This is a genomic window from Achromobacter kerstersii (assembly GCF_902859595.1).
Taxonomy (GTDB): Bacteria; Pseudomonadota; Gammaproteobacteria; order Burkholderiales; family Burkholderiaceae_B; genus Achromobacter; species Achromobacter kerstersii.
The window spans coordinates 1-55,791 of sequence record NZ_CADIJQ010000016.1; the positions used below are offsets into that span (position 1 = coordinate 1).

The following is a 55,791-nucleotide window of genomic DNA, read 5'->3' on the forward strand; positions in this document are numbered from 1 at the left end:
TTGGCGCGCCCGGCAGGATTCGAACCTACGACCCCCTGGTTCGTAGCCAGGTACTCTATCCAGCTGAGCTACGGGCGCATCAAAAAGCAAGCCTTGAATAATAGCGTTGTTTCAGAAAACGTGCAAGTCGAGCGATGAAAACATCGCATTGCACAAGCACCTTGCACACGCCCCATTTACTCCCCCTTTACGCCTGCATTCAGCTTCATACCCTCCGCATTCAGCTTCACAACATTCGCGCTCAGCTTTCCGACAGCGGATGGTCACACCGATTGAACCTTGTCTCTTTAGCCTAGCGGCCGTTAACGATGCCGGCTGTCATCCGGCGATCTCGCAGCGCAATGACAGTGCGCTGCGCCACCCGCTAGCTGAAGAGCCTCTCTCATGTCTGACAAAGAAAAAAATTCCGGCGCGCCGACCGACGCCACGGATAACGCATCCCCCGTGCGCGCCACGCGCCGCGGCTTCCTGACCGGCATCGCCGCACTCGGCGCCAGCGCCGCCGCGATGGGCGCGCTGTCCGGCTGCTCAAGCGATGATGACAATGACAGCACCCCCAGCACGCCCGCGCCCGCGCCAGACCCCACGCCCACGCCCGCCCCTGACCTGACGAAGCAATTGCGCGACAACGTGAAGACAGTCGTCGTGATCTTTGCCGAGAACCGCAGCTTCAACAATCTGTTCGCCAACTTCCCTGGCGTTGAAAAGCCCTTGTCCGCACTCACCGCCGCCGACACCACGCAGTACGATCGCGACGGCACGCCGCTGTCCGTGCTGCCGCCCGTGTGGAACGGCATGGTGCCCACATCGCAACAGGCCAACCACATCACGTATCAAGTGGATCAGGCCGCGCCCTACATGAACAACCTGGTCAACGCGCCATTTGCGCTGCTGGGTCCGCAAGGCGAACCGCTGCCGCAAGGCGTCGTCACGCGCGACTTGTGGCATGTGTTCTATCAGAACCAGATGCAGATCAACGGCGGCAAGAACGACCGCTTCGTCGCATGGGCAGATTCCGGCGCGCTCGTCATGGGGTACTACAGCGACTCGGCGTACAACCTGCGCCTGTGGAAGCTCGCGCAAGAATTCGTGCTGTGCGACAACTTCTTCCAAGGCGCATTCGGTGGCTCGTTCCTGAACCACCAATACCTGGTGGCAGGCCGCCCGCCGTTCTATCCGGATGCTGCGGACTCGGTCGCCAAGACGCAGATCGCGCAGCTGCAAAGCGCCGACCCCACCGACACGCGCCTGCAACCCAAGGCCACGTCGCCCGCCAGCGCGCTTACCGGAATCCCGCAGTTCGGCGCCAGCGCATTGACGCCGGACGGCTACGGCGTGAACACGATGGCCCCGCCCTACTGGCCATCATTCAGCCGCGACACCACTGACCCCACGCTTGCCGACGCCACCAGCCCGCAAACGATGGTGCCCCAAGCGCACAACAACATCGGCGACCTGATGACCGCCAAGGGCCTGGACTGGGCCTGGTACGCCGGCGGCTGGCAGGCCGCGGTCGACTCCACCGCCAGCACCGGCTTTCCATCGTCGCCCAACTTCCAGGCGCATCACCAGCCCTTCAACTACTTCAAGAGCACCGCCCCCGGCACCGCCGCGCGCACCGCGCATCTGCGCGATGGCGGCCTGGGCGATCTGTCGTCCACCAACAAATTCCTGGCCGACGCCGAAGCCGGCAAGCTGCCCCCGCTAACGTTCTACAAGCCGCAAGGCAACCTGAACATGCACGCAGGATATGCCGATGTGGATTCGGGCGACCGCCACATCGCGCACATCGTCGACAGCCTGAAGAAGAGCGCGCAGTGGGACAACATGGTGGTCGTGATTACTGTGGATGAAAACGGCGGCTGGTGGGACCACGTGGCCCCGCCGCAAGGCGACCGCTGGGGTCCGGGCACGCGCGTTCCCGCGCTGGTCGTCTCGCCGTTTGCGAAGAAAGGCACCGTGGATCACACCGTGTACGACACGGGTTCCATCCTGCGCCTGGCGACCCGCGTGTTCGACCTGCCGATGCTTGAAGGGCTGAAGGCGCGTGACGACGCGATGACGGCTCGTGGGCAGCAACCCATGGGGGACCTGACGAATACGTTGCAGTTCAGCGCGTAAGGGATAACGACGAAGGCGTGCGCCACTGCGACGCACGCCTTCGGTGTTCAGTACAACGCCAGCGTCGGCCGCCTGCCTGCGCTGCCGTTCCACGAGACCGGCAATCCGGCCGCTTCAGCCGTGCGAACGATCAGCGCGCCCGCCGCCAGGCACGCACGCACCCGTTCCACATCGCCGCCGCGCGCAGCTTGGAAAATATCGTCAACGTTCAAAAGGGGCTCGCAGAATTAAGCGCCATCGGCGCCATGCACCAGCATCGCGTAGATTTCCGCGACCCGCTCGACGGATATCCCCTCGCGCTGCTCAACGGCAAGCGGATGGCTGGTCGGTTCCAATTCAATCAGCGGCCGGATACCGCCGTCACGCAAATGCACATGCGTCTTCAGACTCAGCGTGTCGGGATACGGCGACAGCTGCGTATTCAGCCAACCAAAGAGCGGCGGCGTTTGCGCGCGCTCTGGCGCATCGGACGTGCGCACCCAGGTCTCGTAGCTGGCCAGGCTCACCGACACCCACACGCCCCACACAAACGGCTCGGCATGTCCATGAATGGGAAGCTCAATGCAGCCACGCACGAAAAAATGCTGTTCATCGATCACGCAATCATCGCTGCCCAGATCGCCGCGTTGCGGCCGTTCTTCAGGCGCGATGCGGTAATAGCTTTCGGGTGCATCGGCGCCAAAACTCGGCAAGCCGTGGTGAACCTGATTGCAGGTCGCGCAATGAAAAGAGAAATCCATGTCCAGGTTCGAAGGTATGTGTGATGCGGGAAAGCATTATTCTAGTGGCCGTCTCCCACCGCATTCCTCCTCGCATCGGCCGTCATCGTGAAACACCTGTTAGTCACCCTGGACAAGCTGCACGACTTCGATGAAATCATCGACGTGCGTTCGCCGCTTGAATACGCCGATGACCACATCCCCGGCGCCATCAACGCGCCCGTGCTCAGCAACGAAGAACGCGTCGTCGTCGGCACGCTGTACCGCCAGACCTCGCCCTTCGAGGCCGCACGCACCGGCGCCGCCATCGTGGCCCGCAACATCGCCCAGCACCTGGAAACCACCTTCGCCGATCGGCCGCAAGGCTGGCGCCCGTTGATCTACTGCTGGCGCGGCGGCAAACGATCCGGCTCCATGACGCTGATGTTCAACATGATCGGCTGGCGCGCACGCCAATTGGAGGGCGGCTACAAGAGCTACCGCCGCGCCACCCTGGACGCGTTGGAAGCCTTGCCTGCGGCGTTGCGCTTTGTGGTGTTGGTTGGCCCCACCGGCAGCGGTAAAACGCGCTTGTTGAGCGCGCTATCGCAAGCCGGCGCCCAAACGCTGGACTTGGAACAACTGGCCGCGCATCGCGGCTCATTGCTGGGCGCCTTGCCCGGCATTGCGCAGCCCACGCAAAAGCACTTCGACACGCTGCTCGCAGAACGCCTGCGCACGTTCGACACCACGCAACCCGTCTTCATCGAAGCCGAAAGCCGCAAGATCGGCGCCATCGAAATCCCGCCCGCTTTACTGCAAGCGATGCACCAAGGCGCGTGCGTCGATGTTGTCTCCACCCGCGAAGCGCGCGCCGCGTTCCTTCAACAGGACTACGCGCAACTGTTCGAAAACCCCGAATGGTTGAAAGCCCAGCTGCAACGCATGCTGGGCCTGCACAGCCGTGATGTGATCAAAGGCTGGCAACAGATGGTGGACGACGGCCGCCGCATCGACCTGGCCCGCGAACTGATCGACCGCCACTACGACCCCGCCTACACCCGCAGCAGCAACGCGCAGTACACGCAACTGCCGCAAGCTACGCCGATGACGTTCAGGCCGAATGATGAGGATGTGGTGGAACAGGCGCAAAAACTGCTATCCGCGCTGCAATGAAAAAAACCCGCAATCGATTTCGCGATTGCGGGTTTTTTAATTCAGCGCTGGGTGTTTAGGCCAGCGCCGAAGATCTGGCGGAGACGGTGGGATTCGAACCCACGATGCAGTTTTTAGCCACATACTCCCTTAGCAGGGGAGCCCCTTCAGCCTCTCGGGCACGTCTCCGAAAAGAGAACGAGATTCTAGCACGAATTTTTTAGGTGTGTCCCGCAAGTGGGGACATCATGCAAAAAAATTCGTGCCGGAGCCGTTGCCTTTATTCCTTGGCGGCCGGCGCCTGGTCCAGGCCGAAGGCCTTGTGCAGTGCGCGCACGCCCAATTCCATGTACTTGTCGTCGATGATGACCGACGTCTTGATTTCGCTGGTGCTGATCATCTGGATGTTGATGCCTTCTTGCGAAAGCGTCTGGAACATCAAGCTGGCGACACCGACGTGCGAACGCATGCCGATACCCACGATCGAGACCTTGGCGACCTTCTCGTCGGTGGACAGTTCACGCGCGCCCACGGCGGGGATGACTTCGCGCTTGAGCAATTCCACGGCGCGCGCAAATTCATTGCGGTTCACGGTGAACGAGAAGTCGGTCGTGCCAGCCACGGACTGGTTTTGCACGATCATGTCGACGTCGATATTGGCGGCGGCGACAGGACCCAGGATGGAGAAAGCGATGCCCGGTTTGTCGGGCACGGCCAGCAGGGTGATTTTGGCTTCGTCGCGGCTGAAGGCGATGCCGGAGACAACGGCGGCTTCCATTTTTTCGTCTTCCTCAAAAGTAATCAGCGTGCCCGAGACCATTTCTTCGTCGAGCGGGATGAGCGGGTCGGTCAGCGAGGACAGGACCCGGACCGGTACACGATATTTGCCGGCGAATTCAACCGAGCGGATCTGGAGGACCTTGGAACCCAGCGATGCCATTTCCAGCATTTCCTCGAAGGAAACGACGGCCATGCGGCGCGCTTCAGGCACCACGCGCGGATCGGTCGTGTAGACACCATCCACGTCGGTGTAGATCAGGCATTCGTCGGCCTTGATGGCGGCAGCCACGGCCACGGCCGAGGTATCCGAACCACCACGGCCCAGCGTCGTGATGTGGCCTTCCGGGTCAATGCCCTGGAAGCCGGTCACGATGACCACGCGGCCAGCGTCGAGATCGCCGCGGATGCGGGCGTCGTCGATGGAGCTGATGCGGGCTTTGGTGAACGACGAATCGGTGCGCACGGGCACTTGCCAACCGGCATAGCTACGCGCCGGCACGCCTTCGGCCTGCAACGCAATAGCCAGCAAACCGCTGCTGGCCTGCTCGCCGGTGGCGGCGATCATATCGAGTTCGCGGCCGTCGGGCTGGGGCGAAATTTCGCGCGCCAGGCCTAGCAGGCGATTCGTTTCGCCCGCCATTGCCGACGGCACTACAACAACCTGGTGGCCGGCGGCATGCCACTTCGCGACGCGACGCGCCACGTTTCTGATGCGCTCAACCGAGCCCATCGAAGTACCGCCATATTTGTGAACGATCAGGGACATCTCGTACTCTGGCTGGGAACCCGCCGCGAAAGTGGTGACGGGCAAAACCATACATTCTAGCGCGACGGTAAAAATTTGCTCAATTTGAGGAAATTTATGTTCATTGCGCGGCTATTTTTCTACGGATTCTTTCCGAAACGGCAGTTTTTATCCCCGCGTTTCCACCCAGACACGCCCGCGATGGCAGCGGATGACATGGCCCGACTGCTCGACACGCAATTGGCGGTCATGTCCCAGGCTATGCAATTCCCGCAGTTGGCGCAGCAGGTCACGCAGGCGCGCATCCGTGGGCATGCGCGCGCCGTTCTGGCTCAGCCAGTGGCGCAGCACCTGCGCCTGACGCGGCGCGGACAACTCGCGCCACGCCTTTAACGAAAAACTGGCGCCGTCATCACTCGGGTCAAGGCGCGCAAAATCTTCGCGGGCAACTTCATCCAGGATCTGCGCCGCTTCGGCCATGTGGCCGGCGTGGCGTGCGACGATGGCGCGCCAGCCGGGCCAGCGGCTGTCCAACACCGGCGCCAGCAATTCGCGCAGCGCGGCGCGGGTGTAGTGGGGGTCGGCGTTGGTGGGGTCTTCTACCGGACGCCAGCCGCAGGCCGCTTCGACGGCATCAGCGGCTTGCAAAATGACGGCGCGGTCCTGGCCCAGCCACGGACGCAAATACGTCAGGCCGTCGCGCTGGGACACCGGCGCCATCGCCGCCATGCCTGCCAGCCCGGTTCCGCGCAGCAAACGCAGCAACACGGTTTCGGCCTGGTCGTTGCGGTGATGCGCCAGCAGCACGTGGGCCACGCCCTGCGCATGCGCCAACTGCGCCAGCGCGGCATAGCGGGCGTCGCGCGCGGCGGCCTCGACACCCTTGCCGCCGGCCTGCTCGACCTGCACACGCGCCTGGGCGACTGGCAGGTCCAGCAAGCGGCCCAGCGCGTTGACGTGTTCGCTCCAGGCATCGGCAGCGGCCTGCAAGCCATGGTGCACATGGAACAAGGCCACGCCGACGCCAAGATCGCGCGCAACCGCCGCTGCGTGCACCGCCAGCATGGCCGAGTCAGCGCCCCCACTGAGCGCCACCCCGAAGCGCGCAGGACGCTCGGGCAGCGCCAGCAAAGCTTGGCGCAGCGACGTGATCAAAGCGGGAACGAGAGGGAGCCCTGCGGGTGGCGAAGCCGGCAGCGCGTCTGGTGACGCGCCTTCTTCGGCTCGCGGAGCCTGCCCCCCGGCTTGCGGCGCCGAATGCGACACGCCCGACTCGGCCGCAAGGGGCGTGTCGGGCGTGGGCCGGGCAGTCATGCGAGAGGGCGCGGTGGACGCGGCCGTGGCGCTGGCGTGTTCGCCCGCGCCGCTGCCTGCATCAGGCGCGCACTTCCTGGTAGGCGCCGTAGGACAGCAGGCGTTGCACGCGCTGCTCAACGAGCTGTTCGGGCGTCATGCCTTGCAGCTGGCGCAGGGCGTCGCCCAGTGCGCGGCGCAGCAGGCGGGCCATGACGCGCGGGTCGCGATGGGCGCCGCCCACCGGTTCGTTGACGACGCGGTCAACCAGGCCCAGGTCTTTCAGGCGCGGCGCAATGATGGCCAGCGCTTCGGCGGCGTCAGGGGCCTTGTCGGCGCTGCGCCACAGAATGGATGCGCAACCTTCGGGCGAGATCACCGCGTAGGTGGCGTATTGCAGCATCAACACGGCGTTGCCCACGGCAATCGCCAAGGCGCCGCCCGAGCCGCCTTCGCCGATGATCGTGCAGATCACGGGAACCTTGAGCTCGGCCATGGCGTACAGGTTGTGGCCGATGGCTTCGGACTGGCCGCGCTCTTCAGCGCCGATGCCGGGGTAGGCGCCCGGGGTGTCCACGAAGGTGAACACGGGGATGCCGAATTTTTCAGCCAGGCGCATCAGGCGCAGGGCCTTGCGATAGCCTTCGGGACGCGGCATGCCGAAATTGCGCGCGGCGCGTTCCTTGGTGTCGCGGCCTTTCTGATGGCCGATGATCATGCAGGGCGTGCCGTTAAAGCGCGCCAGACCGCCGATGATGGACTGGTCGTCGGCGTACATGCGGTCGCCGTGCAGCTCATGGAAGTCGGTGAACATTTCGCGCACGTAGTCCAGCGTGTAGGGACGCTGGGGGTGGCGGGCGACAAGCGCCGTTTGCCACGGCGTGAGCTTGGCGTAGATTTCCTTAGCCAAGGTCTGGCTCTTTTGTTGCAGACGTCCGATCTCGTCGGAGATGTCTACCGCAGAATCGGCCTGCACGTAGCGCAGCTGCTCGATCTTGTTCTCAAGCTCGGCCAGCGGCTGTTCAAATTCCAGAAATGTATTGCGCATGTAGTGTGGTTCCGTAGATGGGCTGCCTGGTGTGCATCAGTATTGAACCGGTGTCGGTTCCAGACTGCGCCACAAGTACCAGGTCGCCACGGTACGCCAGGGTTGCCACGCCAGCGAGACTTCGCGAGCCTCGAAGCGCGAGACAGGCTCGCCACTGAAATAATGTAGCGAGATTGCCTTGAGCAATCCGGGATCATCCAGCGGCAGAACGTCAGGCCGCTGTAGATTGAAAATCAAAAACATCTCCGCCGTCCAGCGCCCAATGCCCCGGATGGCGACTAATTCAGAAATAACGGCCTCGTCGTCCATGGCCGCCCATTTCTCGGGATGCACCCGGCGTTCGCCGAAGTGCACCGCCAGATCCAGCACGTATTCGGCCTTGCGCTGGGACAGGCCGGCTTTGCGCAGCCCGTCCACCCCCACACGCAGCACGGCTACGGGCGTCGGGCGCTTGCCCACCGCTTCGATGAATTTGGTCCAGACCGCGTCGGCCGCCTTGGCGGACACCTGCTGGCCGATGATCGCGCGCGCCAGCGTAATGAATGGCGTGCCGCGCGAGGTCAGCCAGACTTCGGGGTGCTGGGGGATGACTTTTTTCAGGATGCGGTCGCGCCGCATCAGATGGGCGACGGCCGCTTCCCAATACTCAGGCTTGGGAACGTCGATTTCAGCGGTGGACATGTCGGGGGTATCCACTGGGCTCAAGCCCGCCGCCATTGCGTCAAGCCACCCGGCTTGTCGTCGAGTTCGATACCCGCCTCGCGCAGTTCGGCGCGGATGCGGTCGGCTTCGGCGAAGTTGCGGGCTGCCTTGGCGGCAGCGCGCGCGTCGATCAGCGACTGGATGGCGTCGGCGTCGAGCGTGGCGCGCGGGCCTTGCTCGAGGGCCGCGGCCGAATAGCGGGTGGGCGACTGGAAGTACGCGGCCGGGTCTTGTTGCAGCAAACCCAGCAACGACGCCAGGGCCTTCATCTGGCCGGCGCTGCGTGCGCTTTTGTTGCGGTTGGCGTCGGACGCCAGCTCGAACAGCGCTGCGATCGCGCCCGAGCTGTTGAAGTCGTCGTCCATGGCGGCCTTGAAGGCCTGGGCCTGCGGCTCGTTCCAGTCGATGCCTTGATCGTCGGCAGGCACGTTCTGCAAGGCCTGGTACAGACGGTCCAGTGCGTTTTGCGCGTCGATCAGGTTGTCGGGCGTGTAGTTCTGCGAGCTGCGGTAGTGGTTGCGCACAATGAAGAAGCGCACCATTTCGGCTTCGCGCGGGTTCACGCGGTAGTTGGCGTCGTCAGCGGCCGGGTCACCCAGCGCCACGGTCTGGCGGATGGTGCGGAAGTTGCCCAGCGACTTGGACATCTTGTCCGAATCCACCATGAGCGGGCCGCAGTGCATCCAGATGTTGGCCAGCGTGCCGCCGAAGGCGCCTTCGGTCTGGGCGATTTCGTTTTCGTGGTGCGGGAACTTCAGGTCAGGACCGCCGCCGTGGATATCCAGGGGCAGGCCCAGCAGCGACTTGCTCATCGCCGAGCATTCAATGTGCCAGCCCGGGCGGCCCATGCCGTAGGGCGATTCCCACTTGGTGTCGTCGGGTTCGTCGGCCTTGGCCGATTTCCACAAGACGAAGTCCAGCGGGTCGCGCTTGGCCGAGCCCACGGCGACGCGTTCGCCCGCGCGCAGGTCGTCCAGCGTCTTGCCGGAAAGCTTGCCGTAGCCGGCAAAGCCGCGCACGGCGTAGTTCACGTCGCCGTCGTCGGCCTGGTAGGCCAGGCCGTTTTGCTCAAGCTTGCCGATGATGTCCAGCATGTCACCCACGTATTGGGTGGCGCGCGGTTCGCGGTCGGGCGACTGCACGCCCAGCGCGCGTTCGTCGGCGTGCATGGCGGCAATGTAGAACTCGGTGACGTCACCGATGCGGCGGTTGGTTTCAACGGCGCGGCGGATGATCTTGTCATCGATGTCGGTGATGTTGCGCACGTAGTCAACGGCCAGGCCGCTTGCGCGCAGCCAGCGCTGCACGACGTCGAACGACACCAGCATGCGGGCATGGCCCAGATGACAGAAGTCATACACGGTCATGCCACACACGTACATGCGCACCTGACCAGCCTGGGCCGGTTTGAACGGTTCTTTGGTACGCGATAACGTGTTGTAGATTTGCAGCATGGCGCTTATGGATTCGTCTAAATATTCCGTGGCGGATTCGGAAAGTTGCTCGCGAAGGACAATACCTTCGAAGCGTGCCGCCTGCCCCCGATCAAGCCCGTGGCATGATCAGCCGGATTCAGCCCTGCTTTCAGGCTCCGCAATCGGCCCGGCGCCGACCCCGGCCTGGTCGCTATACGCGTTGTCACACGAGGTCTCGGACCCAATGCCGAACCAAAAACGCAACCGGGGCTAAAATGGCGGTCGTCAAGTATAGCAAGCGGCCCGGTCGCGCGCGTAAGTGCGGCTCGGCCACGACTTTTAACGGATAACCTACGTGACTATCAAGCCGCGTTTTTGTGTCGCCCTGCTCGCCCTGGCTTTGGCCGGCGCGCCGGTTGCAACCGCCCTTGCCCAGTCCATGGCCGGCGGCTCGGGGGCCAACCCCAACGCCACCCGGACCACGCTGGACCCCATCCCGCCCGAAGGCGGCTGGGAAGGCCTGGCCAACCTGCTGGAAGCCGCCAAGCCGGGTGTCGACACGCGGCTCACGCCGTCGGCCTCGCAAATTACCGGCCGCATTGAAATGCTGTTGAATCGTGGCGACAACGAAGAAGCGCTGGCGATGATTGAAAAGCGCGAAGCACAGATCAAGGATCAGCGCGGCACCGATGTCCAGCTGATGTTCCAGCACGCGCGCGCGCTGGCCGCCCTGAACCGCACGGGCGAAGCCATCGATATCTATACCGACATGACGACGCGTTTCCCCGAGCTTCCGGAACCTTGGAACAACCTGGCCGCTCTATATGCCAGCCGCGGAGAACTTGAAAAAGCGCAAGATGCCCTGCAAATGGCATTGCGCGCCGACCCGGGTTATGCCGCCGCCCGCGCCAATCTGGGCGATCTGCAACTTCTGCAGGCAATGCAAACCTACAAAAAGGCCGCCCGCGATGGCGTGCCGGGCATGCAGGACAAAGCCCGCGAAGTCGAAACCATGCTGAAGGATAAACAAGGCAAATGATGTCCCGATACTCTCCTTTCCACCTGCTGCGCCTGACGGCGTGCTCGTTCGCGCTGGCCGCATTTGCCCCAGCCCTCGTCAGCGCCGCCCCTGCGGCCACCTCTTCCACCTCCACTTCTGAAGGCACAAAAGCCATGAGCACCAATCCCCGCGTCAAGCTCGTCACGAACCAAGGCGACATGGTCATCACCCTGGACGCCGCCAAGGCGCCCAAGACCGTCGAGAACTTCCTGACCTACGTCAAGGAAGGTTTCTACAACGGTACGGTGTTCCATCGCGTGATCGACGGCTTCATGATCCAAGGCGGCGGCTTCGAACCCGGCATGAAGCAAAAGCAAACCCATGCCCCGATCGAAAACGAAGCCAACAATGGCCTGAAGAACGACAAGTACACCCTGGCGATGGCGCGCACCAGCGACCCGCACTCGGCCACCGCCCAGTTCTTCATCAACGTGTCGAACAACGATTTCCTGAACTTCACGTCGCCCACGCCGAACGGCTGGGGCTACGCTGTGTTTGCCACCGTCACCGAAGGCACCGACGTTGTTGAGAAGATCAAGGGCGTGAAGACCGGCAACAAGGGCTTCCACCAGAACGTGCCGAACGAAGACGTGATCATCGAGAAGGCCGAAGTTCTTGAATAAGATTGCCCTGTCCGGTCCGATCTGGCTGGCGTCCGACCTGCATCTGGGGCCGGCCACGCCGGCTACCTCGGAGGCCTTTCTGGCCTTCTTGCAGGCCGCACAAGAAGACGCTGCCGCCCTGCTGCTGCCGGGCGACATCTTCGATGCCTGGATTGGCGACGACGTGATTCGCGCCGCACCGCCGTGGCTTGCCACGGTGTTGACGGCGCTGCGCGAAACGGCCGCACGCATTCCCGTGTGGCTGGGCCGCGGCAACCGCGACTTCCTGATCGGGCAAGAACTGGCCGATGCCGTGGGCGCCAAGCTGCTGCCGGAACCCGCCCTGCTGGAAACCGATTTCGGCCAGGTGCTGCTGACGCACGGCGACGAATTCTGTACGGACGACGCCGCGTATCAACAGTTCCGCACGATGGTTCGCAATCCGCAGTGGCAGGCCGAATTTCTGGCCAAGACCATTCCGGAACGGCTGGCGATGGCGCAGCAGGCCCGTGGCGAAAGCCAGGCGGCCAACCAGACGAAGTCCATGGAGATCATGGACGTCAATGGCGCAGCAGTTGACGCCATCTTCCGCGAGACCGGCGTGCGCGTGCTGGTGCATGGCCACACGCACCGCCCTGCCCGCCACGTGCTGGATATCGACGGCAAGAAGCGCGAACGCTGGGTGCTGCCCGACTGGGACTTCGACCACGTGTCGCCCCCGCGCGGCGGCTGGCTGGTCATCGACCAGGACGGCCTGGAGTTCTACGATCTGGAAACGGAATCGTAAGACGTCAGCCGCAAGCCCTGGCCGTAAGACGTCAGCCTCAAGACCCGGCCGCACGACGGCCTCAGGCCTTGCCGGCACGCCAAAGCAAAAGAGCCTCGCACTGCGAGGCTCTTTTTTATCGTGCGGCGCTAACGATTTAGCGCGTGAAGATCCAGGCCGCGACCACCGCGCCGAACACGATGCGATACCAGGCGAACACGCGGTACGTGTGGTTGGCCACGAAGCGCAGCACCGCGCGCACCACGACCATCGCGCTCAGGAAGGCCGCGATGAAGCCCACGGCAATGCCGGACAGGTCGTGCTGGGTCAGTGCGCCGAAGTTCTTGTACATGTCGAACACGGCCGCGCCCAGCATCGTGGGCATGGCCAGGAAGAACGAGAACTCGGTGGCGGTCTTGCGCTGGATGCCGGCGATCATGCCGCCGATGATGGTGGCGCCCGAACGCGACGTACCCGGAATCATCGCGAAGCACTGCGCCACGCCTACGCCCAGCGCCTGCTTCCAGGTGATCTGCTCAAGCGTGTAAGCGGACGCCCGTTCGTCCGATGCCGTGTCATCCGCCGCGCCCGGCTGGTCGCCCGGCGTGTGGTGCGTCTTGCGTTCAACGTACAACATGATCAGGCCGCCCAGCACCAGCGTCACCACGACCACGCCGGGGTGATAGAACACCGATTTGATGGTCTTGATGAAGATGGCGCCGATGACGGCCGCCGGCAGGAAGGCGATGATCAGGTTGCGGGCGAAGGCCACTTCGCTGGGCACGCCGGTCAGCGCGCCGCGAATCAGCTGCATCAGCCGCGCGCGGAACACCCACATGACGGCCAGGATGGAACCCAGCTGGATGACGACTTCGAACACCTTGCCGTCGCCGGACTGGAAGTTGATCCAGTCGCCCACCAGGATCAGGTGGCCGGTGCTGGAGACGGGGATGAATTCCGTCAGGCCTTCAAGAATGCCAAGAATGAAAGCCTTGATCAGGTAGAGCGCGTTTTCAGTCACGATGCGTGGGCGGTCCTGGTTAGTCGTTGGCTAAAGAGGCTTCGTCGGACAACATTTCCTGGGGCCGTTTTTCCACGCGCACCAGCGCGATTCGGCGGCCATCCATTTCCAGGACTTCGAAGCGGAAATGCTGATGATGGATTTCGTATTCGCAGACGTCGCCCGGCTTGGGCAGGTGGCCAAAGCGCGACAGCAGGTAGCCGGCCAGCGTCGAGAAGTCTTGCGCTTCGTCGACCAGCCCTTCGGTTTCCAGCACCTGCTCAACGTGGTGCAAGTCCGCTGCGCCGTCGATCTTCCAGGTGTTGTCGCCGTCGGCCACGATGTCGGGCAGTTCGTCTTCGTCGGGGAATTCGCCGGCAATGGCTTCGAACACGTCGATGGGCGTGACCAGGCCTTCGATGGCGCCGAACTCGTCAGCCACCAGCACGAGCTGGCCGCGCGAACGCTTGAGCGTGTCCATCAGGCGCAGAATGCCGATGGACTCGTGCACGATGATCGGGTCGCGCAGGCGGTTGCGGCGCACGCGGCCTTCGGTGATCAGGTCGGCCACCAGGTCCTTGGCGCGGGCAATGCCCAGCACTTCATCCAGCGACCCGCGGCAGACCGGGAAAAAGCTGTGCGGGGCTTCGGTCAGCTGGCGGCGGATGAGTTCGGGATCGTCGTCGATGTTGATCCACGACACATCCGTGCGCGGCGTCATGATCGACCGGATGGACCGCTCGGCCAGCGTCAGCACACCGCTGACCATGTTGCGTTCTTCGACGCCGAAGGCCGGCATGGACGGGCCATCCGCGTTGGGCAGATCGGGTTCATCGCTGGCCGGCGGACGCTTGCCCAGCATGCGCAGCACCGCCGAGGCGGTGCGTTCGCGCATCGGGCGGCCGCCGTCCAGCTTGAGCAGGTTGCGGCGCGCAACCTGGTTCAACGCTTCGATAGCCACCGAGAAACCGATGGCGGCATACAGGTAGCCCTTGGGCACCTTGAAGCCGAACGCTTCCGCCAGCAGCGAGAAGCCGATCATCAGCAGGAAGCCCAGGCACAGCACCACAACGGTGGGGTGCGCGTTGACGAAGCGCGTCAGGGGCTTGGACGCCAGCAGCATGATGCCGATGGCGATGACGACGGCAATCATCATGATGGCCAGGTGGTCGACCATGCCCACTGCGGTGATGACGGAGTCCAGCGAGAACACCGCGTCCAGCACCACGATCTGCGTCACGATGACCCAGAAGCTGGCGTACACGCGCGGGCCTGACGAGCCGGCATGCTGCCCGCCCTCCAGGCGCTCGTGCAGCTCCATGGTGCCCTTGAACAGCAGGAATAGACCGCCCACCATCAGGATCAGGTCGCGCCCGGAAGGCGACACGGGTCCGACGGTAAACAAGGGGGTGGTCAAGGTGACGAGCCACGACATGACGGACAACAGGCCCAGGCGCATGATCAGCGCGAGGCTCAGCCCCATGATGCGCGCGCGGTCGCGTTGCGCAGGGGGAAGTTTGTCCGCCAGGATGGCGATGAAAATCAGGTTATCAATGCCCAGGACGATCTCAAGGACGACCAGGGTAAGCAAGCCGACCCACGCTGCGGGGTCTAGCAGCCACTCCATCAGGAGCTCCAGAAGTTACACGACCGGTAATCGTACATGGAAAATTCGTGACATGCCGGTGACACGCCCCCGTCCGTATGCCTGATGGCCATTGGTTTTGCGCCATGTGCAGGGGTTGCATCAAGGTTGCATTGCGCTCCTCGCAACCGTGCGCGCAAAGAAAAACCGGCCCGAAGGCCGGTCTCGCACAACGCCGGATCGGCGCTGGGAATCAGGCAGCCGACGGCGGGTTCAGCGACGTCAGCATCTGCGTGAAGATCTTCGGGCTGGCGGCCAGCACGTTGCCGCTGTCCATCCAGCCTTGTTCGCCGTCGAAGTCGGCGATCAGGCCGCCGGCTTCCAGAACCATCAGGCTGCCAGCCGCCAGGTCCCAGGGCTTCAAGCCCACGCCGCAGAAGCCATCCAGACGGCCGCTGGCCACGTAGGCCAGGTCCAGCACGGTGGAGCCCATGCGGCGCACACCGGTGACGCTTTCAGCCATATGGCGGAAACGCTGCGAACCTTGTTCAAGGTCACCAGCGTTGGGCCAGTGCGCGCCCAGCAGCGCTTCGTGATAGCGGGTGCGGCCCGAGACGCGCACGCGACGGTCGTTCAGGAACGTGCCGCTGCCACGGCTGGCCGTGAACAGTTCGTTGCGCGACGGGTCATAGATGACCGCTTGCGTAACCTGGCCGCGCTGCGTCAGCGCGATGGACACGGCGTAGTTGGGCAGGCCGTGGATGAAGTTCGTGGTGCCGTCCAGGGGATCGATGATCCACTGGAATTCAGCCTGGTCGGGACCTTGCAGCCCGAATTCCTCGCCCAGCACGGCATGGTCCGGGTAAGCGGCATGCAGTGTTTCGACGATGGACTCCTCGGCGGCGCGATCGACTTCCGTGACATAATCGCGCGGCCCCTTGCGAGCCACGCTGAGTCGTTCCAAATCCATGCTGGCACGGTTGATAATGGTGCCGGCACGCCGGGCCGCCTTGATGGCGATGTTGAGCATCGGGTGCATAAAATTCCGTACGTATGCGGTGGGTTCGCGTGATGGTTGGCCACTTGCCGCCCCCCGGGTCCGTCGTTGCCCCAACCGGGGAAATCGACCCAAAAAACCAGGAAGGCACTTAGCCAAACGTGCCATTTTAAATGACTCAAGCATTTTCACGTGTTCGCTTCGTTATGGTGAACCCCAGCCACCCCGGAAACGTCGGTTCGGCGGCCCGCGCCATCAAGACGATGGGCTTCTCGGAACTGGTTCTGGTGGAGCCAAAGTTTCCAGATGTAACCAGCCAGCCGGAGGCCGTCGCCCTGGCCAGCGGCGCGCTGGATGTGCTGGAAAATGCCCGCATCTACCCGTCGCTGGAAGACGCGCTGGCGCCCGTCACCATGGCCTTCGCCCTGACCGCCCGCGTGCGCGACCTGGGCCCCCCGCCCTGCGACATCCGCCAGGCGGCCGATCTGGCCTGCGCCCACTTGGCTGAAACGTCCGAGGGCGTGGCCGCCGTGGTGCTGGGCACCGAACGCGCCGGGCTGACGAACGCCCAGATCGCCCTGTGCCACCGCATCTGCCATATCCCGGCCAACCCCGAGTACAGCTCGTTGAACGTCGCCCAGGCCCTGCAATTGGCGGCCTGGGAGCTGCGTTACGCGTTGCTGGTCGATGAGGGTGCGGCGCTGCTGCCGGCATCCACCGCGCAGGAACCCTCGCGCGGCGCCGAACCGGCGTCCAGCGAAGCGGTGCAGGCGTTTCTGGCGCACTGGGAAGAGGCGCTGGTTGGCGTGCAGTTCCTGGACCCCGCCCACCCCAAGAAGCTGATGCCGCGCATGCGCCACCTGTTTTCCCGCCCGGCCCTGACGCGCGACGAAGTCGACATGATGCGCGGCGTGTGCACCGCCATGCTGGCCACCGCGCGGCGCAACGGCGGCGCAAAAAAATAAGGACAGGCTTCATCGTCCGAAAAGTCAGGACAGTCCTCACTGCCTGAGACGTCAGGACAGCCCTCACCGCCCAAGAAGTCAGGACCGGCCTCAGCACCCGTCCTGGCGATAAAAAAAGGACAGGCCTCAGCCTGTCCTTTTTTCGAACTCGCTCCCGGCGGCAAGCCGGCCCGGAGGGCGTGCCCGTCGTCTGCGACGATCAGTCCACCTTGGCGCCCGAGGCCTTCACCACCGGGGCCCAGCCGTCCACTTCCGACTTGATGAACGCGCCGAATTCGGCCGGCGTGGTCTTCACGCCGACTGCGCCCAGCTTTTCATAGCTGGTCTGAACCGAGGCCTTGTCCAGCGCTTTCTGCATGGCGGCGTTCAGCTTGTTGATCACTTCCGGCGGCGTGCCGGCCGGGGCCAACAGGCCAAACCACGACGACACGTCGAAGTCGGTAAAGCCCGATTCCTTCATCGTGGGCAGGTCCGGCGCGCTCTTGGAGCGTTCGCTGGTGGTAACGGCCAAGGCGCGCAGCTTGCCCGATTGGGCGTGCGGCCATGCCGAAGGCATGTTGTCGAACATGAATTGCACCTGGCCGCCGATCAGGTCGGTCATGGCCGGCGCGCTGCCCTTGTACGGCACGTGCAGGACGTCAATGCCCGCCTTCATCTTGAACAGCTCGCCCGCCATGTGAATGGAGGTGCCGCTGCCCGACGATGCGAACGCCAGCTTGCCCGGGTTCTTCTTGGCGTAGTCGACCAGTTCCTGGACCGACTTCACCGGCACTTGCGGGTTCACGACCAGGATGTTCGGCACCTTGGCGCCCAGCGCCACCGGAGCAAAGTCTTTGGTCAGATCGAACGTGACGTTCTTGTACAGCGATTGGTTGATGGCGCTGGTGACCGCCACGAACAGCAGCGTGTAGCCATCGGGCGCGGCGCGTTGCACCTGGTCGGTGGCGATGTTGCTGCCGGCGCCCGGCTTGTTTTCAACCACGAACGATTGGCCCAGGCTCTCGGTGAGTTCCTTGGCCATGATGCGGGCGATTACGTCGGTGGTGCCACCGGCGGAAAAACCGACCACGATGCGGACAGGTTTGTCAGGGTAGGCAGCATGGGCGGAACCCATGGCGAATGCGCTTGCGGCGGTGGCCAGAAGGGTGGCGGCAAAACGCCGCAGTCCAGGCTTGTGACCTGTAGTCATAGTGTCTCCGTGCAGGTACTGTCCATTGAGTGGACGATTTGAATTATTGGATGACGCATTTTGAGCTATACACGGCGGGGGCATCAAGGTAGAGTCCACGCTACGGACAATGGTTTTCCCTTGACCGTTCCGGAATAACCCAAAGTTTTCAGAGATTTGCATGCAAGACAGTGATGCCGCGGCCGCAGGCCCACGCACGTTGCGGCGGGGCCTGGCCGTTCTGGCCGCCCTGCGCGATCAAGGGCCCGACGGCCTCAGCGTGACGGATATTGCCCGCCTGACGGGCATACAGCGCCCCACCATCTACCGATTGCTGGCCGCCCTGCTCGACGCCGGTCTGGTGTTGCCGGTGACGGGCACCAAGAAATACCGCGCGCAACTGGCGGTGGACCCGGACACGCGTTCGCGCGATCCGCGTGTGCGCCAACTGCTGCCCGTGCTGCGCCGCCTGGCCGACCGCACCGGTGACGCCGTCTTCCTGGTGGTGCGCGACGAGGACGACTCGATCAGCCTGCATCGCGAAATCGGCAGCTACCCCGTGCAGATTTTGGCCACTTACGCCGGCAAGCGTCAGCCGCTGGGCGTGGGTTCTGGCGGCATGGCGCTGCTGGCGGCGCTGCCGGATGACATCGCGCGCAGCATCGTCGAACGCAACTCCGGACGGCTGGACGAATACGGCGGCATGACGCCGCAGGAAATGTACCGGCTGATTGAAAACACCCGTGCGCGTGGCTATTCGGTGGTGGGCAACCACGCCGTGCGCGGCGCGCTGGGCGTGGGTTGCGCGCTGCTGGATACGCAGGGCCAGCCGCTGCTGGCAGTCAGCGTCACCGCCATCATCGACCGCATGCCGGCCCAGCGCCAACGCGAGATCGCGGGCTGGATCAAGTCGGAACTGGCGCGGCTGGCTGTGCAGGCCTGATCGAAATGGCTGCGCTGCCTGGCCTGTGAGGCGACGGGCATAAGACAGCGAACATAAGACAGCGGACATAAGCAGCGAACATAAGACAACGGGCGCCCGAATAAGGGCGCCCGTTGTCTTGTTGGCGATAGGCGATACCTGCAAGGATCAGGTTGCCGCCCCACCCGAGGCCGCATCGGCCTTGCCTGCCACCTTGGGGTTTTGAATTTCGCGCACCGGGATCGGCGGCTGGAAGCCGGCCGCTTCCAGCGACGTGCGAATCTGCTGGTACAGGCCCCAACGCAGGTCCCAGTACTTGCCCGCTTCGGCCCACACGCGCACGTTCACGATGACGCCGTTTTCCTTGTACTCAAACACCTTCACCTGCGGCTCGGGGTCCTTCAGCGCATCGGGACGCGACGCCACGATTTCCTTCAGCTTGGTCAACACCAGTTCCAGGTCATCGCCATAGCGCACCGGTACCGGGATATCCAGACGACGCGTCGGGTTGCGGCTGTAGTTGGTGATGGTGGCGTTCCACACGGTGCTGTTGGGCAGCGTCAGATGGATGCCATCGCCCTGCACCAACCGCGTCAGGAACAAGCCCACTTCGGCCACCGTGCCGTCCGCGCCCGAGCTCAGCGCGATGTACTCGCCCGCGCGAATGGGGCGCAGCATCAGCAGCATGATGCCCGCGGCGATGTTCTGCAGCGTGCCTTGCAAGGCCAGGCCCACGGCCAGACCGGCGGCGCCCAGCACGGCAATCAGGCTGGCCGTTTGCACGCCAAAGCGCGCCAGCACGGCAATGATCGTAAAGATGCGCACTGCCCAGACGACCGTGGTGTAGAACATCGGCACGATGGTCGGATCGATCTTGCTGGAGCGCGTAGACGCCCGTCGAACCCAACTGCCCAGCAGTGACGATATCCACCAACCCGCGATCAGGATAAGCAGGGCAACCAACAAATTGATGCCCATATCCACGAACCTGGGAGCCCAGGCGTTAAATTCCCTCAAGGCGTCTTCCATGGAATCTCCTGCGAAAAATGACAACCGAAAACTCTATCAGATGAAGAAGTCGCAAAGGGCCGCAATGCGGCCCTGGTATGTCAAGCTTTGTAAGAATACGCCCGATGCGCGAACTGAGGGAGTCAGCGGGGAACGATGCGGAAGTGATTGTCCCAAGACACCTCGCGCGACGGCGGCAGCACCGGCGTTTCGTGGCCGGCGGCATCGGTGCGCAGCATGGCGCCCAAACCGCTGCTGACCAGAAAGCCCGCCTCGGGCGCAGGCGCCACGCCGCAGCCGTCGGCAAGCGCCGTCGTGCCCAGGCACCGGCCGCTGGCCGTGTCCCAATAGATCACCTGCCCACCCACTGGGCTGGACGTCGCGACGATGCCGCCCGACGCATCCACCGTGACCGAGCCCACGTAGTTGCGCATGTTGCGCAACGTCTCGGCAGGCCCTTCAAACAATTCCAGTTGCGCGCCGCGCCGATGCCGCCCGACCAGCGCGGGGCGGTCGGCCACCGGCCCCATGTACTGGCAGCCGAACCACACGCTGCCATCGCCCGCCAGCGCCAGATGCCGGATCGACAGGCGATGCAGATCAGGGGCAAGCTCCACCTTTTCCAGCAACTGCCCGCTGGCCGCATCGATGTAGGCCAGTGACGGCCGCATCGTGTCCAGGTTCAGCTCCAGCTTGCCGTAATCGGGATGCGTCAGGATGCCGCCGTTGGCCACGCAGAGCGTCTTGCCGTCGGGCATCAGCACCACTTCGTGCGGGCCGATGCCGCCCGTGTCGAACTCGCCCACCCGCCGCCACGCGCCGCCCGGCGAGGCATCGTAAATGCCCAGCACGCCGCGCCCCGCTTCAAAATCGTTTTCGGTGGCGGCCAGCAGCCGCCCCTGTTCCATGAACGCGCCGTGGCCGAAGAAATGACGCTCGTCCGGCATGGGCAATGCCTGCGGCTCGCCCCCATCGCGCAAGGAAAAAGCCACGGCAAAAAAGCCGGGCTGACGGCCGAACACCACGGCGCGCTGGCTCGATGCGTCGATCGCAAAGCTGTGCCCGCGCGCGGGCATGGGCACCACCAACTTGTCGTGGCCCGCGTCGTCCAGCAACACCGCTTCATCGCGCCCGCCGCGCTTGCGCGCGCTCAGGTACAGCGGGCCGCCATCGGCGGGCAACACGGCAAGCGCCGCGCCGGGCGACAAGCCCAGCGCCGCGGCCAAGGTCAGAAAGCGGCGGCGGTCAATCACCATCGAGCGCATTGAATCCGATGGTGACGCCCAGTGCCGGGGCCAGGTCCTGGTCGACGATCGCCTTGGCATTCTTGATGGTCAAGGACGCCAGCTCCAACTGGCGGCGGCCGTCTTCCTCTTTCAGCGCGGCCTCAAGCGGCGCCGGCACATCCAGCAAGGTCTGCGCGGCGCTTTGCAGCTCGCCTTGCACCGACACGTCCATCCAGTCGCCGCCTACCGGCAGCGGATACGCGCCGGCTTGGTAGAACGCCTTCAGGCTGCTCAGGTTCGCCGCCAGCAAACGCGTGGACAAATCACTGCGCCAGAACGCCGCGCGCTTGGGGCGCGCCGCATCCGGCGTTGCGCCCAGCACGGGCAGAATCTTCACGTCGCGCGCGAATTGCAGGCCGGTGGACAACGCCTTCATCGCTTCCGCCGCCACTTCCTGCGGATCGCGGTACAGGTCGTTGCCGGCTTGCGGCTTGGCGAACTGCCGGCCGAATTCGCCTTGGGCGCTCCAGGCCTGCGCCACATCGCGCGAGATTCCCGTGACGTTCGCCGTCACCGCGCGGGCATAGCCGCAAGCGTAGGCAAACGTGGGTTCGCCCGTGTTCTTCAGCAGCGCCGGTTCGCCATACAACACGTATTCCAGCGCGGGCAGGCCCTGCACCGCCACGCTGCGGCCGGCAAGCGCCCCCGGCGCGAGCAGCGCGTCGTCCTTTGCGGCGATCAGTTGCTGCACCTGCCGGGGCATCACGCCGCGCGTGTCGGGCCAGAACGCCAGCCGCTCAAAACGGTTGGCTTGCACCAGCGGGCCGAAGCGCAGAATCTCGACGCCGGACCACGCCAACGCCAGATTCGTGAACGCGTCACCAACACGCGTGGCGCCGGCGGCATCCGGCTTGGCGCACCAGCTGCCCAACGCGCCATCCAACGCCGCCGCGGCATCCACCATCTTGCTGACGGCGGGCCGCGCGTAATCTCGCGCCAGGCGTTCGCCCAGGTCGGCGGGCAATTGGGCCTGCGCCGCCAGCGGGGCTGCGGTCAGCAGCACGGCCACCAACGCGGGTTTGAACACAGGCGGGAAGGATCGGGCCATCACAGCGACTCCAGGAAACGAATGAGGTCTGCGCGTTCGTCAGGCGTCATCGCCACCACGCGGTCACGCGCAGGCTTGCCCGCGCCGCCGTGCCACAGCACGGCTTCCAGCAAGGTGCGGGCGCGCCCGTCGTGCAGCCAGGTGGCGTTGGGGTTCACGGTCTTGGTCAGGCCGATGCCCCACAGCGGCGGCGTGCGCCATTCGCGGCCGTTGGCCTGGCCGTCAGACACGCCATCGGCCAGGTCGTCGCCCATGTCATGCACCAGCATGTCGGTGTAGGGCCAGATCAACTGGAAGCGGTGCTCGGGCTGCTTGGCGTTGCGGCTCGTCACGTACTTGGGCACATGGCAGGCCACGCAATTGGCTTCGTAGAACAGCTTCTTGCCCGCCAGCACCCGCGCGTCGTCAGCATCGCGCCGTGCCGGTACCGCCAGATTGGTGGAATAGATGGTGACGAAGTCCATCAACTTCGCCGGGACTTCTTCCGGGCCGAAGCGCGGCTGTGCGCCGTGCGGCATGTCCAGGCATTGCTTTTGCGCGGGCGTGCAGTCGCCCGAATGCTTCGGGAACATCGGCGTAGACAGACCCATGTCGTTCGAGAACGCGGCGGCGCTTTGCTGCTCAACCGTGGGCTGACCGGCCTTCAGGTTGAAGCGGCCCAGCGCGCGCGCGCCGGTGCGCGCATCGGTCACCCAGTTGGGTTTTCCTTTGATGCCATCGCGCGTGTCGGCGCCCACGTTGGCCAGGATGTCGGCTTCGTGAATGGATTCCAGCAGGCCCAGGCCGATCATTGGCGGCGCCAGACGCGGCGAAATCTGCGTGTCGGCGCGCATCGGGCCATAGCCCAGGTTCTCGATGCGGTACGTGGGCTTCATCAGCGTGGCGGTCTCGCCACCGTTTAGCGCCACGGGTATCGGTTCGTACTCGATCTCCATGCGGCCTTCGGCCGGCAGGCCCGCCACCGCAAAGTTCTGCAACTGCACGCCGTAAATAGGTTCGGGCAGCTCGGCGATTTCACCTGCCGCAAGCTTGGGGTGCCCCCGGTCAGGGCCGTGCGGCACGGCCAGACGCAGCAGCAGCGCCACGGCATCCGTGCGTTCCAAAGGATCGAAACCCGGCACCGTGCCGCGTCCGTCCTTGGTATGACAGGCCTGGCACGACCGGGCGTTAAATAGCGGCCCCAGGCCGTCGGACGCTTGCGTGGAGGCAGGCGCCGACACCCAGTCCTTGCGGAACAGGCCATTGCCGACCTGGAATTCCTGGCGCCCCTCGAAGCTCATGTTCGCCGACGGCTGCGAAAAGATATCGGCGTTGATGAGCTTGTTGGTGGTCGCAGCACCCGCCTGCATGGACTCAAAGGTCTCGACCTTCGAGAAATCGCGCGTGGGCGCGGTGATGGCGGTGACGCGTTTTTGATCTTCGGGCGTAAGGTCATCACGCCCGGCTGGCACTTCAGGTGCGGCGGCGGCGCCGGCGTGAGCCGACGCCGCCAGTACGGCGGCTAATACGAGTTTCACTTGAATACGGCGTCGGGTTTATCCAGGCTGTCGGAACCTTCGATGGCGACCTTGCCCAGGTCCAGCAGCGTGATCACGCGCTCCAGGCTGCGGGTCTGATCCACCAGGCGGTCGATGGCGGCCTGCACCACCGCGTTGCCTTCTTTGTTGCCGTCGGCAATCATCTGGTCATAGGTTTCGACGGTTTCGGCGCGCGTCTTCATGGCTTGCATGGCCGCCACGGTGGCGTCCAGCTTGGCGCGCACTTCAGCATCCAGCTTCGGGTCCTTGGCCTTGACCAATTCCGACAGGCTGGCGCCCTTGACTTCCTTGCCGTCGATGCGCGTGTAGGCGCCCACGTACACGTTGCGGATGCCGATCTGGTCGTAGTAGTGCGAGTTGTGCGTGTTGTCCGAGAAGCAGTCGTGCTCTTCTTCGGGATCGTGCAGCATCAGGCCGAGCTTCATGCGTTCACCGGCCAGCTCGCCGTACGACAGGCTGCCCAGACCGGTCAGCATGGCGATCAAGCCCGCCTTGGGATCTTCTTCGACAGCCTTGCGCGCCGCGCCTTCCTTCTTCCAGTTGCCCACCATTTCTTCCAGATCCGTGACCAGCAAATCCGTCACGGCCTTCAGGAATTCAACGCGGCGTTCGCAGTGACCGCCCGTGCATTGCTTGGTGTCGAAATCCGTGTGCGGGCGGTTGCCCGAGTGGCGCTCTTGCGGCGTGCCCTTGCGGTCAGCCGGCGCCGGGCCGGTGCCGTTCAGGTCCTGGCCCCAGAGCAGGAATTCGATGGCGTGGTAGCCGGTTGCCACGTTGGCTTCGTTGCCGTCGGCTTCGTGCAGCACTTCAGACAGCAGCTGCGGCGTGATCTTGCTGACATCCACCGTCTTGCCGCCCACCGAAATCTTGGAATTGGCGATGACGTTGACGGCGTAGTACGCGTTCTCGTCGTTGTCGGTGCCGTACGAGGCGTCCACATAATCAATCAGGCCTTCGTCCAGCGGCCAGGCGTTAACGCGGCCTTCCCAGTCGTCAACGATGGGGTTGCCAAAGCGGTAGGCTTCCGTCTGCTGGTACGGCACGCGAGCGGCGAGCCAGGCTTCGCGGGCGGCTTTCAGCGTGTCGGGGCTGGGCTTGGCGATCAGTGCGTTGATGGCGGTGCGCAGCGTCTTGGCGGCGGTCAGCGAGTCTTCATAGCCCGCCAGCGCCAGATCCGAATAGGTGGCGACGACGGCCTTGGGTTCCACTGCGGCGTGTGCCGTTCCCCCGAATACCGCGGCTGCCAGCACCGCTCCCAAAAGCAACTTGCGCATCAACGTTCTCCCGTAACTTCGAACGGCGACCACCCCCGCGGCGGGCCGTTACGACTTTAATTTGCGGATGAGAGTGTAAACAATTTTCGTTTGATGTTCAGCGATAAGTCAGCTACCTGACGCTTTTTTGAACGTAAAACTTGAGCAATTCCGCGCAACTCCCGTGGCTGGCCCGCTACTATCCCGCTATTGCCGTCCCCGTTTTGAAGCCCATGGAACTCCGTCAAATCCGCTACTTCGTGCGTGTCGCTGAACTTGGCAGCATCGGCCGCGCCGCGCGCGATCTGGGCGTGGTGGCGTCTGCGCTCAGCCAGCAGATCAGCCGCCTGGAAAGCGAGCTGGCGACGCGGTTGCTGATGCGCACGCACACGGGCGTGGTGCCCACGGCTGCCGGCACCGCCTTTTTGCGGCAAGCCCGCTTGACGTTGCGGCACGCGGAAAACGCCGTGGCGGCGGCGCGCGAGGCGCGTTTGTCCGGCATGGTCAGCGTGGGTTTCGCCCCCACCACGGCATCGGTGCTGGCCAAGCCGTTCTATGCGGCCATGGCTGAACGCTATCCCAACGTGCGGCTGCATCTGGTCGAAGGGCTGTCGGGCAATCTGGGCGAACAGCTCAGCAACCGGCGGCTGGATCTGGCGGTGCTGTTCCAGAATGACAGCAGCCAGGGGCGCAGCGCCATTCCCGTGCTGGACGAAAAACTATTCCTGCTGGCGCAGCGCGGCATGTTCGCCTTGCCTGACGGCGAACCCGTCACCATTGCCGAACTGGCGAGCCTGCCGCTGGCAGTCACCAGCAAAGCGCACGGCCTGCGCGCCTGGGTGGAAGCCGCCTTCGAACGCGCCGGCATCGAGCCCTGGGTGGCCGTCGAAGTGGATGGCCTGACGACCTTGATGGACCTGGTGCAGGCCAACGCCATCGCCACCATCCAGCCGGGCGCCGCCGTGGCGCGGGCCGAGGCCGGGCTGCTGAACATGCACCCCATCAACGACCCCTTTCTGTACCGCCGCAACGCCGTTTACTGCATCAACGATGAAGAACTATCGCCCGCGGCGCTGGCGGCACGCGTCGTGCTGGTGGACGTGATGCGCGCGCAAGTGCGCCACGGCGGCTGGCCGGGCGCCACCCTTCTCGATTCGTGATGCCCCCATGCCGGGCGCATGGCTAGGCCCGGGGAAGTCCCACGGATACATTGCATTCGTGAACGCTGCGGCAATGGTGCCGGGGCGGCGGACCTACTCGAACGCTGATGACGACTGACTCCCGACGCCCGGGCACGCTACCCATCCCCTCCATGCGGCCGCACTGTTCCGACCAGGAATGGCAGGCCCGTGTCGACCTTGCCGCCTGTTATCGGCTGGTTGAGCTCTACGGCATGGCCGACATGATGGCCAACCACATCTCGGCCCGCGTGCCGGGCGAAGACAACGCCTTCCTCATCAACCCCTACGGCATGATGTACGAAGAGATCACGGCGTCCAGCCTGATCAAGGTGGACCTGGACGGCACCATCCTGGCCAAACCCGATTTCGGCGACATGGACTACGGCATCAACAAAGCCGGCTATGTGATTCACAGCGCGGTGCACGCGGCGCGCCATGAGGTCGATTGCGTGATCCACACGCACAGCTGGGCGTCGATGGCGGTGGCGTCGCTGGATTGCGGCTTGCTGCCGCTCACGCAGACGGCCATGCGCTTTCTGAAGATTGGGTATCACGATTACCAAGGCGTGGTGCTGGACCTGCAAGAGCAGGAATCGCTGTTGAAGGATCTTGGCCAGGGCGAAGCGCTGATCCTGCGCAACCACGGCGCGCTGACCGTGGGCCGCACCGTGGGCGAGGCTTTCAACTGGATGCACCGGCTTGAGCTTGCCTGCCGCGCCCAGCTGGCCGCCATGGCCACCGGCTCGCCGTTGCGGCAGGTCAGCCCAGCCGTGCTGGAAGAAACCTGGAACAACTACCAGCCCGGCACCCGGCGCCCGTACGGCGTCATGGAGTGGCCGGCCCTGCTGCGCAAACTGGACCGCATGGACCCCGGGTTCCGGGACTGAAGTGTCGGACTGAAGTGTCGGACTGAAACCCCGGACTGAAACCCGGGGACTGAACTCCAAAGCGCCGGCCGACGTGGCGGCACGGCGCTCGCAAGCCCAAACGACAACCACGAACGGAGACAACAATGAACACTGCCCGAGCCCTGCTCGCCGCCGCAGCGGCGGCCTGCGCCTGTACCGTACCGCCCGCGATGGCGGCGGACTATCCCGACAAGCCCGTCAAAGTGATCGTGGCGTTCACCGCCGGCGGCACCACCGACACGCTAACGCGCAGCATGTCCAATGCGCTGGCGAAGAAGCTCGATCAGCCCTTCGTCGTAGAAAACAAGCCCGGCGCGGGCGGCAACATCGGCACGGAATATGTGGTGCGCGCCGCGCCCGACGGGCACACCTTGATCGTGAATTCCGTCGGCCCCATTGCGGTTAACGCGTCGCTGGCCAAGCTGTCGTTCGACCCGCTGACCGATCTGGTGCCCATGGTGCAAATCGCCACCGTACCAAACGTGCTGGTCGTGCCGCCGTCGTCCCCCGCGAAGGACATCAAGAGTTTTCTGGCGTACGTGAAAACGGCGAAGCACCTGAACTACAGCTCGACCGGCGTGGGCACGTCGTCGCATCTGTCCAGCTACATGCTGATGGATGAGCTGGGCGTGCAAGCCACGCATGTGCCGTACAAAGGCGCCGACGCGGTCAACGACCTGCTGGCCGGGCGCATCGATTTCATGTTTGCGACCATCCCATCCGTGATCGGGCAAATTCGCGCGGGCAAGCTGCGCCCGCTGGCCGTCAGCACCCTGCAACGGTCGGCAACGCTGCCCGAGCTGCCCACCATCGCCGAGTCCGGCTATCCGGGCTTTGATGCGGGCTCGTGGTTTGGCTTCTTCGGCCCCAAAGGCACGCCGCCCGCCGTGGTGGACGTGATCAACCGCGAAGTGAATGCCGCCCTGCCCTCGCTGAAATCGCAGATGCTGCACGAAGGCGCGGAACCGGTTGGCGGCACGCCCGCGCAGTTCTCGACGTTCATTCGCAGCGAACACGACAAATGGGCCGCGCTGGTGCGCAAGTTCCAACCCAATCCCAACTGAAGCCCGCCGCGGGCAGTTAACCCTAATGACGCAACACGACGACATCCGCATCCTCTGCTCGCCCGCCGCCGCTGACACGCTGCGGCAGGCGCTGCCCCATGATGGCCGGCGCTATACCCTGCGCCATCCCGAGCCCGGACAAGCCTGCGATGCGCAAGTGGCCTTTGTGTCGCGCGACATCACGGGCGCATCCACCAAGTTCAGCATCACGCCCGACACGGCGCGCTACTACGAGGCGATGCGCCACGCGCCGGCGCTGCGCTGGGTGCATGTGCATTCGGCGGGCGCCGACCGCGAGATCTATCAAAGCCTGCATGCGCGCGGCGTCACCATCACCACGTCCCAAGGCGCCACGGATGCCGTCGTGGCGCAAACCGCCATCGGCGGCGTGCTGGCGCTGGCGCGCCGGTTTCCGCTGCTGGCGGCTGACCAGCGTGACCGTGCCTGGCGTCCGCTGCTGGGCGCCCGCACGCCGCGCGACCTGTCTGGCCAGCATGCGGTGCTGGTCGGCTGGGGCGGCATCGGGCAGCGCATCGGCGCGCTGCTGATGGCGCTGGGGTTGACGCTGACCGTCGTCCGGCATTCGGCTACCGCTGTGCCACAAGCGCGCCGCACGGCGGCCTATGGCGACCTGCCGGGCCTGCTTCATGATGCCGACTGGCTGGTGCTGGCATGCCCGTTGACACCGGCCACGCGCGAACTCGTCAGCCGCGACGCCCTGGCCGCCCTGCCCGCCCACGCCATGGTGGTCAACGTGGCGCGCGGCCATGTCATCGACGAGCCCGCGCTGATCGATGCGCTTGCCCATGGCCGTCTGGGCGGCGCGTTTCTGGACGTGTTCCAGCAGGAACCGCTGCCACCGGACTCCCCGCTATGGGGGCTGGACAATGTCATCGTCACGCCGCACAGCGCGGGCTTCTCGGACGGCAACGCGGCGCGAGTGCGCGAATTGTTCCTGAATAATCTGCGCCGCTGGGCGCAAGGTGAACCGCTGATCAATCCCCTGATCGGCTGACATCGGCAAACTTCAGCTGACGCCGCTCGAAGCAAAAAAGCCCGGACCAACGTCCGGGCTTTTTGCTGTTTGCGTCGCGGCGATCAGCGTTGCAACGGCGCCTTGGCCGTTTCCTTCGCCGCCAGCAGCGCCACCGCCGTCACGGCCAACGCAGCCGCCACGTACAGCGAAATAGCCAGCGTTGAATTCCACGACTTGTACAGGCTGGCGATGATCAGCGGCGCAAACCCGCCGCCCACAATGCCCGCCAGCGTGTACGCCAACGACGACCCGGCGTAGCGCACCCGGCCCGGGAACTGTTCGGTGATGAATGCGGCTTGCGGGCCGTACATCAGAGCGTGAATCAACAGGCCCACCACCACCGCCGCGCAAATGGCGATGGGGTGCGCCGTGTCCATCAGCACAAAGAACACGAACGCCCAGATCATGCCCAGCACCGCGCCCAACAGATACACCGGACGGCGGCCGATCTTGTCGGACAGCGCGCCGCACAGCGGCACCGCGATGGCGTTGAGCGCCGCGCCCAGCATCGTCGCCGTCAGCGCCATGGGCCGCGACAAGTGCAGCACCGTCGTCACGTAGGTCAACGTGAAAACGACCACCAGCGCATACAAGACGTCGGAGCCAATGCGCGAACCGCCCGCGATCAGCAACTGGCGCCAGTGCTGGCCCAGCACTTCCTTGATGGGCGTGCTGGCGGTTTCCCGCTTTTCTTCCATCTCCCGAAACACCGGCGTTTCTTCGACGCCGCGGCGCAGCCACAAGCCGAACATCACCAGCGCCACGCTGGAGACGAACGGCACGCGCCAGCCCCACGACTGAAAATCTTCCGCGCTGAGAAATGCGGTGACGATGGCGATGAAGCCCGTGCCGATCAGCGTGCCGCACGACGGCCCAACCTGCGTGAACGAGGCGTTGCGGCCACGTTGGTGCGGCTTGCCATGTTCCATCGACAACAGCACCGCGCCCGCCCATTCGCCGCCCAAGGCCACGCCCTGCACGAAGCGCAACGCCACCAGCGCCACTGGCGCCCAGACGCCCCACGAGGCATAGGTGGGCAGCAGCCCCATCAGCCCGGTCGAAATGCCCATGATGACCAGGGTGGCAACCAGCACGAACTTGCGGCCCAGGCGGTCGCCCAGATGGCCGAAGACGAAGCCGCCCAGCGGCCGCGACACATAGCCCACCGCGTACGTCGAGAAGGCCAGGATGGTGCCCGTCAGCGGATCGAACGACGGGAAGAAGATCGAGTTGAAGACCAGCGCCGCCATCAGGTTGTAGATGGTGAAGTCGTACCACTCCAGTGTGGTGCCGACCGAGCTGGCCATTGCCAGCCGGCGCATCTTGTTGGGCGCACCGGCGGTGTCGGCCGCGGCCGACGCCGCGGGCAAGGTGTGTTCAGCCATGAGGTTCCCCTTGTTTTGTGATTCAGTGTTAGCGCAGATCGGACGCGTTCAGCTTCCAGCCCAGCTCAAGCAGCCAGGCTTGGGACGCGTCGGTCTTGAAGGCGGCGGCGGCCTGGTCACGCAAGGCCAATGCGCCCGCTTCGGTGCTGGCTTCCACGATGAAGATCGGCGCCAGCTGGCGCTGCTCGGTGGATTCACGCGGCAGCGGCGTGCTGAGCACCGGGTCAGGCACCAGCAGGTACGACTGCACGAAGCCATCCGCGCCTGACAACATCAGGCCCAGCTCGCGCGCCTGCACGATCAAGGCTTCGGCGGTATCCTTCATCGGCAAGGGCAGCACCACCAGTTGGCTGCCGCTGCCCGCGCCGATGACGGCTTCGACCGCGCACACGCGGCGCATCGGGTCGCGCATGCGGTCCAGGTTGGCCACCGACCACGGCGTCTGGCGTTCGAACGCGGCGCGGTAGTCGGCGGTGGTGAAGGCGCCCAGCGATTCGGTGCGGTACAGGCCCAGGTACTTGCGCCCGCCGTGGCGCGACACATAGCGTGCGCCAGACAGAAAGCCGGGAATGCGCACGCGTTCTTCCACGTGTTCGCGGTCGTACCAGCGGTTGAAATCGGGTTCGTCGGCGGCGGCCACGTCAGAAGCGACGAACAGCAGGCCATTGGGAAGCGAGGCAGAGGCGGCGGAATAGCTCATAAGCGGAAGACCAGGGTTCCAACAATTTCGGAAGGCCCAATCTTCGTCCGCCAGGCGGGGCGGCGACAAACGAGTAATTCTTCCTCACGGCAACAGAATTACTGAGCGCCACCCTAGGGATAACACTATTGCGCAGACCCGAAACGCGGCGCCACCACCGATGTCGTGAACTGGTCAGACGCGCGGCTGGCCAGCTCCGCCACCAGCCGGATGGCGTCCGACCCGGCGCTTTCCAGATAGCTCACCACCAGCAGTTGCGGCGGCACGGGCACGTCACTGCGGATGACCTGCACTTCGCCGCGCGCCACGTATTCATACATGGGCGGCAGCGGCACCAGTGCCCGGCCAAAGCCGCTTTTCACCAGCCGCGCCAACGCCGACATCGAGCTCACGCAGTGCACCTTGCCTTGCGGCATGCCCGCTTCGCGATACAGCGCCTTCAAGGCCTCATGCGGTTGCGAACCCGGGCTCATCGTCAACACCGGCTCGCTCAGCAGTTGCTGCACGGTCAGCGATGGCTCGTCGCCCGCCGGCCCCACCCAGCCCATTTCCATCGGCAGGCAGGCGGTGCTGATGATGCCCGTGTCGCTGAGCAAATCGGTTTGCAGGGCGATGTCCAGCGTGCCTTCGCGCAAACCGCGATGCAGTGCGCGCGTGGTTTCGGATGTCAGCTGCACCTCGATGCCGGGATAGGTGGACTTCAGGTTCGTCAGGAAACCGATCAGCCACGTGTGCACCACGGTTTCGATCGCGCCAATGCGGACCAGGCCGAACACTTCGTCGCCGCGCTTGCCCAGCGACAGGATCTGCTGGCGGATTTCCAGCAGCCGTTCGCCGTAGTCCAGCAGCCGCGTGCCCACGGCTGTCAGGCGCAATTCCTTGGCGTCGCGCTCGAACAGCCGCGCGCCGATATCTTCTTCCAGCGAGGCAATGCGATTGGCCACGGCGGCCTGGGTGATGTGGAGACGGTCGCTGGCGGCCCGGAAACTGCCCAGGCGCGCCGACCAGAGAAAGGCTTCGACGAAACGCGTATTCATGATCCATGGCGCCGCGTGACGGCGCTCAACTCTTTTGCAAGCTCCGCGACGGCGGGCCACGGCATGGCGACCATGCTACCGCCTTCCAGGCCGCTGCGCCGTGGCTGCTCCGGCCTGGAAGGCGCTAGCGGTTGCTTCTGGCGGACTGCCGCCGCGTTATGTCCCCTTCTATGGTGCGGCATGCACCAATGTGGCGCGCGCAAGGCACCAGCCCGATGCCCCGCGCCCCCGCGCCCCAGGGCGGAGCCGGCTTGCGCAAACCTGGCACGCGTTTTGCTTGATGACTGGTATGCAAGCTTGTCTACAAGACAGGCAACCGATCACTGCAACCCAGAACTCACCCCGCGCCCTTCAGGAGCCCTCATGATCAACCGCAATGCGTCCTTCGCTTTCAACGCCACCCGCCGCCGCCTGATTCAAGGGGCCGCAATGGGCGCCGCGACGCTGGCCGCTCCCGCGCTGGTGCGTGCGCAATCGGGCCCGGTGATCCGCATCGGCTTCTGGCCGGTTGCCGCCGGCCTGCCGTTCTACGCCGCGGTTGAGAAAGGCTATTTCAAGGAAGCGGGCCTGAACGTCGAACCGCTGAAGTTCGCCGGCGCGCAGCAGGTCATGGAAGCCATGCTGGCGGGCCGCGCAGACGGCAGCGCCAACGGCACGGGCTCGGCCAACCTGGCCATTGGCGAAATCGCGTCGCCCGGCTTGTTCAAGATTTTTGCGTCCAACCCCAGCAACGCCAAGAACGTGCTGGATGAGTTCATCGTCGCGAAAGACAGTCCCATCAAATCCATAGCAGACCTCAAGGGGAAAAAGGTCGGATCTGGACCCGGCATCCAGAACGCCACGCTGGCCAAAGCAGTACTGGAGCGCGCCGGCGCAACCGGGGCAACCGTGGTCGAGTTGGCAATCAGCCAGCACGTCGCCGCGGTTGCCGCCGGCCAGTTGGATGCGTGCTACACGCTGGAGCCCACGGGCACGGTGGGCCGCTTGAACGGCACCACGCGCGTGCTGGAAACGGGCGTCATCGCCAAGTATGTATTGGGCGATCCGATGGCGCCGTGGTTCGGCGGGTCGGCCTCGCTGACCACCGCCTTCCTGAAGAAGCACCCCGAGGAAAGCAAGAAATTCATCGCCGCCTACGCGCGCGGCATCGAACTGATCCGCACCAAGCCGGCCGAGGCGCGCCCCTTCATGAAGGGCTACACCGCCATCGAAGGCCCCATGACCGAAGAAGTGCCGCTGGCCGCCTACACGCTCTACAACGAGTTCACGGCAAGCGACATCCAGTACTTCCAGAAATTCTTCGACCTGTTCACCGACAAGGGCATCTTCGCGCAAAAGGTCGACGTGTCGAGCATGCTTTATAAGGGCTGACCCATGCCAGCAACGACCGCAACTTCCGCAGCGGCAGCGGCAACGGGAAGCACCGTGGCCGTGGCCGTCGCACCAACGAAGGCATCGAGCGCCATGACATCCCCCTCCGCCACGAGCGCTGCGCCCGCCAAGCAGCCGCCTCGCAAATTCAACGGGACGCGGTTTCTGCCGCTGATCGGCCCCCTGGCGCTGTTCATCGTGTGGGACCTGGTGGTGCGCCTGCAACTCGTCAGCCCCGTGCTGCTGCCCACGCCCAGCGCCACCATCGTCGCGCTGGTCAAGGGCCTGGCGGGCGGCCCGCTGCTGTGGGACTTCCTGGCGTCCTTGAACCGCACGTTGCAGGCGTTTGTGATTGCCGGCGTGATTGGCGTGCCGCTGGGCGTGCTGTTGGGCAGCAATGAAAAGGCGTATCGCAGCGTGGAGTTCCTGGTGGACTTTTTCCGCTCGACACCGTCGTCTGCGCTGATCCCGTTGTTCCTGATGATCTTCGGCGTGACCGACATGAACAAGATCGCCATCGCCGCGTTTGCGGCCGTGCTGGTGATTCTGTTCAACAGCGCCTATGGCGTCATCAATGCGCGCAAGCAGCGCGTGATGGCGGCGCGGGTGATGGGCGCCTCGCGTTGGCAGATCTTCAAAGACGTGCTGATCTGGGAAAGCCTGCAACCCACGTTCGTGGGCCTGCGCAGCGGGGTGTCGATGGCGCTGGTGATCGTGATCGTGGCCGAGATGTTCATCGGGTCCGACAGCGGCCTGGGCAATCGCATCATCAATGCCCAGCAGGTGTTGAACGTGCGCGAGATGTACGCGGCCATCTTGGCTGCGGGCGCCTTGGGCTATGTGCTGAACATCCTTTTTCTTGTGCTGGAAAAGCGCGTGGTCCATTGGAGCGGCCGATAAATGTCCACCGTCATCAACCCCATCATCGCCCCCGGCCCTGCCGCCGCGCCCTTTGCGCCCGGCCCGCTGGGCACGCACATCACCATCCGCGGCCTGACCAAGTATTTCGCGGGCTGGCCGCTGTATGAAGACTTCAACCTGGACATCCCCAAGGGCAAGATCGTCTCGGTGTTCGGCCCCAACGGCTGCGGAAAATCCACGCTGATCAACATGATCGCGGGGCTGATTCCCATCGACGCAGGCGAGATCCTGTTCGACGGCAAGTCGCTGGCGCAGACGAAGATCGGCTACGTGTTCCAGAACTATCGCGAGGCCATGTTCCCGTGGCTGCGCACCATCGACAACATCGCGTACCCGCTGCGTCTGGAAGGCCGCAGCAAGGCCGAAGTGGATGCGCGCGTGGAAGAGCTGGTGGCGTCGTTTGACGTCAAGTTCGACCTGAAGCGGTATCCCTATGAATTGTCGGGCGGGCAGCAGCAGACGGCGTCCATCATGCGGGCGCTGGCCCCCGGCCCCGAAGTGCTGTTCCTGGACGAGCCGTTCTCGGCGCTGGACTTCGAGATGACGCTGTTCATCCGCGAAAAACTGCAAGAAGTGTTCTTGCAGACGGGCACGACCATGCTGCTGGTGTCGCACGACCTGGAAGAGGCCGTGTACCTGGCGGACCAGGTGCTGCTCTTGACCAAGCGGCCCACGCGCGTGGCCGAGATTCTGGACTACACCGACGCCCGCCCCCGCACCGTGGAAACCTTGTCGGAACCCAGCTTCATCCAGATGAAGAAACTGAGCCTGGAGATCTTCCAGCGCGAAGTGCGCAAGTGATTTTGAGTACGCTTTAACCCCCAGCAGCAACCATCCAGTCTATCGGGAGCATCCGCCATGACCCAGGAAACCATCGATCAATACGTGCGTAGCGCCTTGGCGTTATCGGGCTACGCGCTGCGCGAATCCACCACGGCGGAAGTCGTGCAGCAGTTCTCGCGCATCCACGACATTGCGGCCAGCTTCGTTGACGAGCCGCTGCCGGTGGAACTGGAATCGGCTTCGGTGTTCCGTCCGTGAGCGGCCCCGCCATCGACATCGCCCGCCAGGTCGCCAGCGGCGAACGCACCGCCGTTGCGGTGCTGGACGCCACGCTGGCCGGCGTGCGCGCGCGCGATCCCCACTACAACAGCTTCACGCTGGTCACCGAAACCCGCGCGCGCCAGGAAGCCGCCGCCATCGACGCGCGCCGCGCTCGCGGCGAGGCCTTGCCGCCGCTGGCGGGCGTGCCGTACGCCGTCAAGAATCTGTTCGACATCGCCGGCGAAGTGACACTGGCGGGCGGGAAGGTCAACGCGTCCAATCCCCCTGCCCGGCACGATGCCCGCCTGGTCACGCGTCTGCGCGATGCGGGCGCCGTGCTGATCGGCGCGCTGAACATGGACGAGCACGCCTACGGCTTCACCACGGAAAACTCACACTACGGCGCCTGCCACAACCCGCATGACGTGACCCGCATAGCGGGCGGATCGTCCGGCGGCAGCGCGGCGGCCGTCGCGGGCGGACTGGTGCCGCTGACGCTGGGGTCGGATACCAATGGCTCCATCCGCGTGCCGGCGTCGCTGTGCGGCATCTTCGGCCTGAAGCCCACGTATGGCCGCCTGCCGCGCACGGGGTCGTTTCCCTTTGTGGGCAGCCTGGATCATCTGGGTCCCTTCGCGGCCAGCGCCAGCGACCTGGCCGCCGCCTATGACGCACTGCAAGGGCCGGACGCGGATGACGCCGCGTGCGCGCAACGCGCGGCTGAGCCCGTGCTGCCGACGCTTGCCCACGGCGCGCGCAAGCTGCGCGTGGCGGTGCTGGGCGGCTACTTCCATGACTGGGCCGGCCCGCAAGCCCGCCGCGCCGTCGAGATCGCCGCGCGTGCATTGGACGCCACCGCCATCGTCGAACTGCCCGGCGCCACGCAAGCCCGCGCCGCCGCGTTCATCATCACGGCAGCCGAAGGCGGCGCCTTGCATCGCGGCAAACTCATCACGCATTACGACGACTACGAACCCAATTCGCGCGACCGCCTGGTGGCTGGCAGCCTGGTGCCTGCGGCCTGGGTGCAGCAGGCGCAACGCATCCGCCACCGCGTCTACCGCGAGGCGCTGGCGCTGTTCGACCAGTACGACGTACTGATCGCGCCTGCCACACCCGTGTCGGCCACGCCCATCGGCACCGACTGGCTGACGCTGGCCGGCAAGGAACTGCCCGCGCGCGCCAGCATGGGCTTGTTGACGCAGCCCATCTCGTGCATCGGCCTGCCTGTCTGCACCGCGCCCACCTGGCCGGAAACGGAACAGGACGGCCACTTGCCGTTGGGCGTGCAACTGATCGGCGCGCCCTGGCGCGAGGCCGATTGCCTGAGCGCCGCCTATGCGCTGGAACAAGCCGGCGCCGCACGCGTGCGGCCCGTCTGACCGATCAGCCCCTTCGCCACGTTCTCACGCTCGATTCGCACCCAAGGCCACGCAATGGAAACCGCTTTCGCCGCCATCGACATGCCGCGCACCCTGGCCGATTCGGCCTATAGCGCGCTGAAACGCGACATCCTTGATTTCCGGCTGGCGCCGGGCGACCGCTTCACCGAAACCGAAATCGCCGACCGCTTGCAGGTCAGCCGCACGCCGGTTCGCGAAGCCTTGTTCCGGCTCGAGCGCGAAGGCTATCTGGAAGTGCGCCAGCGCAACGGCTGGCTGGTGAAGCCCCTGGACTTCAACACGCTGGACCACTTCTACGAACTACGCAGCGTGCTGGAAACCGCCGCGGTGCACGCGTTGTGCGCGCCCGGCCAGGGGCCAGACCCGCTACGCGCGCTGCAATCGCTGGCGGACGTCTGGCTGGTCGATGAAAGCGGCCATTCGAGCGACGGCGAATGGCTGGCCGACCTGGACGAACGCTTCCATATCGACCTGGTGGCGGCGGCCGGCAACCCCGAAATCTCGCGCGTGCATCGCGCGGCCACGGAACGTATCCGCATTGTGCGCAGGCTGGACTTCACGCAGCAGGACCGCATCCACAAGACATATGAGGAACACGGCGCGATTCTGCGCGCCGTGCTGGCTCGCGATGCGGCCAGCGCCGTGCCGCTGCTGCAAGCGCATATCCAGGACAGTCAGAACGCCGTGCGCAAGATCACCTTGCACCGGCTGTATTCCACGCGCCATGCGAAGGCGGCATGACGCGCGGAGCACGCTGCGTGTTTCGCCGCATAACGCGCGCAGCACGCTGAGTGTTTCGCCGCATAACGCCCCGCATCACCCCGCGCGCAGCCAGCGTTGCAGCACGCGCGAGATGACGGGGATGCAGATGAACACCATGATCGGCGTCAGGATCACGCTTGTGATCAGCACGCGCCAGAACACCGGCAGGATGCTCAAGTGCTCGCTGACCAGAATCGAGAACACCAGCAGCACCGGAAAGTAAGCCAGCCAGATGCTGACGGCTTGCTTCCAGCGCGGCGGCGCGCTGGCGGCGGTGGGCGCGAACCAGCTGTCCGTGCCGCTGACCTTGCGTTCATGGCTGGCGCGTACCAGCTTCGCGCCGCGTTCGAGCCACATGCGCCGCGGCAGCGACTTTTCCCAACGGTTCAGGCTCGCCTCATCCGTGAAGCGCAGCACGATCTGATATTGGTCGCCGCCTTCGGGCGGTTGCAGCACGCCCGAGCCCAGAAAGCCGGGAAAGCCCGCCGCCAGAATTTCGCCCTGGCGCATCCAGGACAGAAAATCGCTATAGCGTTCAGGCGCAATATGGCGGGTGACCAGCATGGTGACCGGGGCGGAAACAGCGGAACTGGACATGATGGAACTCCTGGGCAGCGGGTGTAGCTTGTTATGTCGTGCGGTGCAGCGCAAATGCAATCTGAATGCAGTGCGAATGCAGTAGTAACCCTAGCAAGCTGCGTGCCAGGTATTCGGCATCGCTTTTTCCCCCGGGGCGAGTGCGCATCAACGGAGCCCGTTGGAATTGACGCACCGCAGCAGACACCATATTGGTGATTACCCCTACAACTCGCACCGTTTTGGTGCAACCGGAGTCTTACGCATGGACATCAATTTGCCCGACGTCGTGGCTGAAGTGACAGCCGCATTTGAGCAGTATGAAACGGCGCTGGTCGCGAACGACGTCGAGGTGCTGGACACGCTGTTCTGGAACAGCCCGCATACGCTGCGCTACGGCGCCAGCGAAAACCTGTATGGCTACGACGCCATCCGCGCATTTCGCGCCGGACGTTCGCCGCAAGGCCTGGCCCGCCGCGTGCTGCGCACCGCCATCACCACCTACGGCACCGACTTCGCCACCGCCAACCTGGAATTCCAGCGCGACGGCAGTGACCGCATTGGCCGTCAGAGCCAGACATGGATGCGCACACCGCAAGGCTGGCGCGTGGTGTCCGCGCATGTCAGCCTGATGAGCTGAAGCGTTGGCCGGACCGCGCAGGGCACGGCATAACACTGAAGCGTTGGCCGGACTGCACTAGACGCGGCATAACGATCGTTGGCCGCACCGCGCTAAACGCGGCATAACAATATGTGCAATCAGGATTGAGCACGTCACCGTCCAGGTCTACACTGGACTTTCCCTTTTCCGTTGGAGCCCCCACCCATGAGCACATACAAGATTGCGGTTTTCGTCGGAAGCCTGCGTGCCGCATCGATCAATCTGCGACTGGCGCGTGCGCTGGAAAAGCTGGTCCCTGCCGACTTCAAGTTTGAGTATGTGAGCCTGGGCGACATCCCGCTCTACAACCAGGACAACGAGAACAACCTGCCCGCGCCGGCTGCCAAGCTGAAGCAACAGATCGCCGATGCGCAAGGCATCCTTTTCGTCTCCCCCGAACACAACCGTTCGCTGCCCGCCGCACTGAAAAATGCCATTGACTGGGGCTCGCGCCCGTGGGGCCAGAACTCGTGGCCGGGCAAAGCCGTGGGCATTGTCGGCGCCTCGCCCAGCGCTGCGGGTACGGCGATGATGCAGCAGCACCTGCGCAACATCCTGGCCGCCGAAGGCGCCAACGCGCTCACCACACCGGAAGTGTTCTTGCAGTACGCAGAAGGCCTGGTCGATGATCAGTTCACCATCACCAACGAAGGCACGCGCAAATTCCTGCAAGGCTGGATCGACCGCTACGTCGACTGGGTCAAGAAACAGAACGCCTGATCGCCGCCGCTGCCGGCAGCGCGCAAGCCTGCCGGCGCCGATCGCCCGATCTACCTCCGGGCGATCAAGCCCCCCGATACGTCGGGGGGCTTTTTTTATAGGACGAATCCGTCACTGCACGCCACGCGTACGGCCGAGCCACTGACTATCATTCAAGGGTTCAGTGGCTTGCCATGCATTTTGGCGGAGGAGTGATGGTCATCCCGTTCTTGATACTCAGCCCACTTGCGATGATGTGGCTGTTGGCGCTCTGGCATCACCCGCCTGCACGACGGCAAGTCCGCGTTGTGTGGCACATTTTCTTGCACGCCCTGACAAAGCCCGTAGGAAAACAGCGGGATGCCTTTGCACACTTCTTCGCTGGCATCGCGATTGCAAGCGGGGTGGGCGCCACCTCCGTCGCATTTGAGACCCACCCGGAACTAACGGCGTGGACATGGTATTTAAAACTCGCCGCGCTGATTGTGGTGCTGATTGTGGCGTTGTCGCTAGCCAGCCTTTGCTACATCAGGCACCACCCTCGCAGGCATCAAGGAGACAAACATGGTGTTCGGTACCCTCGTTATGGTGGGCTTGTGCGCCGCCCTGATCGTCTTCGGCTTGTACGTCGGCACCAACATCATCAAGGCTGACCGCAAGGCGCGGCTCCAGGAATTGCGGCGCCGCCGGCAATGGCGCCGGCCTGTATAACCGGCGCGATAAGCCGTGCCCAGCGGATAGGCTCCACACTTATCCCCGCCAACTGTGGAGAAGGTTGAGGACAGTCTTGGGGTAGAGTCAAAATTCCCTGCCCTGCCAAGCACTTGCAAGGGCTGATCAAACACTGCGCAATCCTCCTTTTGGATGAGTTTTGGCGTGTTTATTCACAAAAAGCCTGGATGTCCGTCCAGGCTTTTTTCATACCTGCTTTCGCATGTGGATTTGTCCCAGCATTCTGTGGACAAGCATGAGGACAGTCTGAGGGCAGGTCGGAAATAGCCTGTAATATCAATGCCCTGCAGGGGGTGGTCAAGAAAGGCCCATTGCCGCGTTTTGACGCCCGGGGTTGTCCCCGCCAAATGTGGATAAGCCTGAGGACAGTATGCAGGTACTCGCGAAAAACCCTTGCACACCAACGACTTGCAGGATGCGGGCAAGAAACGCTCAACGGGGCATCGTCGCCGCCCTGCCCGCCAGACCCTCGCCACACTCGCCATCCGCTGGGGATAACGGCATAGGCTTGTCCCCATGGAATGTGGACAAGCCTATGAACAGTCGGATAACAAGCCTGAAAAATCCTTACCCGACAAGCACTTGGAAGGCGTGGTCAAAAAAGATGCAACGACGGAATTACTTGTCGCCTTCCAGACGCATGCCGATCTTCAAACCGACCTGCCAGTGCGCCACTTTGCCGTCCTTGATGTGGCCACGCACTTCGGTGACCTCGAACCAATCCAGATTGCGCAGCGTTTCCGAAGCACGCTCGATCGCTTTGGCGATGGCGTCGTCGGTGGACTTGGTGGAAGAACCCACCAATTCTATTTGCTTGTACACATGATTCGACATAGCTCGTCTCCGCTAAGGGGGGTGAGTTGTGAATCGCCGGCGTGCGGCCATGTTCCGGTGCTTACGACCGGCAATCCATTCGAACTCACAGCATACGCCCGCCGCGCGGTCGTGGTGTTACGAGTTTCGTCGCACAGTCTCGACCCGCGACGATCTGCGCGGCGCATTGAAATGCATCTGCCCAGGAGCGAGCTAGCCCGCGTCGAACTGCCTGAAGCGTTCCTGCAAAAACTCGCGCATGCGTTTGACGGCGGGTGACAGCAGCATGCGATGCACGCACAGCAGGTAGAGCGGCGACGGCTCGGTGACGTAGTCGGGCAGCAGTTCAACCAGCCGGCCCGCGCGCAGGTCGGACAGCACGTCGTAGCGCGACTTGTAGGCGATGCCGTGGCCGGCCAGCGCCCAGCGGCGCACCAGGTCGCCATCGTCGCCGACGCGGTCGCCCTTGATGGGCACGGTGGTACTGGTGCCGTCGCGTTCGAACGTCCAGCGGTCGTGCAGGGTTTCGCCCAGCACGAAGGACAGGCAATTGTGGCGGCGAAGGTCGGCCGGTGCTTGCGGCACGCCATGGCGCGCCAGATACGCGGGTGATGCACACACCACGCGGCGGTTGTGTTCGGCCAGCGGCAAGGCCACCAGCGCGGAATCGTTGGGCGTGCCGTAGCGGATGGCGATGTCGACCGGCTGGCGGTACAGATCCGCAAGCCGGTCGCTGATGCGCACCTGGAAGCTCACGCGTGAATGCTGCTGCTGAAAGTCATCCAACCACGGCAACAGCACATTGCGCCCCAGATCAGACGGTATCGAAACGGACAGCGTGCCAGAGATGGCGGTCTTGTCGCGCGCCATGGCGTTCTTGCCCGCTTCCAGCGTCGCGATCGCCGAGCGCGCGTACTCCAGGTAACGCTCGCCGTCGCCGGTCAGGCGCAGGCTGCGTGTGGAGCGCACGAACAATCGGGTCTCAAGCGTCAGTTCCAGGCGCTTGAGCGCAGCACTGGCGACGGCGGGCGTCAGATCCAGTTCCCGCGCGGCGGCCGAAAAACTGCCGTGGTCGGCCGCCGCCACAAAGATCCTCAAGTCCTCGAACCGGACCATGATTGCCCCATTTTCAAAAAATTATTGAAACTGAGTGCGATGCTAGCCGGTTTTTCATCGCTGCAGAGTGGGTAATCATGGACCCGTTTCCCCCACATTCCTGGAGTCACCGCAATGAAGATCGAACTGAACGGCAAGAAGGCCCTGGTCACCGGATCGTCCGGCGGCATCGGGCTGGCCATCGCTTTCGGGCTGGCTGAAGCAGGCGCAGAAGTCGTGCTGCACGGGCGCAGCGCCGACAAGCTGGCGCATGCAGCAGCCGCCATCGTGCAGAAATTTCCGGACGCCAAGATCGGCACCGTGCAAGCCGACCTGGCCACCGCCGACGGCGCGGCTTCGCTGTCCGCCGCGCATCCCGACGTGGACATCCTGGTCAACAACGCCGGATTCTTCGCGCCCAAGTCCTTTACCGAAATCACCGACGACGACTGGCAGCAGATGCTGGACACCAACGTCATGAGCGGCATCCGGCTATCGCGCTACTACCTGCCGCGCATGATGGCGGCCAACTGGGGCCGCATTGTCTTCATCTCTAGCGAATCCGGCGTGCAGATTCCCGCCGAGATGATCCATTACGGCGTCAGCAAAACCGCGCTGCTGGGCGTGTCGCGCGGCTTGGCCGAACTCACGGCCGGCACCGGCGTCACGGTCAACGCCGTGTTGCCCGGCCCCACGCGTTCCGAAGGCGTGTCGGATTTCTTCGCCGAAATGGCCAAGGAGCAAGGCGTGTCGCAAGACGAGATGGAACGCGACTTCATCGCCCAGCATCGCCCGACGTCGCTGCTGCGCCGCCTGGCCACCGTGGACGAAGTAGCCAACATGGTCGTCTACACCTGCTCCACCCAGGCCGCCGCCACCAATGGCGCGGCGCTGCGCGTCGATGGCGGCGTGGTCCGCTCAATCCTCTAAGCAATCGCCCCTAACTCTCAAACGAGCCCCAACCCCATGAAAGCCATCGCCTATTTCAAGAACCTGCCCGCGGACAACGCCGACGCACTGCAAGACATCACCCTTGACGCCCCCACCCCCGGCGACCACGACCTGCTGGTCGACGTACACGCCATTTCCGTCAACCCCGTGGACGTGAAGATCCGCGCCAACCGCGCCCCCAAAGACGGCAAGCCCGAAGTCATCGGCTGGGACGTCGCAGGCGTGGTGCGTGCCGTGGGCGCCAAGACCAGCCTGTTCAAGCCGGGCGACCGAGTCTGGTACGCCGGCGCGCTGAACCGGCCGGGGGCCAACAGCGAGCAGCACGTGGTGGACGAACGCATCGTCGGCCGCATGCCCGAGAGCCTGGACTTCGCTCAGGCCGCGGCGCTGCCGCTCACCACCATCACCGCCTGGGAACTGCTGTTTGACCGGTTGCGCGTGCTGGACAACAACGCCCCCAGCCAGCGCACCCTGCTCATCATCGGCGCAGCCGGGGGGGTGGGATCGATCCTGACGCAACTGGCCCGTCAACTGACCGGCCTGACGGTGATCGGCACCGCCTCGCGCCCCGAGACCCAGGCATGGGTGCGCGAACTGGGCGCGCACCACGTCATCGACCACAGCAAGCCGATCACGGATGAACTCAAACGCATCGGCGTGAACCAGGTGGATTTCATTGCCGGCCTGACCCACACCGACAAACACTTCCCGCAACTGGCGGAGGCGATTGCGCCGCAGGGCAAGATCGCGCTGATCGACGACCCCGCCGCCATCGACGTGCGCCTGCTGAAGGGCAAGTCTGCGTCACTGCACTGGGAGTTCATGTTCGCGCGGCCGCTGCACAATACGCCCGACATGATCGCTCAGCACGAACTGCTGAACCAGGCCGCCCGCCTGATCGACAACGGCACGCTGCGCACGACGCTGGGCGAGCACTACGGCACGATCAACGCGGCCAACCTGCGCCGCGCACACGCCTTCATCGAAAGCGGCAAGGCACAGGGCAAAGTGGTGCTGGAAGGGTTCTGACCCCGAAAGCCCGGCGAGACCTCCGGGCGGGGTTACGCCCGGGTGTAGTCCCGGGTGTAGTCCCGGGTCCAGTCCGGGCTTAGCCCAAGGATTTCACCCAGCGGTTTCGCCCGGGTTTCGCCAAACCCTCTCGCCAGCGCCGCCCGAAAGCAGTACAACCTCGTTCGACCCTGCCCCACGCACCTTGAACGGAGTTTCCCCTGCTTGCCCATCTCATAGACCAGACGCTGGAACCGGTCCTCTGGGCCATGGTCGCGTTCACGTTGCTGATGCTCCGGCTCTTTCCACTGCAAGGGTGGAAGGCCATCATCGTTGCAGGTTTTTCGGCGGGGCTGGTGTTCGACACCATTCAATTCCGCGTCGGGCCGCCGCGGCTCTGGGACGCGCAGGTGCTGGCGTCCGTTCTGGCCGCCCTGGCCGTCGCCACTATATTGGGAACTGCCTTCCACCTGCTGCAACGCGCCCGCGCCGCGCGGCTGCCTGCCAGCCGATAAGCGCGGCCTTCGCAGAACTGTTCTGCGTAACGGTGGGGTAATCGGCAAGTCCGATAAAAATTATCATCGACGACAGTGACAACCCAAGGCTGGCGAACTAGCGCCAGCCGCCCCAGCTGCCCATGACAAGACGCAAAGCCGGCCCGCAGAAGGCTCGGACAGGCATGGCGGCGGGAACAAGGAGACAGACAATGTTCAAGCTCACGCGCCGCGGCTTCATCGCGGCCGGCACCCTCATGATGCTTAGCCCGGCCCTGCGCGCCGCCCCCAAGCCCGTGACCCTGATCGTGCCTTACGCCGCGGGCGGCCCCAATGACAACTTCGCGCGGCTGCTGGCGGAAGGCATGAGCGCGCAGTTGGGCGTGCCGTTTATCGTCGAGAACAAGCCCGGCGCCAACGGCATCATCGGCGCTGCCCTGGTTGCGCGTGCGCCCGCCGACGGCAACATGCTGCTGATGGGCGGCTCCGGCCCCGTGTCGCTGAACGTGCTGCTGCGCCCCAGCCTGCAATACCGCTTCGACAGCTTCGATTCGGTGGCCATGATGTTCGATGGGCCATTGACCATCACCGTGCCCGCCACCATCGGCGTGAATTCCATCGCGGACCTGGTCGCCTACGCCAAGAAGGAAAACCGCGCGCTGACCTATGGTTCCTTGGGGCCGGGCAGCGTCACCGATCTGTACGGGCTGATCCTGTCGAAGACGCTGGGCATCCCGCTGACCGCCGTGCCCTACAAGAGCACGCCGACGAGCCTCATCGACCTGATCACCGGCCGCAACGACTTGTCTTACATGACGCCCATCGCGTTGGCCGATCACCAGAAGGCGGGCGCCGTGAAGATCCTGGCCTTGACGACCGATCAACGCGACCCTGCCCTGCCCGATGTGCCATCGGTGGCCGAGCTGGGCTATCCACAATTGAAGGCCAGCTACTGGACGGGCCTGCACGCTCCCAAAGGCACGCCCGCCAATGTGATCCAGGCCTATTCCGCCGCCGCCATCAAGACGGTTCAATCCGAGAGCTTCCGCCAATTGCTCGTCACCAACGGGCAGACCGAGAAAGCCGGCGGCCCGCAAGCCCTGGACGCCCAACTGGACGCCGACCGCCAATACTGGGGCAAGGTCATCCAGGAAAACCACATCGTTCTGGACTGAACGACAGGTTTCCGCCCGCAAACAAAGCCCGCCAAATCTGGCGGGCTTTTTCATGCATGCAGGCGACCACCTGCCACGGTTATTGCAGCCGCACCGGCGCAATCCGATGGGTCGCCGAGTTGAAATTGATAACAGGCTGCGCCGCGCGGCACGCCGTCTTGCGGATCTTGCCCACGATCAAATCATGCGTGCCCAGCACTTCGGTGCAGACGATATCGCATTCGATACTGGCCAGCGCATCCGGCAACACCGGCGTGCCTTGCTCGTTCATCACCCAGCCGCCCTGCGCAAACCGCGCCACGCCCTGCGGCTGGCCCAGAAACGCCTGCATGACGGCTTCGTGCCCTTCGCCCAGCACGTTGGCCACGAAGCGGCCATGGCGCAGCAAGGGCTCGCGCGCCGATGACGTTTGCTGAACGAAGAAGCCGACCATCGGCGGGTCCGCCGAAATCGACGTCAGGCTCGACACGATCATGCCGGCCACGTGCTCGCCATCGCCCGTGGTGACGGCGCTGATGCCGGCCGGCAGCGACCGCATCGCCGCCTTGAAGTCATCCACCGACACCACCTCGTCATGCTCGTTGACCACCATGTGCGCGCGGATATCGCCACGTTCGTCCACCCATCCGTGACGCGCCGCATCGTCCACCATCGCGGAAAAATCCGCTTCCCACTTCGGGTCGCCCGCGTGTTGCGACAAGAAGCGCAGCACCGAGGGCGACAAGCGCACATGGCGCTCGTCTTCGCGCCGCCCCACCCGGGCAATCGCGTGCTCAAGCCGTTCGCGCGGCTGCGGATCGGCCAGTACATCCAGCCGCCGGAAGTCCGCGGGATGGCGCAGCGTGATGGCGCCCGCGTTGCTCAGATAGATCTGCATGGTGCGCTCCTTTACGCAATGGCTGCGGTACTGCCGACTTCCTTGCGGATGGCCGGAATGATCTTGTCGCCCCACAGTTCAATCTGCTTGAGCATCGTCTTCTGATCGAAGTCGCCCAGCTGCGTCTGCAAGGCAATGTGCTTGGGGCGCAGGATGCTGATCTCTTCCAGCATCTTGTCGATCACTTCATTGACGGAGCCCACCGGCAGGTTCTTGCGCAGCTGCTCGAACGTGGGGTCATTTTCCGACGGCACTTCCTTGACCATGTAGCCGTCGTCGCTTTGCGCACGGCGGAACTTCAGGCTTTCGGAAATGCGGCGCTGAAAGCGCGCGCAATCCAGATACGCGTCAATCTCTGTCTTGTTGTCCGACGCGTATCCGCAGCGCAGGAAGCCGAACTTCACGTCGCGATCAAGATCGCGGCCGTTGTCTTGCGCAACCTTTTCCAGGCGGCCGCGCAGCTCGGCAATCGCATCGTTGCCCTTGAGCAGCGCGGTGACGAACAGGTTGTGGTTCTCGCGCACGCCCCGGCCCAGCGTCACCGGATTGCCTGAGGTGATCCACAGCGGCGGCATCGGGTCTTGCAGGCAGCGCACCGCGATCGAGCTGGGCGGAATCTTCAGGAACTGGCCGTCGTGCTCGAAGATCTTCTGCGTCAGCCCCTTGGGAATGACGTCCAGAAATTCGTTGAAGATCGCCCCCGATTCCGCGATCTGCACGCCAAAGCGTTCGAACTCGAATTCCTGGTAGCCCGACCCCACGCCCAAGTCCAGACGGCCATTGGACACCGTGTCCACGAAACCGACTTCGGCCAGGAACCGCGCGGGGTGATACAGGGGCAGAATGCACACGGCGGTGCCCAGGCGGATGCGGTGCGTTTTGGCCGCAGCGTGCGCCACCGTCATCAGCGGCGACGGCGACAACGAGTAGTTGTTGAAGTGGTGCTCGGCGTACCAGGCGGCGTCGAAACCGGCCTGCTCAGCCACCACGGTTTGCTCGATGGAGTTGTTGATGACTTGCTTTGAGGACTGGTGGTAACCTCGCTGCTGCGCCAGAATGAACACGCCGAATTCCATAATGTCTCCTCATTGATTGCTTGACGTCTGAGGAAATTCTAGAGGCCGGCAGTCATCGGCTGAATACAAGAAAAGCGGCGTTCTGTGCTGCATAAAGTGGAGGAATGATGGACAGACTGCGCGCGATGGAGCTCTTTCTGTCGATCTCGAAAACCGAGAGTTTCTCTGAAACCGCGCGGCAGTTCGGCGTGTCGGCAACGTCGGTATCACGCATGATCACCGAGTTTGAAAACGAGTTGAACGTCAAGCTGCTGCTGCGTTCAACCCGCCAGGTCGTGCTGACCGAAGCCGGCCAGGAATATGCGCAACAGCTTGAATCCATCCTCTGGAACATCAACGAAGCGCATCGCAACATCACCGAAATCCGCGCGGCGCCCAAAGGCATTCTGCGCGTGCATTCGCGCATGATGTTCGGCCTGGGCGTGCTGCCCCCGCTGGTGGCGGCGTTTCGCCAGCAGTACCCCGACATCCACATTGAGCTGGTGCTATCGGAAGCCAAGACGGACCTGCGCCGCAACAACTTCGATATCGATTTCCGCATTTCGCCGCCCGTGGAAGCGGGCCTGAAGCGGCGCATCCTGTTCAAAAGCGAACGCTTTCTGGTGGCCTCCCCCGCGTATCTGGCGAAGCATGCCCCGCCCGGGAAACCCGCCGACATCGCGCAGCACGATTGCCTGGCCTATCTGCTGCCGGGCGATCAAACCTGCTGGCGCTTCAAGCAGGGCGAGGCCATCGAGGAAGTGCTGATCAAGCCTCGCCACGTGACGAACAACGGCGTGGCGCTGCTTGAGCTTGCGCTGCTGGGCGAAGGGGTGGCGCTGCTTGACGACTACACCGTGCACAACGATATTTCGCGCGGCACGCTGGTGCGCTTGTTCCCCGATTACCACGTCACGAACACGACCTTTGAAGAAGGCATGTACGCCACCATTCTGGACACGGCGATGATCCCGGTGAAGATCCGGCTGTTCCTGGATTTCGTGGCATCGCACGTGTCGGGTTCCGCGCTGCGGTTCACGGCGTACAACAAGATGGCGGCCGCCGAAAGCCCCTGATCAGGGGCGGTGATCACGGGTGAATGCGGCATTGCCCGCGCGGCGCGCCCACAGCGCCTGCGCCCCGGATGCGCAGCAACGCGCCGTCCAGCGGGCCCGTGGCCGATAAGCGGCCGCTGTCGCTGATCGTGGTCACGAAAATATCCGACAGATCAGGCCCGCCGAAACACAGTGACGCAGGATGCGCCACCGGCAATTCGATGCGGCGGTCGAGCTTGCCGTGCGCATCAAACCGCGCAATGGCCGCGGCATGCACCAGCGCCGTCCACAAGCCGCCCTCCTGATCAAAGCAGCAGCCGTCAGGCGCGGACCCCAGCGCGTCCGTGTCCACGAAGACTTCCGGGGATGACAACTGCCCTTGCGCATCCATGCGATAGCGGAAGATCTTGCGCTGCGCACTGTCGCACACATGGAAGTGCATGCCGTCGGGATGCATGGCGGGGCCATTCACCACGCCCAGGCCTTGGGAGATCCGGCTCACATTGCCTTGCAGGTCCACGCGGTACAAACCGCCCAGCGGGGCCTCGCCCGCTTGCCGGTGGATGTGCATGGTGCCCGCCACAAAGCTGCCGTCCGGCAACGGTGCGCCATCGTTCAGCCGTAAATGCGGATGGCTGTCTCCGATGTGACCCAAAGAATGCATCGCCCCATCTGACAACCGGTACAGGGCAAACGTGTCTTTCAACGCCACGATGATGTCGTCGTCGCCATTGAACGCAAACGAACCCACCGGGGCGGGCAACTGCCAATCTTGCGTGGCGCCGGTGTCGGGGTCCACCTGCATCAGTTGCCCGCTGCGGCAATCCAGCATCCACAACGTGTTCCTGGCCGCGTCCCACACCGGGCATTCGCCCAGCGCCGCGCGAACCGTGCCGATACGCTCGATCTGCATCTGCCGACCGCCTCTGTTTTGCTCGTCCGGCGGACGATTTCCCATCCCATGGTATCGGCTTGCAGGCCCCTGGAATATGGCGTTTTCATGCAGAACACAACCAACAATTTTGGCCTGAATCCGCAGCAATACCCGTCCATATAATCCAAAAAAAGCCGGCGCCCCCCGGGCAGCAATGCAGGGCGAGACCGGTCCATCCGACTCTAGGAGACACGCGATGCAGCATGCCACCGGCGCCCTGCGCCCCTCTGCTTTTTCCCCCGCATTTTCTACCGCCAACAAGGTGACGGCATGAGCGAATCGACCGTCACGCTGGATGTTAATGAGGGCGTTGCGCTCGTCACGCTGAACAGCCCGCCCGTCAATGCGCTGAACCGCGCCATGCGCCGCCGCATTGTGGCGATCTTCGATGAAATCTCCGAACGCGACGACATCCGCTGCGCCGTACTGACCGGCCATGGCAAGGTCTTCTGCGCGGGGGCCGACTTGAAAGACCGCCCCAACGCCGACATCGCGGGCGACTTTCTTGAACACAACCGCATCACCCGTGAAACCGGCAACGCCATCAAGGAATGCGCCAAACCGGTAATTGCCGCCGTCAACGGTGCGGCGCTCGGCGCGGGGCTGGGCCTGATGGCGGCGTGCGACATCATGTACGCGTCCGACAACGCCACCTTCGGCATGCCCGAAATCAATGTCGGCCTGGCGGGCGGCGCGTCCATGTTGCGCACGCTGGTAGGCCGGTCGACCCTGCGCCGCATGTTCTTCACCGGCCAGCGTCTTAGCGCCCACGATCTTCTGCGCCGCAACGTGCTGGAAGAAGTGCTGCCGCCCGATCAACTGCTGCCTGCCGCGCTGGCGTTGGCGCATGAGATCGCATCCAAAGCGCCGCTGGCTGTGCTCTACGCCAAGCGTGCGGCCAATATGGTCGACCTGATGCCGCAGCGCGATGCCTACCGCTTCGAGCAGGACTTCACCATGGCGCTCGCCAAGACGGAAGACGCCCGGGAAGCGCGCATGGCCTTCCTGGAAAAGCGCCAGCCGCAGTTCAAGGGGCGTTGAGATGGCGGCTCTGGCACAAGCACTTCCCGCCGGCGCGGGGCTGTCGCCGTTTTTCAAGGCGGCGAGCATCGCCATCGTGGGCGCTTCGGATGACATCACCAAGATCGGCGGCCGGCCGGTGCATATGCTGATCAAGCACGGCTATGCCGGCGCGGTCTATCCCATCAACCCCAAGGGCGGCGTCATCCAAGGGCTGCCTGCCTACGCTTCCGTGCGCGACACACCCGCCGCGCCCGAGCTCGCAATTCTGGCTGTGCCCGCCAGCGCGACGCCCGCCGCATTGCGCGACTGCGCGGCACGCGGCACCAAAGCGGCCATTGTGCTGTCGGCAGGCTTCACGGAAGCGGGCCCAGCGGGCGCAGCGCTGCAAGCCGACCTGGTGACTATCGCGCGCGAACACGGCATGCGCGTGCTGGGGCCGAACTGCCTGGGCGCGGTCAATGTGGCCGACCGCTTGATTGGCTCGTTTTCCATCGCGCTGGAAGAACACATGCCGCCCGCCGGCCATGCGGGCATCGTGTCTCAGTCGGGCAATGTGGGCAGCCACACCATGCAAAGCGTGGCGCGGCGCGGCATGGGCGTCAGCCGTTTCATTGCCACCGGCAACGAGGCCGACGTCGACGTGGCCGACGGCATCGCCGCGCTGGCCGAAGACCCGGACACGCGCATCATCTTGTGCTGCATGGAAACCTGCCGCGACGCCGCCAAGCTGATCAGCGCCCTGCAACGGGCGCGCGAACTCGGCAAGCCGGTCATCGTGTTGAAAATAGGCTCCACCGAAAAAGGCCAGCAGGCGGCCGCCTCCCACACCGGTGCGCTGACGGGTTCGGATGCCGTGATCGACGCCGTCTTCCGCCGCCACGGCGTGTTGCGCGTGCGCTCGGTGGAAGCGCTGATCGACATCGGCCACGCCGCGTCCTTGCTCATGCCGACCCGCCTGCCGCACAACGATGCCGTGACGCTGGTCGCAGCGTCTGGCGGCTTCGGCATCATGATGGCCGACGCCATGAGCGAAGCCGGCCTGGCCCTGCCCGCTTTGGCGCCGCTGACGCAACAACGCATCCTGGATGCCGTGCCCACCGCCAGCACCGGCAACCCGGTCGATGCGTCGGCGCAAATGTCGAGCCGGCCAGACATTTTGCTGAAGATGCTGACCGCCTTGCTGGACGACCCGTCCGACAGCGCGCTGGTGCTGTTCATGTCGCTGTCGCTGTACAACACGCGCTTGCGCGGCATCTATCTGGAAGCGCTGGCGCAGGTTCGCGCGAGCCATCCCGGCCGCCTGCTGATGATCATCAGCCAGGGGCCGGCCGACGCCATCGAGCAGATCAACGCGCTGGGTATTCCGGTGTTCTCCAGCATCGACGCCGCGGCGACGGGCCTGGCGGGCCTGGCACGGCTTGGGCAATTGCGTGCGGCCAACGCGCCCCAACGCGCACTGCCCGCCGCCGAACCCGTCGACCCCATCGTCTTCCAGAACGAATTCCACGCCAAGCAGGCGCTGGGCAAGGTGGGCATTGATGTGCCGCACGAGATGATCGCGGGCGACGCCGACGCCGCCGTGCGCGCCGCCGACGCCATCGGCTACCCCGTTGTGTTGAAGATTGCGTCGGAAGATGTGGCGCACAAGACCGAGGCCGGCGGCGTGATGCTGAACGTGGCCAACGCCCAAGCCGTGCGCGACGCGCATGCACGCATCCTGGCCAACGTGGCGCGGCATGCCCCCACCGCCCGCATCGATGGCGTGCTGGTGGCGCCGATGCTGCAAGGCGGCACGGAGATGATCGCGGGCGTGTCGCAAGACCCGGTCTTTGGGCCGATCGTCATGGTGGGCATGGGCGGCATCTATGCCGAAGTGCTGAACGACGTGGCGGTGCAAGCCGCCCCCGTCACCGAAGACGAGGCGCTGGCGATGATCCGGTCGCTGAAGATGTTCCCGATTCTGGACGGCGCACGCGGACAGGCCAAGGCCGATATCGCGGCGGCGGCGCGCAGCGTGGCGCGCTTGTCGGAGTTTGCGTTTCGGCATCGCGACGACGTATCCGACATCGACATGAATCCCATTCTGGTGCGGCCGCAAGGCCAAGGCGTGGTCGTGCTCGACGCGCTGATGATCCCGCGCGCCGCGCCCGCTCTGTAAGGACCAAGCATGCAATTCGAACAACAGGTGGCGGTCCCAGATCCGTCCGCCGGGCCAGCGGCCTATCGTCAACATGCGCGCACCTGGCTGCGCGCCAATCTGCCCGACTTCATGCGCGCCGACAGCCTGAACTGGCGCGCCGCCACGCTGGCCGAAAGCAGCACGTGGGAAGCGGCGATGCACCAGGCGGGGTTGGCAGGCATGACCTGGCCCAAGGCCTATGGCGGCCACGGCCTGACGCTGCGCGAACATCTGGCGGTGAACAAAGAAATCGGCGCACTGCCCATGCCCGAAAGCGTGAGCTCGATCGGCAAAGAACTCGCCGGCCCCATCATCATGGCCGTGGGCGACGAGGCGCAGAAGCAAACGTTTCTGCCCGACATCCTGACGATGCGGCAGTACTGGTGCCAGGGTTTTTCGGAACCCGACGCGGGCTCGGACCTGGCGCGTCTGCGCACCAAGGCCGTGCAGGAAGGCGAACACTGGCGCATCAACGGCCAGAAGATCTGGACCAGCGGCGCGGCCAAGGCGCACTACTGCCTGCTGCTGACGCGCACCGGCACCGTTGCCGACAAGCACCGTGGCCTGCTGATGTTTGCCGTGCCCATGGATACGCCGGGCATCCGCGTGGTGCCAATCAAATCCATCGACGGCAAGGAATCGTTTGCCGAAGTGTTCTTCGACGACGTCGTCGTGCCTGACAGTGCGCGCCTGGGTGCGCCGGACGAAGGCTGGAACGCCGCCATCCGGGTGCTGTCGATCGAGCGCGCCACCAACCGCATGTACCGCCCGTGGCGCTTCGAATGCGAACTGCGCCAGCTGATCGCGGCGTGCAAATCCGACTCCCAGCTGGCCCCCTCGCTGGACGACGGCTACGTGCAACGCCGCGTGGGCGATCTGGTGAGCGAGATCGACGGTTTGAAGGGCCTGGTCGAACTCACGGTGGAACGCATGCTGCGCGGCGAATCACTCGGCGCGCGCGGCTCGCTGACGAAGCTGTATTGGTCGGAATGCCACCAGGCCTTCGCCAGCCTGGCGCTATCGATGTTGTCGCCCGTGGGCCCGCACTCCAGCCCCTTGGCGCAGCGTGCGCACAAGGCCTTTACCAACGCGTATCTGTTCTCGCGCGCTGAAACGATTTACGCCGGCACGACCGAGGTGCAGCTGGACGTGATCGCGCAGCGCGTCATGAATCTTCCCAAGGACCTGACATGAGTAGCGAAGAACTGCGGCCGGAAGAATTCGCACAGGCCGCCGACGCGGCCATTACCGATGCGCTATCGCACAACGAGCCGCACGATCAGGCGGCCGTGCTGGCCCAAGCCGGTCTGTGCGGCGTGATGGCGGATGAGGCCGATGGCGGCCTGGGACTGGACCTGGCCTTTGCCTTGCCCATCGCGCATGCCGCGGGCCGATTGCAATTGCCCTTGCCGTTGGCCGAACAGATGCTGCTGGCCCGGGCTTTTGCCGGCACGCCGCAAGCCGCGGCATTGGCGGCCGGCGAAAGGCTCGCCGGCATTGCCTGGCAAGGCACGCTGCAATCAGGCAGCGTCCGTTTGGACCACGGCCCGGCCGACTGGGTGCTGGTCGCCGATGACCACGGCGCGGCGCTGGTGGACGTGAGCGCGGCAACGTGCGACGCGCAGGCCGCGCTTGACCCCGACCATCCGCAACGCTGGCTGACGCTGGAAGGCGCGCCGGTGCTGGCCCGGCTGGACGCGGCGGCTTTCGAAGCGGTTCGGCGGCAGGCGCAGCTGTTGCTGGCCGAGTTCGCTAACGGCGCGGCCGAAGGTGCGCTGCAAATGGCGGCCAGCTATATGGCGACGCGCGTGCAGTTTGGGCGGCCGCTGTCGGCCAAGCAGGCGGTGCGCCACTTGCTCGCACGCATGCGCTTGCTGCAAGACGTGTCCAGCGCCGCCATCCGCCGCGCCATGCACGCGGACGAATTCGGGGCGCCACGCGACACCCGCCCCGCGCTGGCGGGCGCTATCGCCCATGCCGCCTTCGTCATCGAGAAGGCCATCCATCTGCACGGCGGCATGGGCTTCACCTGGGAGCTGCCCTTGCACCCTGCGCTGCGCGCGGTGCGCAAGCTGGATGCGGCGTTCAACGGCTTGTCGCGCCAGACCGGCCGCGATTTCATTCAATCGGTGTAGGAAGAAACCATGCAACAAGATCTGGCTGGGCGCGTTGCGCTTGTCACGGGCGCCGGGGCCGGCATCGGCCGCGCCACGGCCCGCGCACTTGCCGCGCGCGGCGCCATCGTCGGCGTGAATGATTTGAAGCAGGAACTGGTGGACGCCACCGTGGCCGACATCACGGCATCGGGCGGCCAAGCGTTTGCAGTGGTGCAGAACGTGGCGTCGCGTGAAGGCATCGCGCAAGCGGTGCGCCAGGCCGCCGAACACGGCTCGCGCTTTGACATCCTGGTCAACAACGCGGCGTGGGTCCGCTACCAAAGCGCGGCCGAGATTCAGGCCGACACCATGGACCGCATGCTGGACATCGGCTTCAAGGC

55 protein-coding genes and 2 tRNA genes (1 of these 57 only partly in view) are annotated in these 55,791 nt (G+C 64.5%); 30 read left to right on the plus strand and 27 right to left on the minus strand.

The genetic code is table 11. The features are described 5' to 3' along the window. Position 1: 1 nt before the first annotated feature. A tRNA-Arg gene (locus tag HV765_RS29255) sits at positions 2-78 on the minus strand. Positions 79-384: 306 nt separating this feature from the next. Here HV765_RS29255 and acpA point away from each other — a divergent pair. Continuing rightward, entirely contained in the window at positions 385-2,121 is a 1,737-nt protein-coding gene (gene acpA / locus HV765_RS29260) for an acid phosphatase (protein ID WP_175171758.1), read from the plus strand. A gap of 47 nt (positions 2,122-2,168) precedes the next feature. On the opposite strand, the gene HV765_RS31960 is transcribed toward acpA, so the two are convergent. Further along, a complete protein-coding gene (locus HV765_RS31960; RefSeq protein ID WP_254600768.1) occupies positions 2,169-2,333 on the minus strand; it encodes a hypothetical protein in 165 nt (54 codons plus the stop codon). A 15-nt stretch (positions 2,334-2,348) separates the two neighbouring features. Beyond that, a complete protein-coding gene (locus tag HV765_RS29270; RefSeq protein ID WP_054426568.1) occupies positions 2,349-2,861 on the minus strand; it encodes a DUF2199 domain-containing protein in 513 nt (170 codons plus the stop codon). A gap of 87 nt (positions 2,862-2,948) precedes the next feature. Between HV765_RS29270 and mnmH the strand changes: the two genes are divergently transcribed. Beyond that, positions 2,949-3,995, plus strand: coding sequence for a tRNA 2-selenouridine(34) synthase MnmH (mnmH, locus tag HV765_RS29275; RefSeq protein ID WP_175171759.1), 1,047 nt, complete (start codon positions 2,949-2,951; stop codon positions 3,993-3,995). Between the two features lie 75 nt (positions 3,996-4,070). Here mnmH and HV765_RS29280 read toward each other — a convergent pair. The 6 genes from HV765_RS29280 to cysS form a co-directional block, all read right to left on the minus strand. Further along, positions 4,071-4,163: transfer RNA gene (locus HV765_RS29280), tRNA-Ser, on the minus strand. A 91-nt stretch (positions 4,164-4,254) separates the two neighbouring features. Further along, positions 4,255-5,520, minus strand: a complete 1,266-nt coding sequence (locus tag HV765_RS29285; protein ID WP_175171760.1) for an aspartate kinase — start codon at positions 5,518-5,520, stop codon at positions 4,255-4,257. A gap of 147 nt (positions 5,521-5,667) precedes the next feature. After that, a complete protein-coding gene (gene tilS, locus HV765_RS29290; RefSeq protein ID WP_254600771.1) occupies positions 5,668-6,642 on the minus strand; it encodes a tRNA lysidine(34) synthetase TilS in 975 nt (324 codons plus the stop codon). A gap of 232 nt (positions 6,643-6,874) precedes the next feature. Beyond that, positions 6,875-7,840, minus strand: coding sequence for an acetyl-CoA carboxylase carboxyltransferase subunit alpha (locus HV765_RS29295; protein WP_054426570.1), 966 nt, complete (start codon positions 7,838-7,840; stop codon positions 6,875-6,877). Between the two features lie 36 nt (positions 7,841-7,876). Further along, entirely contained in the window at positions 7,877-8,521 is a 645-nt protein-coding gene (locus tag HV765_RS29300; RefSeq protein ID WP_054426750.1) for a DNA-3-methyladenine glycosylase family protein, read from the minus strand. A gap of 20 nt (positions 8,522-8,541) precedes the next feature. Next, a complete protein-coding gene (cysS, locus tag HV765_RS29305) occupies positions 8,542-9,996 on the minus strand; it encodes a cysteine--tRNA ligase (protein ID WP_175171763.1) in 1,455 nt (484 codons plus the stop codon). A gap of 316 nt (positions 9,997-10,312) precedes the next feature. Between cysS and HV765_RS29310 the strand changes: the two genes are divergently transcribed. The 3 genes from HV765_RS29310 to HV765_RS29320 all read left to right on the plus strand — a co-directional run bounded on the left by HV765_RS29310 (position 10,313) and on the right by HV765_RS29320 (position 12,406). Then, entirely contained in the window at positions 10,313-10,996 is a 684-nt protein-coding gene (locus HV765_RS29310) for a tetratricopeptide repeat protein (RefSeq protein ID WP_054426572.1), read from the plus strand. Positions 10,997-11,130: 134 nt separating this feature from the next. Then, entirely contained in the window at positions 11,131-11,640 is a 510-nt protein-coding gene (locus HV765_RS29315) for a peptidylprolyl isomerase (RefSeq protein ID WP_054426573.1), read from the plus strand. Beyond that, positions 11,633-12,406: a UDP-2,3-diacylglucosamine diphosphatase gene (locus HV765_RS29320; RefSeq protein WP_054426574.1), complete on the plus strand. Its 774-nt coding sequence runs from the start codon at positions 11,633-11,635 to the stop codon at positions 12,404-12,406. Before HV765_RS29315 ends, HV765_RS29320 begins: the two co-directional genes overlap by 8 nt. A gap of 136 nt (positions 12,407-12,542) precedes the next feature. Here HV765_RS29320 and HV765_RS29325 read toward each other — a convergent pair whose 3' ends face one another. The 3 genes from HV765_RS29325 to HV765_RS29335 form a co-directional block, all read right to left on the minus strand. Further along, positions 12,543-13,406 (minus strand): undecaprenyl-diphosphate phosphatase, encoded by an 864-nt coding sequence (locus HV765_RS29325; RefSeq protein WP_054426575.1) that lies wholly within the window; start codon positions 13,404-13,406, stop codon positions 12,543-12,545. Positions 13,407-13,425: 19 nt separating this feature from the next. Continuing rightward, a complete protein-coding gene (locus HV765_RS29330) occupies positions 13,426-15,012 on the minus strand; it encodes a TerC family protein (protein WP_054426576.1) in 1,587 nt (528 codons plus the stop codon). Positions 15,013-15,223: 211 nt separating this feature from the next. Further along, positions 15,224-16,009, minus strand: coding sequence for an inositol monophosphatase family protein (locus HV765_RS29335; RefSeq protein WP_054426577.1), 786 nt, complete (start codon positions 16,007-16,009; stop codon positions 15,224-15,226). Positions 16,010-16,140: 131 nt separating this feature from the next. On the opposite strand from HV765_RS29335, the gene HV765_RS29340 reads away from it, so the two are divergent. Next, a complete protein-coding gene (locus HV765_RS29340; protein WP_175171765.1) occupies positions 16,141-16,932 on the plus strand; it encodes an RNA methyltransferase in 792 nt (263 codons plus the stop codon). Positions 16,933-17,131: 199 nt separating this feature from the next. Here HV765_RS29340 and HV765_RS29345 read toward each other — a convergent pair whose 3' ends face one another. After that, complete coding sequence (locus HV765_RS29345; RefSeq protein ID WP_054426579.1) at positions 17,132-18,121, minus strand: Bug family tripartite tricarboxylate transporter substrate binding protein; 990 nt, start codon at positions 18,119-18,121, stop codon at positions 17,132-17,134. Positions 18,122-18,281: 160 nt separating this feature from the next. On the opposite strand from HV765_RS29345, the gene HV765_RS29350 reads away from it, so the two are divergent. Further along, on the plus strand, positions 18,282-19,043 hold the full coding sequence (locus HV765_RS29350) for an IclR family transcriptional regulator (RefSeq protein ID WP_054426580.1): 762 nt from the start codon (positions 18,282-18,284) through the stop codon (positions 19,041-19,043). 147 nt (positions 19,044-19,190) lie between these two features. Here the strand turns inward: HV765_RS29350 and HV765_RS29355 are convergent, their stop codons facing one another. The 5 genes from HV765_RS29355 to HV765_RS29375 form a co-directional block, all read right to left on the minus strand. Then, complete coding sequence (locus tag HV765_RS29355; RefSeq protein ID WP_054426581.1) at positions 19,191-20,051, minus strand: mechanosensitive ion channel family protein; 861 nt, start codon at positions 20,049-20,051, stop codon at positions 19,191-19,193. Between the two features lie 122 nt (positions 20,052-20,173). Continuing rightward, positions 20,174-21,286, minus strand: a complete 1,113-nt coding sequence (locus tag HV765_RS29360; RefSeq protein ID WP_054426582.1) for a DUF1513 domain-containing protein — start codon at positions 21,284-21,286, stop codon at positions 20,174-20,176. Then, positions 21,276-22,364 carry an imelysin family protein gene (locus HV765_RS29365; protein WP_175171767.1) on the minus strand — a complete coding sequence of 363 codons (1,089 nt, stop codon included), beginning with the start codon at positions 22,362-22,364 and terminating at the stop codon, positions 21,276-21,278. Before HV765_RS29365 ends, HV765_RS29360 begins: the two co-directional genes overlap by 11 nt. After that, positions 22,364-23,881, minus strand: a complete 1,518-nt coding sequence (locus HV765_RS29370) for a di-heme oxidoreductase family protein (RefSeq protein ID WP_054426584.1) — start codon at positions 23,879-23,881, stop codon at positions 22,364-22,366. The genes HV765_RS29365 and HV765_RS29370 overlap by 1 nt, the downstream gene beginning before the upstream one ends. Further along, positions 23,878-25,176: an imelysin family protein gene (locus tag HV765_RS29375; protein ID WP_054426585.1), complete on the minus strand. Its 1,299-nt coding sequence runs from the start codon at positions 25,174-25,176 to the stop codon at positions 23,878-23,880. The genes HV765_RS29370 and HV765_RS29375 overlap by 4 nt, the downstream gene beginning before the upstream one ends. Positions 25,177-25,388: 212 nt before the next feature. On the opposite strand from HV765_RS29375, the gene HV765_RS29380 reads away from it, so the two are divergent. The 4 genes from HV765_RS29380 to HV765_RS29395 all read left to right on the plus strand — a co-directional run bounded on the left by HV765_RS29380 (position 25,389) and on the right by HV765_RS29395 (position 29,323). Beyond that, complete coding sequence (locus HV765_RS29380) at positions 25,389-26,315, plus strand: LysR family transcriptional regulator (protein ID WP_175171768.1); 927 nt, start codon at positions 25,389-25,391, stop codon at positions 26,313-26,315. Positions 26,316-26,422: 107 nt separating this feature from the next. Then, positions 26,423-27,223 (plus strand): class II aldolase/adducin family protein, encoded by an 801-nt coding sequence (locus HV765_RS29385; protein WP_175171769.1) that lies wholly within the window; start codon positions 26,423-26,425, stop codon positions 27,221-27,223. 125 nt (positions 27,224-27,348) lie between these two features. Continuing rightward, positions 27,349-28,308, plus strand: coding sequence for a Bug family tripartite tricarboxylate transporter substrate binding protein (locus HV765_RS29390; protein WP_054426587.1), 960 nt, complete (start codon positions 27,349-27,351; stop codon positions 28,306-28,308). Between the two features lie 25 nt (positions 28,309-28,333). After that, on the plus strand, positions 28,334-29,323 hold the full coding sequence (locus HV765_RS29395) for a D-2-hydroxyacid dehydrogenase (protein ID WP_175171771.1): 990 nt from the start codon (positions 28,334-28,336) through the stop codon (positions 29,321-29,323). Between the two features lie 83 nt (positions 29,324-29,406). On the opposite strand, the gene HV765_RS29400 is transcribed toward HV765_RS29395, so the two are convergent. The 3 genes from HV765_RS29400 to HV765_RS29410 form a co-directional block, all read right to left on the minus strand. Continuing rightward, positions 29,407-30,729: an MFS transporter gene (locus tag HV765_RS29400; protein WP_175171773.1), complete on the minus strand. Its 1,323-nt coding sequence runs from the start codon at positions 30,727-30,729 to the stop codon at positions 29,407-29,409. Positions 30,730-30,757: 28 nt separating this feature from the next. Continuing rightward, entirely contained in the window at positions 30,758-31,429 is a 672-nt protein-coding gene (locus tag HV765_RS29405; protein WP_175171775.1) for a DUF4286 family protein, read from the minus strand. A 125-nt stretch (positions 31,430-31,554) separates the two neighbouring features. Then, positions 31,555-32,466, minus strand: a complete 912-nt coding sequence (locus tag HV765_RS29410; protein ID WP_175171777.1) for a LysR family transcriptional regulator — start codon at positions 32,464-32,466, stop codon at positions 31,555-31,557. A gap of 363 nt (positions 32,467-32,829) precedes the next feature. On the opposite strand from HV765_RS29410, the gene HV765_RS29415 reads away from it, so the two are divergent. The 6 genes from HV765_RS29415 (at position 32,830) to HV765_RS29440 (ending at position 37,946) form a co-directional block, all read left to right on the plus strand. Then, the gene (locus tag HV765_RS29415; RefSeq protein ID WP_175171778.1) at positions 32,830-33,837 is read left to right on the plus strand and encodes an ABC transporter substrate-binding protein; all 1,008 of its coding nucleotides are present in this window, start codon (positions 32,830-32,832) and stop codon (positions 33,835-33,837) included. 93 nt (positions 33,838-33,930) lie between these two features. Then, entirely contained in the window at positions 33,931-34,737 is an 807-nt protein-coding gene (locus HV765_RS29420) for an ABC transporter permease (RefSeq protein ID WP_054426593.1), read from the plus strand. Continuing rightward, complete coding sequence (locus HV765_RS29425; RefSeq protein WP_054426594.1) at positions 34,738-35,559, plus strand: ABC transporter ATP-binding protein; 822 nt, start codon at positions 34,738-34,740, stop codon at positions 35,557-35,559. Positions 35,560-35,616: 57 nt separating this feature from the next. After that, a complete protein-coding gene (locus HV765_RS29430; protein ID WP_054426595.1) occupies positions 35,617-35,799 on the plus strand; it encodes a DUF4089 domain-containing protein in 183 nt (60 codons plus the stop codon). Beyond that, on the plus strand, positions 35,796-37,184 hold the full coding sequence (locus HV765_RS29435) for an AtzE family amidohydrolase (protein ID WP_175171780.1): 1,389 nt from the start codon (positions 35,796-35,798) through the stop codon (positions 37,182-37,184). Before HV765_RS29430 ends, HV765_RS29435 begins: the two co-directional genes overlap by 4 nt. 54 nt (positions 37,185-37,238) lie before the next feature. Beyond that, complete coding sequence (locus HV765_RS29440; protein ID WP_054426597.1) at positions 37,239-37,946, plus strand: GntR family transcriptional regulator; 708 nt, start codon at positions 37,239-37,241, stop codon at positions 37,944-37,946. A 75-nt stretch (positions 37,947-38,021) separates the two neighbouring features. On the opposite strand, the gene HV765_RS29445 is transcribed toward HV765_RS29440, so the two are convergent. Beyond that, a complete protein-coding gene (locus tag HV765_RS29445) occupies positions 38,022-38,564 on the minus strand; it encodes an antibiotic biosynthesis monooxygenase (protein WP_054426598.1) in 543 nt (180 codons plus the stop codon). A 244-nt stretch (positions 38,565-38,808) separates the two neighbouring features. Between HV765_RS29445 and hpxZ the strand changes: the two genes are divergently transcribed. From hpxZ to HV765_RS29460, 3 genes are all read left to right on the plus strand, one after another. Next, on the plus strand, positions 38,809-39,183 hold the full coding sequence (gene hpxZ, locus HV765_RS29450; RefSeq protein WP_054426599.1) for an oxalurate catabolism protein HpxZ: 375 nt from the start codon (positions 38,809-38,811) through the stop codon (positions 39,181-39,183). A 186-nt stretch (positions 39,184-39,369) separates the two neighbouring features. After that, positions 39,370-39,924, plus strand: a complete 555-nt coding sequence (locus HV765_RS29455) for an NADPH-dependent FMN reductase (RefSeq protein WP_054426600.1) — start codon at positions 39,370-39,372, stop codon at positions 39,922-39,924. Between the two features lie 543 nt (positions 39,925-40,467). Beyond that, complete coding sequence (locus tag HV765_RS29460) at positions 40,468-40,614, plus strand: hypothetical protein (protein WP_156336903.1); 147 nt, start codon at positions 40,468-40,470, stop codon at positions 40,612-40,614. Between the two features lie 639 nt (positions 40,615-41,253). Here HV765_RS29460 and HV765_RS29465 read toward each other — a convergent pair. Next, complete coding sequence (locus HV765_RS29465; RefSeq protein WP_054426601.1) at positions 41,254-41,469, minus strand: dodecin; 216 nt, start codon at positions 41,467-41,469, stop codon at positions 41,254-41,256. Between the two features lie 192 nt (positions 41,470-41,661). Further along, positions 41,662-42,564: a LysR family transcriptional regulator gene (locus tag HV765_RS29470; RefSeq protein WP_054426602.1), complete on the minus strand. Its 903-nt coding sequence runs from the start codon at positions 42,562-42,564 to the stop codon at positions 41,662-41,664. 114 nt (positions 42,565-42,678) lie between these two features. On the opposite strand from HV765_RS29470, the gene HV765_RS29475 reads away from it, so the two are divergent. The 4 genes from HV765_RS29475 (at position 42,679) to HV765_RS29490 (ending at position 46,171) form a co-directional block, all read left to right on the plus strand. Next, positions 42,679-43,473, plus strand: coding sequence for an SDR family NAD(P)-dependent oxidoreductase (locus HV765_RS29475; RefSeq protein ID WP_175171782.1), 795 nt, complete (start codon positions 42,679-42,681; stop codon positions 43,471-43,473). Between the two features lie 36 nt (positions 43,474-43,509). Continuing rightward, positions 43,510-44,523 (plus strand): zinc-binding alcohol dehydrogenase family protein, encoded by a 1,014-nt coding sequence (locus HV765_RS29480; RefSeq protein WP_175171784.1) that lies wholly within the window; start codon positions 43,510-43,512, stop codon positions 44,521-44,523. 248 nt (positions 44,524-44,771) lie between these two features. Beyond that, a complete protein-coding gene (locus HV765_RS29485; protein WP_175171786.1) occupies positions 44,772-45,017 on the plus strand; it encodes a hypothetical protein in 246 nt (81 codons plus the stop codon). 191 nt (positions 45,018-45,208) lie between these two features. Next, the gene (locus HV765_RS29490) at positions 45,209-46,171 is read left to right on the plus strand and encodes a tripartite tricarboxylate transporter substrate binding protein (protein WP_054426606.1); all 963 of its coding nucleotides are present in this window, start codon (positions 45,209-45,211) and stop codon (positions 46,169-46,171) included. 79 nt (positions 46,172-46,250) lie between these two features. On the opposite strand, the gene HV765_RS29495 is transcribed toward HV765_RS29490, so the two are convergent. Further along, positions 46,251-47,048, minus strand: a complete 798-nt coding sequence (locus tag HV765_RS29495; RefSeq protein ID WP_175171787.1) for a flavin reductase family protein — start codon at positions 47,046-47,048, stop codon at positions 46,251-46,253. Positions 47,049-47,059: 11 nt separating this feature from the next. Further along, the gene (locus HV765_RS29500; RefSeq protein WP_175171789.1) at positions 47,060-48,124 is read right to left on the minus strand and encodes an LLM class flavin-dependent oxidoreductase; all 1,065 of its coding nucleotides are present in this window, start codon (positions 48,122-48,124) and stop codon (positions 47,060-47,062) included. A gap of 107 nt (positions 48,125-48,231) precedes the next feature. Here HV765_RS29500 and HV765_RS29505 point away from each other — a divergent pair, with 107 nt between their 5' ends. Continuing rightward, on the plus strand, positions 48,232-49,179 hold the full coding sequence (locus HV765_RS29505; RefSeq protein WP_054426609.1) for a LysR family transcriptional regulator: 948 nt from the start codon (positions 48,232-48,234) through the stop codon (positions 49,177-49,179). A gap of 13 nt (positions 49,180-49,192) precedes the next feature. Here HV765_RS29505 and HV765_RS29510 read toward each other — a convergent pair whose 3' ends face one another. After that, positions 49,193-50,071 carry an SMP-30/gluconolactonase/LRE family protein gene (locus tag HV765_RS29510; protein WP_175171790.1) on the minus strand — a complete coding sequence of 293 codons (879 nt, stop codon included), beginning with the start codon at positions 50,069-50,071 and terminating at the stop codon, positions 49,193-49,195. Positions 50,072-50,362: 291 nt separating this feature from the next. On the opposite strand from HV765_RS29510, the gene HV765_RS29515 reads away from it, so the two are divergent. The 5 genes in view from HV765_RS29515 to HV765_RS29535 are tightly spaced (at most 9 nt apart) and all read left to right on the plus strand, a layout consistent with a single transcriptional unit that may run on beyond the window. Continuing rightward, a complete protein-coding gene (locus HV765_RS29515) occupies positions 50,363-51,133 on the plus strand; it encodes an enoyl-CoA hydratase/isomerase family protein (RefSeq protein ID WP_054426611.1) in 771 nt (256 codons plus the stop codon). A gap of 1 nt (position 51,134) precedes the next feature. Beyond that, a complete protein-coding gene (locus HV765_RS29520) occupies positions 51,135-53,273 on the plus strand; it encodes an acetate--CoA ligase family protein (RefSeq protein ID WP_175171791.1) in 2,139 nt (712 codons plus the stop codon). 9 nt (positions 53,274-53,282) lie between these two features. Beyond that, positions 53,283-54,488, plus strand: a complete 1,206-nt coding sequence (locus tag HV765_RS29525) for an acyl-CoA dehydrogenase family protein (RefSeq protein WP_175171792.1) — start codon at positions 53,283-53,285, stop codon at positions 54,486-54,488. Continuing rightward, positions 54,485-55,429, plus strand: coding sequence for an acyl-CoA dehydrogenase family protein (locus tag HV765_RS29530; protein WP_175171794.1), 945 nt, complete (start codon positions 54,485-54,487; stop codon positions 55,427-55,429). The genes HV765_RS29525 and HV765_RS29530 overlap by 4 nt, the downstream gene beginning before the upstream one ends. 9 nt (positions 55,430-55,438) lie before the next feature. Next, on the plus strand, positions 55,439-55,791 hold the start of the coding sequence (locus HV765_RS29535) for an SDR family NAD(P)-dependent oxidoreductase (RefSeq protein ID WP_054426615.1). 406 nt of this gene lie beyond the right edge of the window; the window shows 353 of its 759 coding nt (coding positions 1-353); it begins with the start codon at positions 55,439-55,441; its stop codon lies beyond the right edge, outside the window.

Excerpts from the sequence above, each read along its gene's own strand:
- acpA (WP_175171758.1), top strand. The coding sequence starts at position 385 with ATGTCTGACAAAGAAAAAAATTCCGGCGCGCCGACCGACGCCACGGAT.
- HV765_RS29270 (WP_054426568.1), bottom strand. The coding sequence starts at position 2,861 with ATGGATTTCTCTTTTCATTGCGCGACCTGCAATCAGGTTCACCACGGC.
- HV765_RS29285 (WP_175171760.1), bottom strand. The coding sequence starts at position 5,520 with ATGTCCCTGATCGTTCACAAATATGGCGGTACTTCGATGGGCTCGGTT.
- HV765_RS29295 (WP_054426570.1), bottom strand. The coding sequence starts at position 7,840 with ATGCGCAATACATTTCTGGAATTTGAACAGCCGCTGGCCGAGCTTGAG.
- HV765_RS29300 (WP_054426750.1), bottom strand. The coding sequence starts at position 8,521 with ATGTCCACCGCTGAAATCGACGTTCCCAAGCCTGAGTATTGGGAAGCG.
- cysS (WP_175171763.1), bottom strand. The coding sequence starts at position 9,996 with ATGCTGCAAATCTACAACACGTTATCGCGTACCAAAGAACCGTTCAAA.
- HV765_RS29315 (WP_054426573.1), top strand. The coding sequence starts at position 11,131 with ATGAGCACCAATCCCCGCGTCAAGCTCGTCACGAACCAAGGCGACATG.
- HV765_RS29330 (WP_054426576.1), bottom strand. The coding sequence starts at position 15,012 with ATGGAGTGGCTGCTAGACCCCGCAGCGTGGGTCGGCTTGCTTACCCTG.
- HV765_RS29335 (WP_054426577.1), bottom strand. The coding sequence starts at position 16,009 with ATGCACCCGATGCTCAACATCGCCATCAAGGCGGCCCGGCGTGCCGGC.
- HV765_RS29340 (WP_175171765.1), top strand. The coding sequence starts at position 16,141 with ATGACTCAAGCATTTTCACGTGTTCGCTTCGTTATGGTGAACCCCAGC.
- HV765_RS29345 (WP_054426579.1), bottom strand. The coding sequence starts at position 18,121 with ATGACTACAGGTCACAAGCCTGGACTGCGGCGTTTTGCCGCCACCCTT.
- HV765_RS29350 (WP_054426580.1), top strand. The coding sequence starts at position 18,282 with ATGCAAGACAGTGATGCCGCGGCCGCAGGCCCACGCACGTTGCGGCGG.
- HV765_RS29355 (WP_054426581.1), bottom strand. The coding sequence starts at position 20,051 with ATGGAAGACGCCTTGAGGGAATTTAACGCCTGGGCTCCCAGGTTCGTG.
- HV765_RS29360 (WP_054426582.1), bottom strand. The coding sequence starts at position 21,286 with ATGGTGATTGACCGCCGCCGCTTTCTGACCTTGGCCGCGGCGCTGGGC.
- HV765_RS29365 (WP_175171767.1), bottom strand. The coding sequence starts at position 22,364 with ATGGCCCGATCCTTCCCGCCTGTGTTCAAACCCGCGTTGGTGGCCGTG.
- HV765_RS29375 (WP_054426585.1), bottom strand. The coding sequence starts at position 25,176 with ATGCGCAAGTTGCTTTTGGGAGCGGTGCTGGCAGCCGCGGTATTCGGG.
- HV765_RS29380 (WP_175171768.1), top strand. The coding sequence starts at position 25,389 with ATGGAACTCCGTCAAATCCGCTACTTCGTGCGTGTCGCTGAACTTGGC.
- HV765_RS29385 (WP_175171769.1), top strand. The coding sequence starts at position 26,423 with ATGACGACTGACTCCCGACGCCCGGGCACGCTACCCATCCCCTCCATG.
- HV765_RS29390 (WP_054426587.1), top strand. The coding sequence starts at position 27,349 with ATGAACACTGCCCGAGCCCTGCTCGCCGCCGCAGCGGCGGCCTGCGCC.
- HV765_RS29395 (WP_175171771.1), top strand. The coding sequence starts at position 28,334 with ATGACGCAACACGACGACATCCGCATCCTCTGCTCGCCCGCCGCCGCT.
- HV765_RS29400 (WP_175171773.1), bottom strand. The coding sequence starts at position 30,729 with ATGGCTGAACACACCTTGCCCGCGGCGTCGGCCGCGGCCGACACCGCC.
- HV765_RS29405 (WP_175171775.1), bottom strand. The coding sequence starts at position 31,429 with ATGAGCTATTCCGCCGCCTCTGCCTCGCTTCCCAATGGCCTGCTGTTC.
- HV765_RS29410 (WP_175171777.1), bottom strand. The coding sequence starts at position 32,466 with ATGAATACGCGTTTCGTCGAAGCCTTTCTCTGGTCGGCGCGCCTGGGC.
- HV765_RS29415 (WP_175171778.1), top strand. The coding sequence starts at position 32,830 with ATGATCAACCGCAATGCGTCCTTCGCTTTCAACGCCACCCGCCGCCGC.
- HV765_RS29420 (WP_054426593.1), top strand. The coding sequence starts at position 33,931 with ATGACATCCCCCTCCGCCACGAGCGCTGCGCCCGCCAAGCAGCCGCCT.
- HV765_RS29425 (WP_054426594.1), top strand. The coding sequence starts at position 34,738 with ATGTCCACCGTCATCAACCCCATCATCGCCCCCGGCCCTGCCGCCGCG.
- HV765_RS29430 (WP_054426595.1), top strand. The coding sequence starts at position 35,617 with ATGACCCAGGAAACCATCGATCAATACGTGCGTAGCGCCTTGGCGTTA.
- HV765_RS29440 (WP_054426597.1), top strand. The coding sequence starts at position 37,239 with ATGGAAACCGCTTTCGCCGCCATCGACATGCCGCGCACCCTGGCCGAT.
- HV765_RS29445 (WP_054426598.1), bottom strand. The coding sequence starts at position 38,564 with ATGTCCAGTTCCGCTGTTTCCGCCCCGGTCACCATGCTGGTCACCCGC.
- hpxZ (WP_054426599.1), top strand. The coding sequence starts at position 38,809 with ATGGACATCAATTTGCCCGACGTCGTGGCTGAAGTGACAGCCGCATTT.
- HV765_RS29455 (WP_054426600.1), top strand. The coding sequence starts at position 39,370 with ATGAGCACATACAAGATTGCGGTTTTCGTCGGAAGCCTGCGTGCCGCA.
- HV765_RS29460 (WP_156336903.1), top strand. The coding sequence starts at position 40,468 with ATGGTGTTCGGTACCCTCGTTATGGTGGGCTTGTGCGCCGCCCTGATC.
- HV765_RS29465 (WP_054426601.1), bottom strand. The coding sequence starts at position 41,469 with ATGTCGAATCATGTGTACAAGCAAATAGAATTGGTGGGTTCTTCCACC.
- HV765_RS29470 (WP_054426602.1), bottom strand. The coding sequence starts at position 42,564 with ATGGTCCGGTTCGAGGACTTGAGGATCTTTGTGGCGGCGGCCGACCAC.
- HV765_RS29475 (WP_175171782.1), top strand. The coding sequence starts at position 42,679 with ATGAAGATCGAACTGAACGGCAAGAAGGCCCTGGTCACCGGATCGTCC.
- HV765_RS29480 (WP_175171784.1), top strand. The coding sequence starts at position 43,510 with ATGAAAGCCATCGCCTATTTCAAGAACCTGCCCGCGGACAACGCCGAC.
- HV765_RS29485 (WP_175171786.1), top strand. The coding sequence starts at position 44,772 with ATGGTCGCGTTCACGTTGCTGATGCTCCGGCTCTTTCCACTGCAAGGG.
- HV765_RS29490 (WP_054426606.1), top strand. The coding sequence starts at position 45,209 with ATGTTCAAGCTCACGCGCCGCGGCTTCATCGCGGCCGGCACCCTCATG.
- HV765_RS29495 (WP_175171787.1), bottom strand. The coding sequence starts at position 47,048 with ATGCAGATCTATCTGAGCAACGCGGGCGCCATCACGCTGCGCCATCCC.
- HV765_RS29500 (WP_175171789.1), bottom strand. The coding sequence starts at position 48,124 with ATGGAATTCGGCGTGTTCATTCTGGCGCAGCAGCGAGGTTACCACCAG.
- HV765_RS29505 (WP_054426609.1), top strand. The coding sequence starts at position 48,232 with ATGGACAGACTGCGCGCGATGGAGCTCTTTCTGTCGATCTCGAAAACC.
- HV765_RS29510 (WP_175171790.1), bottom strand. The coding sequence starts at position 50,071 with ATGCAGATCGAGCGTATCGGCACGGTTCGCGCGGCGCTGGGCGAATGC.
- HV765_RS29515 (WP_054426611.1), top strand. The coding sequence starts at position 50,363 with ATGAGCGAATCGACCGTCACGCTGGATGTTAATGAGGGCGTTGCGCTC.
- HV765_RS29520 (WP_175171791.1), top strand. The coding sequence starts at position 51,135 with ATGGCGGCTCTGGCACAAGCACTTCCCGCCGGCGCGGGGCTGTCGCCG.
- HV765_RS29525 (WP_175171792.1), top strand. The coding sequence starts at position 53,283 with ATGCAATTCGAACAACAGGTGGCGGTCCCAGATCCGTCCGCCGGGCCA.
- HV765_RS29530 (WP_175171794.1), top strand. The coding sequence starts at position 54,485 with ATGAGTAGCGAAGAACTGCGGCCGGAAGAATTCGCACAGGCCGCCGAC.